Below are 57,671 nucleotides of genomic sequence, written 5' to 3'. Positions count from 1 at the left end.
TTCGGCCGCATTGCCTTGTGTGGCATGATCGCCGGCTACGACGGCCAGCCTACCGTGATCAACAACGCCAGGGTGTTCCTGACGATGCGCCTGACGATGCGCGGCTTTATCGTGTCCGAACATCCTGAACTGTGGCCGCAGGGCCTGGGTGAACTGGGCACACTGGTCGCTACCGGCAAACTGAAGTTCCGCGAGTCGGTTGCGCCCGGCATCGCCGCCGCGCCGGAAGCTTTCATCGGCCTGCTGAAGGGCAAAAACTTCGGCAAGCAGTTGGTCAAGCTGGCTTAGGACGGAGCCATGTCAGACATCATCTTTCACCATTATCCGATTTCACCGTTTTCTGAAAAAATACGGCTGATCTTCGGCTTCAAGCAGCTTAAATGGAAGTCGGTGATGATTCCATCCATCCTGCCCAAGCCGGATGTGACGGCGCTGACCGGTGGCTACCGCCGCACGCCGGTGATGCAGATTGGCGCCGACATTTATTGCGACACCGCGCTGATCGCCGACGTACTGGAAAAACTGGCGCCGACGCCATCGCTGTATCCGGCGCCTGTCGCCGGGCTCAGCCGCACGCTGGCGCAGTGGGCCGATACGACGCTGTTCTGGACCGCGATTGCCTATACCTTCCAGCCCAGCGCCATATCCGGCATCCTGGGCGACGTCACGCCGGAGCAGATGAAAGCCTTCAGCGCGGACAGGGCGGCAATGCGCGCCAATGCGCCGCGCATGAGCCTGCCGGAAGCGACAGGGCAACTGAAAGAGTATTTGCGCCGCCTGGAAGATATGCTGGTCGGCGGCAGCAGCTTCCTGCTGGGCGAACAGGCCAGCATTGCCGATTTTTCCGTCTACCATGCATTGTGGTTTGCGCGGCGGGTGCCTGCAGTTGCCGGCATACTGGATGCCTATCCCAACCTGCTGGCATGGATGGACGGCATTGCAGCGTTCGGCCATCACCAGTTTGACAAAATGGGCAGCGAACAGGCGCTGGAAATCGCGCGCAGCGCTACGCCGGCCAATGCCGCGGAATATGCGTTTGTCGATACGCACGGCATCGCGCTGGGCGAGCGCGTATCGGTTATGCCGACCGACTATGCGCTGGACCCGGTAGTGGGCGAACTGGCGATTTGCAGCGACAACCAGATTGCGGTGCAACGCAGCGATGAGCGCGCCGGCGTGGTGCTGGTGCATTTCCCTCGCGTGGGCTTTCAGATGAAGCGTGCGGACTAAGCTGGACTAATGCGCTGATATAGAACATTGATAGAACATTGACATACGATCGATAAAACAAGACCGGAGACAAGATGAAGAATTTCAAGGACAGGGTAGCGGTAATTACAGGCGGCGCCAGCGGTTTTGGCCGTGAATTCGCGAATATCGGCGCCAGGCTGGGCATGAAACTGGTGCTGGCCGATGTGCAGCAGGATGCGCTGGACAAAGCCAAGGCCGAACTTGAGGCGCAGGGTGCCCAGGTGCTGGCAATGCGTTGCGACGTGCGCCATGCCGCTGAAGTGCAGGCGCTGGCGGACGCCACGATGCAGCGCTTTGGCGCCGTACATCTGGTCTTCAATAATGCAGGCGTCGGTTCCGGCGGCCTGGTCTGGGAAAATACCCAGGCCGACTGGGAATGGGTGTTGGGCGTGAACCTGTGGGGTGTGATCCACGGCGTACGCATTTTTACCAACCTGATGCTGCAATGCGCGAAGAGCGACCCCGACTTCGAAGGCCATATTGTCAATACTGCATCGATGGCCGGGCTGCTGAATGCGCCCACAATGGGTGTGTACAACGTGTCCAAGCATGCAGTGGTATCGCTGTCCGAAACCTTGTACCAGGATCTGGATTTGGTGCAGGCGCCGATAGGCGCATCGGTGCTGTGCCCTTACTTCGTGCCTACCGGCATCAGCCAGTCGCAGCGTAACCGTCCGGATGACGTTGCAGCGACCGCGCCGACCGCCAGCCAGCGCGCCGCGCAGGCTATGTCGGACAAGGCAGTATCGTCAGGCAAGGTCACTGCCGTGGAAGTGGCGGAAATGACTTTTAACGCGATACGCGACAAGCAGTTCTACATCTACTCGCATCCCGGTGCGCTGGGCAATGTGCAGGAAAGAATGGAGGCCATCATCACGCAGGCCAATCCGGGCGATCCTTATAAGGCCGCACCACATATCCGCGACATCCTGCGCGAAAAATTGAAGGCGGTATAAGCTGCTTCATTGGCATTCTTCACGCCAATATGTATCGATGGGCATGCGCTTGAGGCGATGCCCGTTCTCTTTGATTTGCTGTAAGGCTGAAAGAGCGCATGAGTACATCTATCCAATCGAACCAGTTTGCCTCCCTGTCCAACGGCACGCGCCTGCACTATGCAAGCGCTGGCCAGCCGGGGCAGCCACTGATACTGTTTGTCCATGGCTTCCCCGAGTTCTGGTATGAATGGTCGGCGCAGCTGACCGAGTTCGGTAAGGACCATTTTGCCGTGGCCCCTGATCTGCGGGGTTTCAACCTGTCCGACATGCCGGCCGACTTGTCGGCGTACAAGGCCAGGCATATCGTTGAAGACCTGCGCCTGCTGGCAGCGCAACTGGGCTACGACAAATTTACGCTGGTCGCCCACGACTGGGGCGGTGCCATTGCATGGAATTTCGCGATTGCCTTGCCGCAGCTGCTGCATAAGCTGATCATCATCAATTCGCCGCATCCCTACCTGTTCATGCAGGCGGTGGCGAACGATCCCGCACAAAAAGCCGCCAGCGAATACATGAACTGGTTGCGTGCCGAAGGCTCGGAAGCTGCGCTGGCAAAAGATGGTTTTGCGCGCATGGACGGTTTCTTCAGAGGTATGGGGCAGCCAAATGCGGAATGGTATGACGAGGCCACACGAGCAAAATACCATGAGTGCTGGTCACGCGGCCTGACCGGCGGCGTCAACTATTACCGTGCGTCGCCACTGCATCCTCCTACTGGCACCAACCAGGGGCCGCTGAAGCTGCAGCTGAAGCCCGAAGATTTTCATGTCAAGGTGCCGACGCGCGTAATCTGGGGCGAGAAAGACATGGCGCTTCCAGCCACTTTGCTGGATGGGCTGGACAGTTTTATTCCCGATTACCAACTGGTGCGTATTCCTGAAGGTACGCACTGGATCATCCATGAGCAGCCTGACAGGATCAACCGGCTGATCCGCGGTTTCATAGAAAGTTGATGCATGGCGCGTTCCGATTTTTCTTTTTTCCATTCGCTACGGGTGCGCTGGGCCGAAGTGGACATGCAGGCGATCGTATTCAATGGCCACTACCTGACGTATTTCGACGTTGCCTTTACCGAGTACTGGCGCGCGACCGGCCTGCCGAATGCGGTGGAGCAGGCGGCTGACGGCAAGGAAATGTTCGCCCGCAAGGCGACCATCGAATATATGGCGCCGGCCCGGTTCGACGATGTCCTGGATATAGGCGTGCGCTGTTCAGGCATAGGCCGCTCCTCGATACGCTTTGCCGTGGAGATTTTCCTTGGCGAGCAGCACCTGATTTCTGGAGAGCTGTCCTACGTGTACGCCGATACATCGGTGCGCAAGGGGGTTGCCCTGCCTGAGCGTTGGCGTGAGATAATCAGTGGTTTAGAAATTACCCGGCCTGAAAGTTTGTCCTCTGCGGCAAGCCCGGCCGTAAATGGATGATGAACTCAGATCTACATGTCACGCTGGGCGACTGGGCCAGCCTGGAAAAAGACGCACACGCAATTCGCTACGAGGTGTTTGTTGTCGAGCAAAAAATCCCTGCCGAGCTGGAATGGGACATCAAGGACGCCGAGTGCCTGCACGCAGTGGCGTATGATGCCCAGCACCAGGCGCTGGGCACCGGCCGCCTGCTGCCGGATGGGCATATAGGCCGCATGGCTGTCAGGCAGTCTGCACGCGGGCAAGGCGTGGGCGCGGCGATTTTACAGGCGCTGATGGAGCAGGCGCGTGTACGCGGCTACACCGATGTCAAACTGAATGCGCAGACCTCGGCAGAAGCCTTTTATGAGCGCAACGGTTTCATCCGGGAAGGCGATGTGTTTGAAGAGGCTGGCATCCCGCATCTGCACATGCAGCATCAGTTTCCTTCCGAACCCTGATTATTGTGGCCGGCGAGCGCTGCTTGCCGGCTAGCCTTTCTTTACCTCTGCATTATCATCTCCCGCTAGGCGACTGCTTGCCTGTATGTGCGCCGTACTTCCTTTGCATTAATGTCAACTCAACGTTTGATGTTCTGTTTCATTTTCCTGCCGCGTTGATAATGGTGCTTTCAGACATTATTTTTTGTTTCTTTTTCGTAAAAATTATTAATTTAACATCGTAATCAAATTTTTATATTAATAAAATGAATATATATATTTGAAATACAATTGTTGAGCTACTATTAAAATCGTCCCAGAGCCCATCGTCATCAAACTTTCCTTGCTAGCCTGAATTCATTTTTAGCAACATTGTGATACATACTATTGTTGAAAAAGACTTGCATTTAAGAAATATTTTTCATATCTTATTTTGTAATAACAAATACTAAAATGGAGAAAAGCATGAATATAGGGAGCATGAAAGTTTCTACCAGACTGACCGCAGGTTTCGGCCTTGTCCTTGCCTTATTGCTCACCGTAGTGCTTCTTTCATTAACTCGCATGTCGCAGATGCAGGGCCGCATGGAAGAGATTGCCAACGTCAATAATGTGCAGGCCAGCCTGGCGTCCACGATGTACCTGACAATTACCGAGCGCGCGTTGGCGCTACGCAACCTGATCCTGCTCAGCGACGACGGTGAAATCCAGATCGAAATCAACCGTATCAAGGCCCAGGCAAAAAAATATGCGGAAGCGGAGGAGAAGCTGAGCAAGATGCTGAGCCGCGATGGCAATGCCGGCTCCGAAATCAGCTTGTTCAACAATATCAAGGAACAGGCCGCACTCGCCGAACCTTTCATCGCCAAGGCAGCTGGCCTTGGCTTGCAAAAGAAAGGCGACGAGGCCTACAAGGTCTTGCGTTTTGAATTTCGTCCGGTGCAAAAAAAGTGGTGGGACCAGTTGAATGAATTCCTGAGTTCAGAAGACAAACAAAACAGTGAAGCCATACTCGAAGCAGAACGTGCCTATGCCAGCGCCCGCATTTCCGTGATTATCTTCGGTGCGATCGCCTTGCTGACCGGCGTCATTGCATCCTGGCTGATCACGCGCAGCTTGCTCAAGCAACTCGGCGGCGAACCCCAGTATGCGGCTGAAATTGCGGGACAGATCGCCGCCGGCGACCTGTCCGTGGATGTGGTCGTCGCCGATAATGACAAAACCAGCCTGCTGCATGCAATGAAGGAAATGCGCGACAGCCTGGTGAACATCGTCGGGCAGGTACGCACCGGCACAGACACGATTGCCACCGCTTCGGAGCAGATCGCATCCGGCAACCTGGATCTTTCATCCCGCACCGAGCAGCAGGCCGGCTCGCTGGAAGAAACGGCTTCGTCGATGGAGGAACTGACGTCGACCGTGAAACAGAATGCCGACAATGCACGCCAGGCTAACCAGTTGGCCGTGTCGGCGTCAGAAGTTGCGGTCAAGGGCGGCACCGTCGTGGCGGAGGTGATAGGCACGATGGGTTCCATCAATGATTCTTCCAAAAAAATCGTGGACATCATCGGTGTGATAGACGGCATTGCCTTCCAGACCAATATCCTGGCGCTGAACGCCGCGGTGGAAGCGGCCCGCGCCGGCGAACAGGGCAGGGGGTTCGCCGTAGTGGCATCCGAGGTGAGGAATCTCGCCCAGCGCTCGGCCCAGGCGGCAAAGGAAATCAAGGTGCTGATCAACGATTCCGTGCAGCAGGTGGATGCCGGCGCCAAACTGGTGGACCAGGCCGGCGCAACGATGCAGGATATCGTCAGCAGCATCAAGCGGGTGACCGACATCATGAATGAGATCATGTCTGCAACCTCGGAACAGACATCGGGCATAGAACAGATCAATGCGGCCATCATGCAGATGGACGATGTGACCCAGCAAAATGCGGCGCTGGTGGAAGAGGCGGCAGCGGCGGCCGGATCGCTGCAAACCCAGGCAAACAATCTTGCCCAGGTGGTCAGTACGTTCCGGCTGAAGGGCATGCAATATGGCGGCAATACGGCTTCCGCGGGAAGGGAAAACATCATTTCCATTGCAAAGAAGGTCAAGGCAACGGCGAGACCTGAAGTGAAACAGATTCGTCGCGTTGCCAACGCAAAGCAAAGCGGCGAACAGGACTGGGAAGAATTTTGAGGGAGTGGACTTCGGCAGCTTGCTGGAATCTGCCGATACTCTTTGATGCAATTCGTAACACCTGTAGTCTATGTTGGGTACTACTGTTCTTGCCTGGACAAATCGGCACCCAGGCAGCTGATATGACAAACATCGGCATTTTGTGGAGTAAAACATGTTTATAGCAGAGCAGGCGGAAGGCCTGACCCCGGCTGGGGACGGCACGTATTCCGTCCCGTGCGGCGATGTACAAGAAGCAGGCACGCGACCCGCAAGGAAAACGGAGGCGCTGACGCCCAATATCAGCTGGCATCCGGGCCTGGTTTCTTCGCAAGCCCGCCAGGCGGTATTGAAGCAGCGGCCCGTCACGGTCTGGCTGACAGGGCTGAGCGGCGCCGGTAAATCGACAATCGCCGGGGAACTGGAAAAAGAACTGCTCAGCCGCGGCCACTGCTGCTATGTGCTGGACGGCGACAACCTGCGGCACCACCTGAACCGGGATCTGGGATTTACCGCGGCCGACCGCCGGGAAAACATACGCCGCGCTGCAGAAGTGGCATACCTGATGAACGAGGCCGGGCTGATCGTCATTACCGCGATGATTTCCCCTTTCAGCGCGGACCGTCAGATGGCGGCCGATATCATAGGCGATGAGCGTTTTATTGAAGTCTACGTCAGCACCTCGACCGCCGCATGCGAAGCACGCGATCCAAAAGGACTGTACAAGCGGGCAAGGACCGGCGAGATCACTGAATTTACCGGTATTTCCTCGCCTTATGAGGCGCCGCAGTCGCCGGCGATGGAATTGAACACCGAGTTCATGCAAGTGGCTGAAGCCAGCAGCAAGTTATGCCACTATTTATCGGAGCGCTGTTTTGTCAGGTGATACCGCATGAGCATCAATAGGGAACACCTTGCTGCTCCAGGCGGAGCCGGCGATTTTGACGTTTTCAACGGTGATGCCGACGGCATCTGTGCGTTGCATCAGTTGCGGCTGGCCGAACCGCGCGCTGCGCAGTTGATTACCGGCGTCAAGCGTGACATCCAGCTATTATCGCGCCTGCTGTCTCCATCCGCCGGCGGGCAATACACCACCGGACGCATCACCGTACTCGACGTTTCCTTTGATTCCAATGTGGACGCGCTGAAATGCCTGTTGGAGCAGGGTATGGATGTCCGTTATTTTGACCATCATGCCGCGCGTTTGCAGTTCCACCATCCGCGGCTCAGCCTGCATTGGGATGAATCGCCGGATGTCTGCACGAGCATCCTGGTGGACCGTTATCTGCAAGGGCGCTTTCGTCTGTGGGCGGTCACGGCCGCGTATGGCGACAACCTGGGTCACGTTGCCGATGCGATGGCAGTAGAGGCAGGATTGCCTCAGACTGCGCGTGGGCAGCTGTGCGAGCTGGGCACGCTGCTGAACTACAACGCCTACGGCGAAACCCTGGCGGATCTGCATGTGCCGCCCGCGGAGCTGTACCGCGACCTTCATCAGTACGCTGAGCCTTTCGATTTTATTGCCGGCTCTGCCAACTTTGCTTTGCTCAAGCATGCCTATCTGCAGGATATGGGGCTGCTGGGAGACCTGCGTCCACAATGGGAGCAAAAGAACGGCGCCATTTACGTGTTGCCCAACCAGCCGTGGGCACGCCGTATATCCGGCTTGCTGGCCAACAAATTGCAGGTGGAATGCTGCGATAAATCGATTGCAGTATTGACGGAAAAACCGGACGGCTGCTTTGTCGTCAGCGTGCGTTCGGCTGCGCCCGAGCAAAAGGCCGCGCATGGCTTCTGCTCCTCTTTTGCGACCGGCGGCGGCCGGCAGGCAGCGGGCGGCATCAACTCCTTGCAGACCTGCGATGTGGATGCGTTTGCCGAAAGGTTTTTTTCTTATTTCTGAGTTTTGATTTCTGATTGTCTTGTTCACCCGGGGTACAACCCGTTACGGAGAATGTAAGCATGGAAACGTCGAAAACGAAAGATGATACTGAAGATACGCAAGCCGGCTCTGCCAGGAAACGCCCGCGGCCGGTGCTGATGATCCCGCTGCGCAGGTGCGGCAGCCACGCACTGCGGCTGCGCCTGAACAACAGCAGCGAATTCTATTCCCCGTATCCACTGCACATCGTCGATTTCATGCCATTGGTAGAACGTTACGGCGATCTGGCGGATGACAAGGCTTACTTCAAGCTGGTTGTGGATGTTGTCGGCCTGCAGGCAGCCAGCATGGTGAAGTGGAAGGATATCGTCTTCGATCCTGTGGAAATTTTCGAATTTTTGCGCGAGCAGCCGCGTAGCGTGCACAGAATACTGTGGGAACTGCTGTTGCGCAGCGGCGAGCGGCACCAAGCCCGCGTTGTCATGGACAAATCCCTGGACAGCGTGTTCTACGCCGATGAACTGATGGATCTGTTCCCAGACATGCTGTTCCTGAACGTGGTGCGCGACCCGAGGGCGCAGGTAGCGTCGATGAATCGCGCGATCATCCATGACTATGATTCCGGCTTGAATGCGATGGCATGGCTGGAGGCCCACAAGGCTTCCCGGTCGCTGATAGAGCGTTTCCCGGAACGGGTGCTGACGATACGGTATGAGGATTTCCTGAGTAATCAGGAGGCTGTGCTGAAAAGCATTTGCCAGTTCTTCGGCATTGCCTTCCTGCCGGAAATGCTGGATGTCGGTTGTTCGCAGGAAGCGCAGCAGATCTCGCGCATGTCGGCGTTATGGGAGTCGAATGCCTTTCCGCCGGTTGCGGCCAACAAGGACAAATTCAAACAGCAATTGAGCGCGGATGAGATAGAAACGATAGAGACCATTACTCAGGATTACATGCGCCTGTACGGCTATGAAATGATGAGCAAGGCGCAGGCGGATATTTCAGTAGGCGGGCTGCAGCTCGCGCGTGAAGAGTCTGCACAGGCCCGGCAGCTGGCATGGCAAACGCTGGAGAAAAATAACTACAAAGACTATGTGCTGCGGCGAGTCCGCGCGGATTACCTGGCCAGCCTGAGCCGTAACTTGCCTGAACTGGCCAGGCCTGCGCAGTTCAGCCGCGACACGACCGTCAAGCTGACAGTTGCCTGAGAGGCGGCTGGATTACGCCGGCTGGAAAGAAATTTTCCCGGTCAGTAATTGCCAGTACATCACCCAGTCTCCCATGAAGGAAAACAGCGGCTGCTTGAAGGAAGCCGGCCTGTTTTTTTCAAACATGAAATGCCCTATCCAGGCAAAGCCGTAGCCGCACACCGGCGCGGCCAGTAGCCACATTGCATTGCCGGTGACGAGCGCCAGCACGATGGTGCTCAGCACCAGGCTGGAGCCGACGAAATGCAGCTGGCGGCACGTACGGTTGGAATGTTCACTGAGGTAGAAGGGATAAAACTCGGCAAAGCGGGTGTATTTCTTGGTCATGGCTGTCTCCTTCTTGTTATGCCTTCGTGCGGGGCCATCCGACTACACGGCTGCAACCAGTATCCCTGCAGCCAATACCAGTGTACCGACTATTCTTTCGGTAATCACGCTATATCTGGGTTGCGTTGCCCAATGGCTGGCTTTGCTGGCCAGCATGCCGTAGCCCAGCAGGATAAAAAATTCCGGAATCATCGAACATGCCGCGAGTATGCTCATCTGCAGGCCCACTGGCTGATGCGGGTCGATGAACTGCGGCAAGATCGCCACAAACATCAGCAGCGTCTTGGGATTGGTCAGTTGCAGCATCAGCGCGTTCAGGTAGATGCGCCTGCCGCTTTGCGGCTTGCCTTCCAGCCTGGAAATGGTGATCGGTGACGGCCTGCCGAAAATCGCCGACAGGCCAAGATAAACCAGGTAGGCCGCGCCCAGCCATTTGATTGCCAGGAACAACGTCGGCGAAGCCAGGATCAGCGAGCCTATGCCGGTTGCCGATACCGCAAAATAAATTGCATTACCACTCAAAATTCCCAGCGTCACAAACAGCGACATGCGCCAGCCGCGAGAAATGCCGTATGCCACCACCATCATGACTGCCGGCCCGGGCGATAGCGACAGGGCTGCCTCTGTCGCCGTAAACAGCAGCCAGCTTTGCATCGTCATTGCCAAATCTATGCCCTCATAAAACTATATAGTGCCGCCAGCACGGCGTCCGGCTGCTCGGCCATCAGCGAATGCCCGCAGTTTTCCACCAGGCTGACCGTGGCATGCGGCATGGCCTTGGTCAGGGTGGCCGTTGCCTTGGGCGGCGTCATCATGTCTTTCTTCCCTAGCAGGAACAGTACGGGGCAGGAAACGGTCTGCGCTGCCTGCTCGCCATTGGCATACGCATTGCAGGCGGAAAAATCGGTATAGAACACTTTGGCGGGATTGATGGCCGAGATACGCTGCATCAGCCGCCGGCTGCCGCCCATCACATAAAAACCGGGGCCGGGAGCGGACGGTTTGTGCGCGATGCTGGTGTGTGACCAGATATTGACCATGTCGATCGCTGTCTGTTCCTCATCCCTGGCGGCGTTCAGCAGCGTATCCGACACTTTCATCGGATAGGCGGTGCCCACCATTGCCAGCTTGAGGATACGCTCCTTTGCCGCGCCGCAGGTTTCCAGCGCAACGAGCGAGCCCATGCTATGGCCGATGAGGCTGGCCTGCTGCACACCGGCAGCGTCCAGCAGCGCAAGCAGCCACGCAGACATCTGTTCAACGCTGCCCAGCGCTTCCCCCTTGCTGCGGCCGTGGCCCGGCAGGTCCACCGCCAGCACGTTGAAGCCGTGGTGCGTAAAATAGCGGGTTTGCAGTATCCATACAGAATGGTCGTTTTGCGCACCGTGGATGAAGACGACGGTCGGCTGCTCCGGGTTAAAAACTTTGCCGCCGGTATAGCAATAGGCTTCATGCCCTTGTACATTCAATAGCATGTCAGGCCCCTTTCTGTGCGGCTTTGAGACCACGCGCCAGATCTTCCAGCAGATCGTCTATATCTTCGAGGCCGACCGAAAGCCGCATCGTGCCTTCGGTAATGCCGGATGCCGCCAGCTGTTCGGCAGGCACACGGAAGTGGGTGGTGGAAGCAGGGTGGATGACCAGTGACTTGGCATCGCCGACGTTGGCCAGGTGGGAAAAAATATTGAGTGATTCCACAAAGCGCTGGCCGGCCGCACGGTTGCCCTTGATGCTGAATGAAAATACTGCCCCGCAGCCCTTGGGCAGCAGGGTTTTGGCCAGTTCATAGTCGGGATGGGATTCCAGTTCCGGGTAGGATACCGATTCCACTGCCGGATGCGCGACCAGGAACTCCACCACCTTGCGGGTGTTCTGCACATGCCTGTCCATGCGCAGGCCCAGGGTTTCTATGCCTTGCAGCACGGCAAACGCATTGTATGGGCTCATTACCGCGCCGAAATCGCGCAAGCCTTCGCGGCGCGCGCGCAGCGAAAAGGGCGCCACCGTGGACTCTTCGGAAAACACCATGCCGTGGAAGCCTTCATAGGGCTCGCACAGTTCGGCGAAGCGGCCCGTCTTGTCGTAGGCTTCCTGCCAGTTGAATGTGCCGCCGTCTACCAGCAGCCCGCCGATGGCAGTGCCGTGCCCACACAGGAACTTCGTCGCGGAATGGAACACCAGGTCTGCGCCGTGTTCGAAGGGTCGTAACAGGTAAGGTGTGGTAAAAGTGGAATCCAGCATCAATGGCAGGTAGTGTTCATGTGCGATTGCAGCAACTTCAGGAATATTCATCACATCCAGCCCTGGATTACCCAGGGTTTCACCAAACAGGACCTTGGTCGTGGGACGTATTGCCTGGCGCCAGGCGTCCAGGTCGCGCGGATCGACAAAGGTAGTTTCTATTCCGAAACGTTTCATCGTGTAGGCCAGCAGGTTTTGCGAGCCGCCGTATAGCGCGCGCGATGCGACTATGTGGGAGCCTGCGCCGGCAATAGTCGCCAGGCCCAGGTGCATGGCAGCCTGGCCGCTGGCGACCGCGATCCCGGCGACGCCGCCTTCCAGCGCGGCGATGCGCTCTTCCAGCACCGCATTGGTGGGATTGGAGATGCGCGAATAGACGTGGCCGGAGCGCTCCATGTTGAACAGCGACGCCGCATGGTCGGAATCCTTGAAGACGAATGACGAGGTCAGGTAGATAGGCGTGGCGCGCGCGCCGGTTGCCGGATCGGGTGCTGCGCCGGCGTGCAGTGACAGGGTGTCGAAGCCTGGGTAATGTGGACCGCTCATGATGATGTTATTCTCCTAATTGCAGTGCGCCAATGCTACCATTTATCGGCGCCTGTTTGACGATACGGCGTACAGGGGCTGCCAGGAAAACTTTTCGAAACACGTGTAATATTGTTGCATTGCCTGCCACATAGGCATACGCTAGTACCATGTTCCGGATGCCGCGCTAGATTTTTTCAGGTGCCTGGGATACATTGCAATGAATACCTATACTTATAAATATAATGACGACGCGAGGAGGAAACATGAAAGTCTCTGAAATTCTCCAGGTTAAGGGCAACATCCTGTTCACTGTAACGCCGGACACCCCAATTGTGGATGCCGTCAACGCGATGGAAGAAAAGGATATTGGCTCACTGGTAGTGATGGAATACGGCGACCTGGTCGGCATGCTGACCTTCCGTGAAGTCATCAAGGCCATCCATCAGAATAAAGGCTCGCTGGGCAGCGGCTTGGTGCGCAAGCACATGGATGATGCCCCGCTGACGGTCACGCCCGACACCGAAGTCAATGAAGTACGCCGCATGATGCTGGAAAAACATTCCCGCTATCTGCCGGTCATGAATGCCCGTACGCTGCTTGGCGTGATCTCGTTCTATGACGTTGCCAGGGCAGTGCTCGAAGCGCAGAGCTTTGAAAACAAAATGCTGAAAGCCTATATCCGGGATTGGCCGGTGGAAGAGAATGAAGAATAACCTGGCCCGCTCAGCTACCTGATGCCAGACAGATTCCGACAAAACCGCTCGCGGCGCGCAAGTGCCCGAGCGGTTTTTTGTTTCAACCCCATCCAGGATAAATCATCATGCATATAGCCATTGTAGGGGCAGGTATCTCAGGCCTGACTTGTGCGCGCCAGTTGCAGGCGCAAGGCCATCACGTCACCGTGTATGAAAAAAGCCACGGTGTCAGCGGGCGCATGAGCACGCGCCAGACCGAGCTGGGCGGCTTCGACCATGGCGCGCAGTACTTTACCGCCACCAGCGAGCGCTTCAGGAAAGAGAGCGGCGACTGGCGCAAGGTCGGCTGGATAACACAGTGGGAGGGTAAGCTCGCCAGCCTGGACGGCGGCGTCAGCAAAGCGGCCGGTAACGGCACTAAACGCTTTGTTCCCGTGCCGGGTATGAGTTCGCTGGGCAAGCATCTGGCGCACGGGCTGGACGTACGGCTGGAACAGCAGGTGATAGGCATGGAGCAGGCGGGTAAGCAGTGGCTGCTGTCCGTCAAGGCGGAAACCGTTCCCGTCAGCGCCACCGCCGGACCTTTCGATGCCGTGGTGCTGGCGCTGCCCGCCGACCAGGCCATCCCTTTGCTGCAACTGGCGCCGGCATTTGCCAAACAGGCGCAGAAGGCCAGGCTGGCGCCATGCTGGACGCTGATGCTGGGTTTTCAGTCCACGCTGGAACTGGAATACGACGGCGCCTGGGTTAACCATTCACGCCTGGGCTGGATCGCGCGCGACACCGCCAAGCCCTCGCATCGGGCCGGCGAGCGCTGGGTCTGCCATGCAACTGCGGCATGGAGCCTGAAGCATCTGGAAGACGATCCTGAGCGGGTGAAAGAAAAACTCAGCAAGGCTTTCCATGAGGCGACCGGCTCACATATCCAGCCTATCCACGCGGTCGTGCACCGCTGGCGCTATTCGCAGGCGGTAGAGCCGTTGGCGGAAGACTGCATGTGGAATGCCAAGCAACGCCTGGGCGTATGCGGCGACTGGTTTGCGGTCGGCCTGGAAGGCAGCGGCAGGATAGAGAATGCCTTCTTGAGCGGATTGGCGCTGGCAAAGGCGATTGCTGCCTGAGTTCGGCCCCGGTGGAAAAAGCGCGGCCCAGAATGTGCCTGCGGCAAGGACTGCCAGCGGCAGTCCGAAATGCACCCGTAGCATCAGCATCAGCAACGTGACACAGACGCAGATGACGATCGTGGCGGCATTGTGTTTCATGGGCCGGAGCGGTAAGGCAGTCCGGCCTACAACACTGCCGGATGCAGTAGCTGTATGCTGCCGGCGTCTGCATCGATTTCCACTTCGCCGCCGACGGGCACGGTAAATTTGCGTTTGATATGGCCTATCATTGCACCGCTGAAAACAGGGATGTTCAGCGGCAGGAAATAGTCGTCGAACACCTCATCCAGCGTCAGCGTGCCGTAGCCTTCGCCCGGTGTGCATTTGGTGAATTTACCCAGCACCACGCCGCGCACCTGTTGCAGTGCTCCTGCGAGGCGCAGTTGCGACAGCATGCGGTCTACGCGGTAGATGTATTCGTTGACCTCTTCAATGAACAGGATGGCGCCGCGGAAGTCTGGCCAGTAGGCAGAGCCCGCCAGCGATGTCAGCACGGCCAGGTTGCCGCCGACGAGCGTGCCGCGCGCGCGGCCGCCGCGCAGCGTGCGTATCCTGTCCTGCGTCTGCACCAGGTTATCGCCGCGTTCCTTGACGCCATCCGGGTTGCGCAGCAGAGCAGCTTCCGCATCCATGACTACTGAGCGGAAATGCGCGGTACTGAACTCATTCCATTCCGACGCGCCCATCGGCGAATGGAAGGTCACCAGCCCGGTCTGTACCTGTATCGCGTTGACGAGAGAAGTCAGGTCGCTGTAGCCGCCAAAGAATTTCGGGTGTTTGCGTATCAGCGCGTAGTCCAGTTTATCGACGATGCGGTTACAGCCGGAGCCGCCTGTCATGGCCAGGATGCCGTCCACACTGTCGTCGGCAAACATGCTGTTGATCGCATCTGCCCTTTGCGCGTCGGTGCCGCCAAAATGGCCGTAGCGCGAGCGCAGATAGGGGCTTGGCTTTACTTTGAAACCCAGCGCCTGCAGGGTCTCGATGGCGATGTCCACCGGCTCCCTTTCATACGTCGCTGCCGCCGGGCTGACGAGGCCTATGGTGTCGCCGGCTTTCAGTCGCCTGGGGTAAACGGGAGCAATACGGGATGATGGTGATGAGGCAGCGTGTGCTTGCGCGGAAGCGCCGCCCAAGGCGAGCGCACCGGCGGCGGCCAGGGTCTGGGCAAACTGACGGCGGGAAGAGGTCATGTTTTCTCAATAATTAGAATGATGGAGCAAAGCCGATGCGAGCGGCGATGCTGGACGGTAATATTCTAATTTACCAGAGAAATGGTGGAGCGATATTTTGTGCTATTCGCGGAAGGCTGCCATGAATTTATCGTAGCGTGGCCGGTCTTCGCTCTTCAGTTTCAACAGGTCTGCTTTGATGGCATCCAGCCTCGACGCAGCGCTATCCACTTTGGTCTGTTCTATTTCCTTGCGCAGTGCCAGCAACGCGTCCAATTTATCGATGTCTGCTTGCCGCAGGGATTTTTTGGTCTTCTTTTCCTGCTCGATCAGGATAGCAACGGCATCCATCAGTTTGCCCAGCTGGCGCCCGTAGCTGTCCTTGGCCAGGATTTTTCGTTCCGTGTCCGGCGAGCTGGAGTTTTGATCGGTCACGTTATACACGGTGCTGATACTCAGCGGCAGGATGGGCTGGTTCAGGGCCGAGATCAGCGGCGCAAAAAAAGACATGGGGTAGAACGGATTAAACACGCTTGATGGTGCCGCGTCCGGCGGCGATTTTTGGGATACGGTTCCGGTAGTAGCCATACATCCTCCATGCCATGCGTGGTCAGTCGAACGAAAAGACGTAGTAATTTAGTAATAATGGCATAAATACGGCAGTGCAGCAAAATTAATTTTTTAATATTGCAGGATGATGCTGCAAGCAAACAAAAAGGGCTGCATCGCAGCCCCTTCGTATAACGAGTATTCTGCTACACGAAAGCGTTTATTCTTCGCGGCGCAGATGAGGGAACAGGATCACGTCGCGGATGTTGGGTGAATCGGTGATCAGCATCATCAGCCTGTCTATACCGATACCGCAACCGCCGGTCGGAGGCATGCCGTATTCCAGCGCACGGATGAAGTCGGCGTCGTAGTACATCGCTTCTTCGTCGCCGGCATCCTTCGCGGCTACCTGAGCCTGGAAGCGGGCTGCCTGGTCTTCCGCGTCGTTCAATTCCGAGAAGCCGTTGGCAATTTCGCGGCCTGTCATGAACAGTTCAAAACGCTCGGTAATACCAGCCACAGTATCAGACGCGCGCGCCAACGGGGATACTTCCACCGGGTAGTCGATGATGAAGGTCGGTTCCCACAATTGCGCTTCCGCGGTTTCTTCAAACAGTGCGAGTTGCAATGCACCCAGACCGGCTGTTGCAAACGGCTTCACGCCGAATTTTTTCAGTTCGGCCTTGATGAACTCTGCATCCTGCAATTGTTCATTGGAGTAATGCGGAGCGTACTGGTTGATGGCGCCGGTAATCGTCATACGGCGGAAAGGCTTGCTCAGATCCAGTTCCTTGCCCTGGTAGGTCAGCACCGCTGTGCCGTGCGCATCAACGGCTGCCTTGCGGATCACCTGTTCGGTGAAGTCCATGATCCACTTGTATTCAACATAGGCCGCATAGAATTCCATCATCGTGAATTCAGGATTGTGGCGCGGCGATACGCCTTCATTGCGGAAGTTGCGATTGACTTCAAACACGCGGTCAAAGCCGCCGACGACCAGGCGCTTCAGGTACAGTTCCGGCGCGATGCGCAGGTACATTTCCATGTCCAGCGCATTGTGGTGCGTGATGAACGGCTTGGCTGCCGCGCCGCCGGGAATCACGTGCAGCATCGGCGTCTCCACTTCCATGAAGTCGTTGCTGGCCATGAAATTGCGGATCGACGTCATTGCCGCGGTGCGCGCCTTGAAAGTGCGGCGCGTGTCTTCGCTCATGATCAGGTCAACATAACGCTGACGGTATTTGGTTTCCTGGTCGGACAGGCCGTGAAACTTGTCCGGCAGCGGGCGCAGCGATTTGGTCAGCAGGCGCAGACCGGTGACCTTGACGGTCAGTTCATCGGTCTTGGTCTTGAACAAGGTGCCTTCCAGGCCCAGGATATCGCCCAGGTCGTAACGGCGGAAGGCTTCCATTTCCGCTTCGCCGGTTTTGTCAGTGGTGACATAAAACTGGATGCGGCCGTCGGCCTTGCTGCCGGAGGCATCCTGCAATACGGCAAAAGCAGCCTTCTTGCCGGCTTCGCGCCTCAGCATCATGCGGCCTGCAACCACGACCTGCATATTCATCTCTTCCAGTTCTTCGCGGGTCTTTTCGCCGTATTGTTCCTTCAGGTCCGCTGCCTTGTGCTGCGGGCGGAAATCATTCGGGAAGGCGACGCCGCCTTGCGCGCGGATGGCGTCCAGCTTGATGCGGCGCTCGGCAATGATGGAATTTTCATCTTGCGGCACTTCTGCGGCATCGTTTTGCGGAATGTTTTGTTCTGACATGGAATTATCTTTTTCTGTAGTTTGCTTGCGGCGGGTGAACTGCGGCTATGCTCGCCCGCCGGCTATCTATACCGTATGTACGCTGTGTCCGATTAAACGCCTTGCTTCAGCGAGGCGCCAATGAACTCATCCAGGTCGCCATCCAGCACGGCCTTGGTATTGCCTGTTTCAAAGCCGGTACGCAAATCCTTGATGCGGGACTGGTCCAGCACATAGGAACGGATCTGGTGACCCCAGCCCACGTCGGTCTTGGTGTCTTCCAGAGACTGCTTTTCACTCATGCGCTTGCGCAGTTCCAGTTCAAACAGTTTTGCTTTCAGCATTTCCCAGGCTTCGGCACGGTTGCGGTGCTGGCTACGGTCGTTCTGGCACTGCACGACAATGCCGGAAGGGCCGTGCGTCAGGCGCACCGCCGAATCGGTTTTATTGATGTGCTGTCCACCAGCGCCGGAAGCGCGGTAGGTATCCACGCGCACGTCGGCGGGGTTGATGTCGATGTCGAAAGACTCATCCACTTCCGGATAGACGAACAGGCTGGAGAACGATGTATGGCGACCGTTGGCGGAATCGAACGGCGACTTGCGCACCAGGCGGTGTACGCCGGTTTCCGTGCGCAGGAAGCCATAGGCGTATTCGCCCTCGACCTTCAGCGTTGCTGTCTTGATGCCTGCCACCTCGCCGTCGGACTGTTCCAGGATTTCCACCTTGAAGCCCTTGCGCTCGCAATAGCGCAGATACTGGCGCAGCAGCATGGATGCCCAATCCTGCGCTTCGGTACCGCCGGCGCCGGCCTGGATATCGATGAAGCAGTTGTTCGGATCCATGGGGTTGTTGAACATGCGGCGGAATTCCATGCCTTCGACCAGGCCTTTCAGCCCGTCAGCATCCTGCTCTATGGCTTCCAGCGTATCTTCGTCATTCTCTTCGCGCGCCATCGCGAACAAGTCGCGTGCGTCGCCCAGATCGGTGTCGATCTTGGTCAGCGTAAAGACGATCGCTTCCAGCGATTTTTTTTCCTTGCCCAGATCCTGGGCACGTTTGGGATCGTTCCAGACCGTAGGGTCTTCCAACTCGGCGTTGACTTGTTCCAGTTTCTCTGACTTTACATCGAAGTCAAAGATACCTCCGAAGTTCGGCTTCACGACCAGTCAGGTCGGAGAGCAGGGCGGACAGGCTATTGAGGCGTTCGGCTTCCATAATTCTTTTCGGTTGCAATCAAACCTTAAATTATACCCTAGCGGACGGCTGGCAGCCGCAAACTTGACAGAAATGCACAGCCGAAAGAGAGCGATTTGTGCCCTGGAGGTCGTGTCGGCATCACATTACCAGACCGAACTGGTCACGGTAGGTTTGCTGTTACGATGGCTTTCAAACCACTTGCTGAGATGCTGCTTGAAGCAGCCCGGGCAAATATGGTACTGGGTTTGCAGCGACTGGCCGCCATCGGGAAAGGATTCTTCCTCTTCCAGTTGGACCGTTGTGATGATCTTTTCATGGGATTCGCTGCCCCAGTTTTCATCCCATTTGGATTCGGCGCCGCAAACGTCGCAGGTGAGCTTGTCGAAAACCTCTTCCGTATGTTCCAGGATCAATACCGTCTTCATGTGCTTCATGATGTCTCCGATCTGCGTGGGATGGCGATTCAAACGTCGTGCAAAGACTGGATAGCGAGGTAAGCGGTTTCAGCAAATTGTACATCGGCAAGCCCGCGTGGACTTGTGAGGGGTTAAAAAAGGCTGCTCAAGTTTCCTGTGAGCAGCCTTTCGTTGCAAATCAGCAAATTCTTATTTGCGGCCCGATTTAACGGGTGCAGGTTTCGGCTTTGCGGTGTTGTATGACAGCGATGTGATGCGCGGCGCGGCGGCGATAGCGCTTGCGCCTGTCCTTGGCGCCGGTTTTTTGCCGAAGGTATTCATCTTCGGCGCGGCGATACGCTTACCGTTGACGATGCCGGTTGCCGTGGAAGGCACGGGAATCGCAGGCTGGCGCGAAGGGATCAGGTGCCTTTCACTGCTGCCTATCAGATCGCGGCGGCCCATGCGGACCAGCGCATCGTGAATGATTTCCCAGTTTTCCGGTGCGTGGTAACGCAGGAAAGCCTTGTGCAGCTTGCGCACTTTGCCGGCGCGCACGGTTTCCACCACTTCGGAATCCGCCGAGATTTTTTTCAGTGGGTTCTTGCGGGTATGGTACATCGTCGTTGCCAGCGCCATCGGCGTCGGCATGAAGGTCTGCACCTGGTCCAGCTTGAAATCGTATTTCTTCAGCCACAGCGCCAGGTTCAGCATGTCTTCATCGGTCGTGCCGGGATGGGCGGCGATGAAGTAGGGGATCAGGTATTGTTCCTTGCCTGCTTCCTTTGAATATTTGTGGAACATCGCCTTGAACTCGTCGTAGGCGCCCATGCCCGGCTTCATCATTTTCGACAAAGGTCCGGTTTCGGTATGTTCCGGCGCGATCTTCAGCAAGCCGCCCACATGGTGGGTGACCAGTTCCTTCACGTATTCAGGCGAGCGCACGGCCAGGTCGTAGCGCAGGCCGGAGCTGACCAGTATCTTCTTCACACCGGGGATGGCCCTTGCCTTGCGGTACAGCGAGATCAGCTTGCTGTGGTCGGTACCCAGGTTGGAGCAGATGCTCGGGTAGACGCAGGACAGGCGGCGGCAGGATTCTTCTATCTTTTTGTCCTTGCAGGCCAGCCGGTACATATTCGCGGTCGGGCCGCCTAGGTCGGAAATGGTGCCGGTAAAGCCTTTGACCTTATCGCGGATTTCTTCGATTTCTTTCAGGATCGATGGTTCGGAACGGCTCTGGATGATGCGGCCTTCATGCTCGGTGATGGAGCAGAAAGTGCAGCCGCCGAAGCAGCCGCGCATGATGTTGACCGAGAAGCGGATCATTTCCCACGCCGGGATGCGAGCCTTGCCGTAGCTCGGGTGCGGCGCGCGCGCATAGGCGCGGTCGTACACGCCATCCATCTCGTCCATGGCGAGCGGCAGCGGCGGCGGGTTCAGCCACACGTCGCGTTCGCCATGCGCCTGCACCAAGGCCTTGGCATTACCCGGATTGGCTTCCAGGTGGAACACCCGCGATGCATGCGCATACATGATCGGATCGTCCTTGATTTCTTCATACGAAGGCAGGCGGATCACCGTCTTCAGGTGCTTGTCCTTCAGCATGGCCTGGCGTTCTTCGCGGCTCATGATGCGGATGGCCTGCTGTTTGACAACATTGGCAACCGTTGCGGCGGCATCCGGGTTGCTGGCGTCTATGGTGCCTGGAATGCCAGCGGTGCTTGCCGTGTCGGCTGCATCCGGTGCATCCGTAGAGCACTTGGCTTCTTTTTCCGGAATCATCGCGTAAGGATCGGTATGCGCTTCCACCTTGCCCGGCGTATCCAGCTTGACGGAATTGGTCACACTCCATTCTTCCGACGGCAGCCAGCCGGCAGGGGTCATGAAAGCGGTGCCGCGCAGGTCGCGGATATCCTTGATGGCTTCGCCCGCAGCCAGCCTGTGCGTCAGGTCCACCAGCGCGCGTTCTGCATTGCCGAACAGCAGGATGTCAGCCTTGGAGTCCGGCAGCACGGAGCGTCTTACCTTGTCCGACCAGTAGTCGTAATGCGCAATGCGGCGCAGGCTGGCTTCTATGCTGCCGATGACGACGTTGGCATCCGGATACGCTTCGCGTGCCCTTTGTGCATATACCACCAGCGCGCGGTCGGGGCGCTTGTTGGGGTCGCCATGCGGCGTGTACGCATCTTCGGAGCGTATCTTGCGGTCCGACGTATAGCGATTCACCATCGAATCCATATTGCCCGCTGTGACGCCGAAATACAGGTTCGGCCTGCCCAGTGCGCGGAACGCTTCTGCCGAGTGCCAGTCCGGCTGGCTGATGATGCCGACGCGGAAGCCTTGATGTTCCAGCAGACGGCCCACCAGCGCCATACCGAAACTGGGATGGTCGATATAAGCGTCCCCGGTGATCAGGATCACGTCACAGCTATCCCAACCCAGCACATCCATCTCGGCGCGGGACATGGGCAGGAAAGGGGCAGGCGATTTGCTCAATGCCCGATGGCGGGGGTAGGAAAAGATATTTTTTGGCGCGATATTCATGGCCCGCATTGTACCGGAAAACGCATCATCCCGCTGGCGAGCAGGGTTATTTTTCTTAGAATAATCATAGGGTTGCAGATATTTTTGTTATAAATGCACAGGATTCCGGAGGCCGTGCGACCTGGGTTCCCGGTGCCAGCTTACGGCGTTGCCGGGCGCTTCGACCAGTGCTGCGTGCAGGCGCACGGTTTTACTCCCGCAATACGATGCGCTAAGCTGGCGGTTCCCAGGCACTTGCTGGGCTTTTCCTTCGGCTTACTTCGGATTCAGCAAATAATGAAGATCACCCCCCAAATTCTGTTCCGCTTTGCTGCGCAATTCCTGCTGGCGGCTTTTCTGGCAGCAGTGGCGGGCGCACAAGCCCAGGCTCTGAAAACCGATGCCGGCGGCCTTGCCTCGGCCTCGCAGCCGCTGCTATGGGAAGTGAAGGGGGATAAGAATTCGGTGTTCTTGCTGGGCTCCATCCATGTCGCCAGGCCGGATTTCTACCCTTTGCCCGCCTATGTGGAGCGCGCCTACCTGCAGGCCGACACGCTGGCGGTGGAAGTGGACCCCAGTGCGAGCGATGTCGCCGCCAGGATGGTTCCCTATCTGACGTATAAAGCGGAAGACAGCCTGCAAAAGCACGTTGCCCCCGCGACCTGGCAAAAATTATCGGCCAGGCTGGGGCCTTCGCTGGAGCAAATGAAGTCGCTCAAGCCTGCAATGCTGTCGGTGGTGATGGCCGTAGGTTTGTATGCCGACCTGGGTTTCAATCCCGATGCGGGTATAGACCTGCATTTTTTGGCGCGCGCCAAGGCCGACAAGAAAAGCCTGGTGGAACTGGAGTCAATCGAATTTCAAGCGGCCGTACTGGGAGGTTTGAGCGACCAGGATGGAGAGGCCATGCTGGCCGATGTGCTGGACGGTTTTGACAATGGCGAGGCAGTCGCCTACGTCAGGGATCTTGCCAAGGCATGGAAAGCCGGCGATGAAAAAGGCCTGGCTGAGCAACTGTCCAAAGAGGCAGGCAAGGACCCAGGCTCCGCCAGGGTCATGAAACTGTTGATAGACGACCGCAACCCGGAGATGGCAAATAAAATCGGCAGGCTGTTCCGCGACGGCCGCAAAGTTTTTGTCGTTATCGGCGCAGGCCACCTCGTCGGCGACGGCAGCGTGGTGGACCTGCTGCGCAAACAGGGTCTGACGGTAACGCAAGTCAAATAATCCGGATTAGTACAACCTGCAAGACCGTAAAGACACGATCTTGCAGGTTCACATCATTGTCCGAGAACCGTTTTTGTGTAGACGCACCCTGGGGCATTGATAAAGCAGTGACTACGCAGAGGCAGCAATCTTATGTAGCGCTACGACCAGCTTATCCATGTCGCTTTCCGGCGTGAAAACCGATGGCGTCACGCGCACGCAGGATCCTGAAGCCAAACCGTCGCGGTATACGGTGAAAATGCCATGTTCTTCTAGCAGACGCTTCGATAGCGCGATATTTTCAGCCAGCGATGTACGCCCTTTCAGGCGGAACGACGCAATGGCGCTGGTGAGTTGCGGGTCTGAGGAAGCGAGTATCTCGATACCGGCGATCTTGCGCGCCGGCTCGACCCAGCGGTTACGCAGCAGCCGCAATCGGGCTTGCTTGTTGGCTACGCCAACCTGGCCATGCAGTTCCAGCGCCAGCGGCAGGGTCATGAAGGCGGCGAAGTTGGCCGTGCCTGTGTGCACGCGCGGGTAGATGCTGTTGCTTTCTGGCTGGCCCATGTAGGGATCGATATCCTGGACCCGGCCGCGCTTGATGTACACCGCACCTACGCCGACCGGCGCACCTATCCATTTGTGCAGGTTGATGCCAACAAAGTCGGCCTGCAGATCAGGGATGCGCATATCCAGCTGGCCAAAACCATGCGCGGTGTCGACGATGACGTCGACACCGCGTGCACGTGCCATGCTGGCGATCTGCGCTACTGGCAAGACCATGCCGTTGCGGTGGTTAACATGGGTCAGTAACAGTAATTTGAGGCGCGGGTGCTGGTCGAGCGCCTTAGCGTAGCAGGCAATCACCGATTCATGCGTAGCCGGCTCCGGCAGGTTGATGGTGGCCACGTCAACGCCGCGGCGCTGCTTCAACCAGCGCATGGCGTCTATCATGCTATCGTAGTCAACGTCAGCGTAAAGCACCGTATCGCCACTGCCCAGATGGCGGTAGCCACTGATCAGCGCCTGTAGTGCTTCGGTGGCGCCGCGTGTGAAAACGATTTCATCGGGTGACACCCCTAGCGCCGCAGCCGTGCGCTGAAGCGCCGCTTTGTAGTCGCCGGGAAAATCGGTGCGGGCATACCAGGAATTGCCGCGGTTGACCTTGGCGGTATGGTCCTGGTAAGCCTCCAGCACCGGGCGCGCCATCGAACCCCAAAAACCGTTGTCCAGCAACACCACCCGGTCGTCCATGTCGTACTGGGCTGCCACGCTGGCCCAATATTGCCGATTCTGCGCTAGCGCCTCGGGACTCACGCCGGCCGGCGGCGCCGGCATGGCCGCAGATACCGGCACGGGCGCGCTGGATAAGCCGGATGTTATGGCTGCTTCTGAAGGCGTTGCCGCCAGCGCGACCTGCGCCAGCGGCAGCAGTACACCGGCGCGCAACCACGCGCGCCGGGCCTTGCTCGTGTGATCATCCATTAAAATTTCATCCGATATTCGACATACAAGTTGCGTCCGTCGGTGTCGTAGGGTGCGTTGCGCGAGTAGATCAGGCCGCGGCTGGCCTGGAATGTGGCTTCGTCCGGATACTTGTTGAGCACATTGTCAACGCCCACTTTTAGCGATTGCGTTTTGCTGATCTTGTAGCTGGCGGCCAGATCAAGGAAGCGCATCGCGCCGAAACGCTGGAAGATGTCGCCGGTGGCGTTACCGCTACTGTCGGTCCATGCGCCGTAATAACGCACGCGCGCCAGAGCACTCCACTGAGCTATGTCATAAGTGCTGCTGAAGGTGGCCTTATTACGCGGCAGCATCTGCTCGAACACGATGCGCTGGGCCGAGTTGGTCACTACGCTGGAATTGCCATTGTCGACCCTGGTGATGTTGTAGTTGTATGCGGCTGTCAAATTGAGGCGGCCGCCACCAATGTTACGCAGATAGTTGCTGACGATGTCGACGCCCTTGGTGGTCGTGTCGAAATCATTGGTGAAATAGTTGATTGACGTGTAGTGCAGCGGATTGGGAACGCCAGCCGGTATGGCAAACGAAGCCGAGGTGCTGAAGCGGTCGCTTACCTTGATGTCATACACGTCTACCGAGCCGGAGAAGCCATCACTGCTTTTCCAGGTCAGACCCACGGACAGGTTTTTCGATTTTTCCGGTTTCAGTGCCTTGGCGCCGAGCTGGACCGCAAGCGGATCGTTGACGGAAAGGCGGCCACTGGTGAACAGTTGCAGCGTGGTGGTATCCAGGCCCTGGGTAGTGCTGCTTGTGTTGAGCTGGCCTGGTGTCGGTGCGCGGAAACCGGTAGAGTAGGAGCCGCGCAGCGCGAAGTCCGGCGTTATCGCGTAACGCGCAGACAGCTTGCCGTTGACAGTATCGCCGAACTCGGAAAAATGTTCGTAGCGGGCTGCACCGCCCACGCTGAAGCGTTCGGTAAATGGCACTTCAACGTCGAGGAAGGCGGCATAGCTGTTCTCGGACCAGTTGCCGGCCTGGCGATCGCTAAAGCCTGGCGACCCATTGGAATTGGCGTCGAGCCCCAGTGCTGCGCCCGGCCCCACTGCATAAGATGCAGGATCCCCGGCGTTGACCCCGTAGGTTTCCTTGCGAAGTTCTGTGCCGAAGGCCACGTTCACCGGCTGCGACAAGCCGGCCACGGGCATCTCATAGTTAAAACTTGCATTGAGAATTTTTTCTTCTTGCGACAGCTGGCCCAGGTAGAACGATGTCGGGCTGGTCGGTCCCAGCGAGGCATTGATCGAATTGCCCAGATGGTAGTCTATACGGTTACGGCCGAACGAACCGCTGACATCCCAAGCCAGGCTGTCGACGAAACGGCCGCGCAGGCCGGCTACCAGTTGCAGGTCGGTCTGTTTGTTCGAATATTGCGGGCTGTAGCCCGTTGGATAGAGCGAGCGCAGATTCCAGCCCGGGAATAGGGTGGTGACCTTGTAGGAGCCAGGAGTGGTGTCGGGATTGCGCCAGTTGAAATCGGAAGTGCCGTCACTGTCGCCATACATCAAGTAGCTGTATAGGGTGGTGGTGTCGGACAGATCGACGGTGGCGTTGTAGCCGATGCGTTTGTTTTCCAGATCAGGCTGGCCCCAGCGCTGCACCGGGTTCGGTACATTCAGGTCGGGGTGGGCGGCTTGGAAGGCGATGGCGTCGGGTCGTTGCCGCGTGCGTGAGGTCGGATCCGATTTGCTCAGTTCGGTGAAAAGCGTGACACGGCCGGTCTCGCCAAAGGTAAAGCCGGTCTTGCCGTTGAATTCTTTGGCTAAGCCGTCACCGGCGGTATAGCGCGACGCGTGCAGCGACACGTCGGTGTCGATGCTGTCGTCGAGGATGATGTTGATGACGCCTGCAATAGCATCCGAGCCGTACTGTGCGGACGCGCCGTCGCGCAGCACTTCGATGCGTTTAATTGCGCTGACCGGAATTTGCGCAAGATCGGCGGCCTGGGCGCCACGTGCGCCGAGCAGGGCGCTGCGGTGGAAGCGCTTGCCGTTCACGAGTACCAGAGTCTGGTCCGGCGACAGGCCACGCAGCGTGGCAGGGCGAACGAACACCTGGCCGTCCGCCAGCGGCAGGCGCTGCACGACGAAAGAGGGCACCAGCTGCGCCAACACGCTATTGAGATCGTTCGATTCAACCGAGGCAATGTCATCGCGGGTGAATACGTCGACCGGCGCCATGGTATCGAACTGCGTGCGGTTGGATCGGTGCGTGCCGGTGACGATCACGTTTTCGGTTGCGCTTTCCGGCGCTGCGGCTGCGGTCTGGGAAGCTGGGGCATTGGAGCCGGTGCTGGTTTGTGCATAAGCTGGCATGTAGGCGCTGGCTGATGCGGCGAGCAGCGCGACAGCGCTTGCAATGTGGGTACGTTGGAATGTCATGAGGCAGGTCTTTATAATGATAGTCAGTAATCTAGTGTTCTGCTAAAAAAACCGGGGATTCCCCGGACGCACGTGAGACATACGTAAGAATACGTAGAGAATACGCAAGAGGTGCCGCACGGCCTTGGGCTAATTGAAGTGGCTAGGGCAAGCGCATCTTATAGAGCACTTGTTACACGCTTATTACTTGCGTGCAAATGTTTAGCGATGCTCGCGAGGACCAATAGTTTTGATAGGGTTGCCGTCATGAATGCACCGTCTGAACAGAAGTGCAGGGCTAGCTCAAGGGGAAAACACAGCGCGACGCCGAAGGCTTGTGGCTAGCCCTGTAGAGGCTAAGACGTGTGCGCTAACAAGAAATTTCGGCGAGGCTTCGATAGCGCTCTGCCTAGGCACTAAAGGATTTGTCGCAAAGCCGGCTCAGACTGGCGAGCCGGCATGCAAGTAGCCGACGCCGATAGCGTCAGCCACTGAAAAAATATCTCGTCGTGATGATGACGCGGTGATGACCTTGTGATTGCGCTGTGGTAATCGCGATACGCTCACCGACGATGTGATTGTGTCTGTGAGCCAAAGCATCTGCATCCAGATGCGGGGTTTCAGCTGCGGCTTGCAAAGACGCTTTATTCCACGTGTTCCACCATCAATTGCACTCGCGTCACACCATTGTACTCATTCGCGTCCAGCCTGAACGCGACTTTGACCTTGTCGGCCAGGGTGTCGGTATGGCCGAACCAGATTGCGTCGTAGCGCTGGCCGTTCCTTTCCAGCAGCAGCTTCAGGTGGCGCTCTTTCAGGATACGCTGGGAAATCAGCCTGAATTCATCGCAGAAGACCGGTGGCGCAAATCCCTGGCCCCAGACCTGGCTGTCCAGCACACTGATGAAGTCGGTGGTGTAGTAGGCATCTTCCAGCGGGCCGTCGGTTTCTACCACTCTTTCCAGCTGGTGCTGCTGTAGCCAGCTTTGGCCGACCGCTTCAAACGCCGCCTGGAAGGCCGGCAGGTCGTCCGCGCGTATGGTCAGGCCGGCCGCCATTGCGTGGCCGCCGAATTTCTGGATCAGCGTGGGCGCATGTTTGGAAACCAGGTCCAGCGCGTCGCGCAGGTGGAAACCGGGAATGGAGCGGCCGGATCCCTTGATCAGCCCTTCGCCGCCGGGTGCAAAGGTGATGGTGGGCCGGTAGAACTTGTCTTTCAGGCGGGACGCGACAATGCCGATGACGCCCTGGTGCCAGCCTTCGTCGAACACGGTGATGGTGCAGCTGTCCTGGGGTTTGAAATTGTCCAGCAGCGCCAGCGCGGTATCCTGCATTTCGGCTTCTATCTCGCGCCGGTCTCGGTTGATGGCGTCCAGCTGTTGCGCGATATCCCAGGCGCGGCCCTCGTCGTCGGTGGTCAGGCATTCTATGCCCAGCGCCATGTCGGCCAGGCGGCCCGCTGCATTCAGCCGTGGGCCCAATGCAAATCCGAGGTCGAAGGGGCTGGCAGTGCGCGCCTCGCGGCCCGCTGCGCGGAACAATGCCGCGATGCCGGCATGCATGCGGCCCGCGCGCATGCGCTTGATGCCTTGCGCCACCAGGATGCGGTTATTCGCATCCAGCCTGACGACGTCAGCTACCGTGCCCAGCGCCACCAGGTCCAGCAGCGTATCCAGCTTGGGCTGGTTCTGCGTGTCGAAGATGCCGCGTTTGCGCATCTCCGCGCGCAGCGCCAGCAGCACGTAGAACATCACGCCGACACCGGCCAGGTTCTTGCTGGGGAAGCCGCAATCCGGCTGGTTGGGATTGACGATGACGCATGCGTCCGGCAGGGTGTCTGCCGGCAGGTGATGGTCGGTGACGACCACTTCTATGCCCAGCGCGTTGGCCGCGGCCACGCCATCTATGCTGGCAATGCCGTTATCGACGGTGACGATGATGTCGGGCGATTTTTCCCTGACGGTCAGTGCGACGATTTCCGGCGTCAGCCCGTAGCCGTATTCAAAACGGTTGGGCACGATGTAGTCAACCTGCGCGCCCAGCATGCGCAAGCCGCGCAGGCCCACTGCGCAGGCGGTCGCGCCATCGCAGTCATAATCGGCGACGATAACCATACGTTTGTTCTGTGCAATGGCGTCCGCCAGGAAGACGGCGGCCTTGTCGATATGCAGTAGGCTCGCCGGCGCGATCAGCGCATTCAGCTCGGTTAGCAGTTCTGCCGTTTCCCTGGTGCCGCGCGCCGCATACAGCCTGGCGAGCACAGGGTGTACGCCGCTTTGGCGCAGCATTTCGGAATCGCGCAGCGAATAGCTGCGGGTGGTGATGCGTGTCATGGTCGGGCCAGGGAAATAAGCGGTGTGAATGAAGGTTTGATCCAGAATTTGCGCAGTGACCAGGGCGTTGTGGTGAAGTCCGCCAGCGTTGCTGCATCGGTGGCGCTCAGCGTCAGCCGGTCCAGATTGCCATTTTGCAGGGCAGTTGCAACAGGTGCATACCAGGCCGCTTCCAATGCATGCATGGCGTCCAGCCACGCGCCCCAGTCTTCATTCAATGCAGGCTCCAGCAGCGCATCGAGCAAGATGCGGCCGCTGCCTGCCGCAATGGCCGCATCTGCCTGTGCGTTGGCGGCGTAAGGATTTTTTTGCTGCGACACCTGCGAACTGCCGCCCCATAGCCAGACCGAATTGACAGGTTTCAGGCCCTGCATCTCGCGTTCGTTGTTGACTTTGTCAGTGAACCACTGCATCTGGATTTCATTTTGCAGCTTGCGCCATTGCAGTTCATTGCCGCCTTTGGCCATCCAGATATCGATATTGTGGCCGCAGGCCGCGTCCGGGGTGGCGGTTTGCATGCCGGCCCAGTCATCGGCGCGCAGGAACCAGGTGTGGGCGTCGCCGTACAGCAGCGTCTTGCCGAGTTCTTCGCAGATGGTGTGGGCGGACGCAAACAGTGCGCGTGCCTCGGCTTCGCTGATGCCCAGCCGGCGCTGGTCTGTGAGCACCAGGTGGTCCCTGGCGATGTGGATATGCATGGGGCTGAGCGTAAACCAGTGGCCTTCAGCCGGTGTCAGGCCCAGCGCCTGCATCTTGTCGCGCGTGTCGGCGGGGCTGGAGGCAGAAAAGTCCTGTCTGGCAGCGGTGTCCGTGACGCCACCAGACAACAGGGCTTCGTGCGGCAAAAGCCGGGAAAATTCCTCGAACTGGCGGGTATGGAGCGTCTTGGCCCTCGATATCAGCAACGATAAGGCTGGAACTTTCAGTTCCCTGGCCAGATCCTGGGCCAAAGGGAGGGGCGGGATGGCAAACGGCAGCAATAGTTCTAGATGTTTCATGCCGCCATTTTAGGGCAAACACCGGGGCTAGTCTAAAAAATGGTTTCACCGCGGTGTTGAGGCTACGATTTCCTGAGCATATTATTCGCTCACGGCAAACCAGCCGAGGATCACGATCGGCAGCAGCAGTGCCCAGAATTGCAAATGCACATAGGCAAACGCGCCGCCGATGGCGCCCACGCCAAACGCCACAATGGGCCATAAAAACTTCGTGATCCTGCCGCGCACAGCGGTATCGGCGCTGCCGCGCAGGATATCGACGAGGTCGATCACCAGTTGCGTCACGTTGCCTGTCATGACCGTCGTGGGCGCGATATCGCTTAGCGCAAGCCGGCTGGCGGCATTCTGCACCCCCATTGCCGCCGCACCCGACATGCCTGCCAGAAGCACGATGAGGGCCTCCGTATCCTGGATGGGCAGCGCAAAATAGCCCAGCAACATGAAAGCCGTGAGGAAGCTGACCTGTACCGCAAACAAGGTGCGCAAAGGCGCTTTGCCGCTGCGTTCCAGCCAGATCACGATCATGCGTGTTAGCGCTACTGCGCCCACAAATGCAGGAAAAGCCAGGAATTTGATCAGCACGCCGTGGGACGGGCGTGCCAGCTCGCTACCGATCAGCACGAAGTTACCGGTTACATGAGCAGTAAACAAGCCAAACAGCGCAACAAAACCTACCGTATCGACATAGCCGGCAGTGAATCCCAGGCCTATGCCCAATGCCCTGTTCTGGCTCATGAAAGGCCTCGCTGGCCGCGTTTTGCATCCATTGAATAGCGGCCCGGTCCTGCAAGCGCAATTGCGCCGAACACGATCAGCAGCAGCCAGCCGAACTGGCCGTCGGCAATGCTCCAGTCCGGATGGACAAACAGCATGGCCACCAGCAGCAGCGCGATTACCGGCAATGCAGCCAGCCGGGTCAGCAGGCCGATGGCGATCAGCACTGGGCAAAGCACTTCGGCAAACAGCGCAAACCACAGGGAAAAGCTGGCGCCGAGATGGAACGGGTCTTCAATATGCTGCAGTTCGGTGCTGTAATGAAGCAGCTTGGGAATGCCGTGTACATACAGCAGCAGCGCGGCACCGGTCAGGCGCAGGTACAGCAGGCCCAGATCGGGCGAGGGCAGCGGAACGGAGTTCCGTGTCTTGATGGAAGTATGCATGATGCGAGTCCTTGTCTGTGTTATCTGTGCTATCTGTATTATCCGAGTTATGCGAATTTTCCGGCAATGACAAAACCGGCCGTCATTGCCACTACCAGCAACGCGCCTATCGGCGTAGGCGGGGCGGGCGAGGGGATGTCCAACCAGCGGCATACCGCGCCTATTGCCAGGCCAAGGCCGGCGCCTATCAGGATATCCATGTTTATTTCCTTTCTTTCTCTATCGCATGGCCGCCGCAAAATTGCTTGTTCTTGGCAGCGCGCGACACCAGGAAACGGTCTACCAGCCAGTAGCCGACGCTCATCATGAATACGAGGAAGGCGCCGGTCAGCACCGGCGGCGACGGCACAGGTATGTGCAGCAGCTGGCAGCCCACGCCGGTAACGAAGGACAGGACCAGGCCGAGCAGAATTTTTGAATACGACATGATGAATCTCCTTACTCGGAATGGTCAGAACGCGAAGCAGCTGCAGCCCAGCGTGCCCCAGAAGCCGGAGAAATCCGACACTGGCACTGACGACTTGCGTGCCCTGTCATGCGAGTGGCCATGCACGCCGCAAGAGCCTATGCACTGATGTGGCAGCAAGGCCTTCTGCTGTTGCTGGCCTTTGGCCGCTGCACGGTAGTGTCCCGGTACCTGGGTTACCGGTGACCAGTCCGGCAGCACTGGAATGGCAGGCGGCGACAGCGGCGTGAATTCTGCCGCGCCGTACACGATACGGCCATCCACCACGGTCAGGACCGATTCGATGGACTTGATGCTGTCCTCATCCACACTGAAAAAATCCGCCGACAGGACTGCCAGGTCGGCCAGCTGGCCGGTCTTGATCTGCCCCTTCTTGCCCTGCTCATTCGAAAACCAGCTGCTGCCTGTGGTCCACAAGGCCAAGGCGGTGTCGCGTGACAGCCGTGCCGGGTTGTCGTACAGGCGCATGCCGCCGACCGTGCGGCCGGACACCAGCCAGTACAGCGCCGTCCACGGGTTGTAGCTGGCGACGCGTGTTGCGTCGGTGCCGGCGCCGACAGGGATGCCCGCATCCAGCATGCGCGCGATCGGCGGCGTCAGCTTGGCGGCTTCCGTGCCATAGCGTTCGACAAAATATTCTCCCTGGAAGGCCATCCTGTGCTGGATCGCAATGCCTCCGCCCAGCTCGCGTACCCGTTCTATATTGCGCGGCGAGATGGTTTCCGCATGGTCGAACAGCCAATGCAGGCCGTCGAAAGGAATATCCCGGTTGACCTTTTCAAACACGTCCAGCATGCGGCTGATGGATTCGTCATAGGTCGCATGCAGGCGGAACGGCCAGCGCTGACTGACCAGATGCCGCACCACCTTCTCCAGTTCATCTTCCATGCCTGCCGCGAGGTCGGGGCGCGGTTCCAGGAAATCCTCAAAGTCCGCCGCTGAAAATACCAGCATTTCGCCGGCGCCGTTGTGCCGGTAAAAATCGCTGCCGTCGCCCGGTTTTACCATCTGTGTCCATTCCTGGAAATCTTCCAATTCCTGGCCTTTTCTTTGCGTGAACAGGTTGTAGGCTATCCGTACTGTCAACTGCTGTTCCTTGGCCAGCTGGTCAATGATTTCGTAGTCCTCCGGATAATTCTGAAAGCCACCGCCGGCATCGATCGCACTGGTCAGGCCCAACCGGTTCAGTTCTCGCATGAACTGGCGGGTGGAATTGACCTGCTGGTCCAGCGGCAGCTTCGGTCCCTTGGCCAGGGTCGCGTACAGGATCATTGCGTTCGGGCGCGCAATCAGCATGCCGGTAGGGTTGCCGGAGGCATCTCGCTGGATTTCGCCGCCGGGTGGATTCGGTGTATCTTTTCCATAGCCGACCGCCTTTAAGGCGGCGCGGTTCAGCAGCGCGCGGTCGTACAGGTGCAGGATGAATACCGGCGTATCAGGCGCCGCTGCATTGATTTCGTCCAGCGTAGGCATGCGCTTTTCGGCGAACTGGAATTCGGTCCAGCCGCCGACCACGCGCACCCATTGCGGATGCGGCGTGCGCAGCGCCTGTTCCTTGAGCATGCGCAGTGCGTCCGCCAGCGATGGAACTCCTTCCCAGCGCAATTCCAGGTTGTAGTTCAGGCCGCCTCGGATCAGGTGGATGTGGGAATCGTTCAGGCCGGGAATTGCGGTGCGGCCCTGCAGGTCTATCATTTTTGTGGACGAAGCCTGGTGCTGCTGCATTTCTTCCATGTCGCCAACCGCCAGGAACTTGCCGTCCTTGATGGCGACTGCGCCAGCCAGAGGCTGCTCGCGGTTGACGGTGTGAAATTTGCCGTTGAAAAGTATGGTGTCTGCTGACATGCCGGGCTCCCTGATTCTGATGTTATATAGTCGTTCCGGGATTCATTGATCAGCAATGCGGGTATGCTGGTCAATGAATATTGGACTGGGGTTTCACCCGCCGGCGAGGCGGCGGGTGTATTCGGTAAGGCTATTGGATGAGGCTGCTTGTGAGTCTGCTTATGAATCTATTGACGTACTGAAAAATCAGTGGCCTTCACTCGCGTTGAACATTGCTTTTGCATAGATCAGGCCCAGGCCGTATCCGCCGCCATTGGTGATGGCTGTTGCGACGGTTTCATTATAGGTTTCGCCGCGTGCCCAGTCGCGCTGAAGTTCCAGTAAATATTGTAACGAGGTCATCGGCCGGGCACCTGCCTGTATCATGCGCTCCATCGCGCGCTGATGGGCTTCATCCGATACGTCGCCGCTGGCGTCTGCAATGACATACACCTCGAAGCCCTGGTCCAGAGCAGACAATGCGGGGCCGACGATGCAGACCGAGGTCCACAATCCTGCGAGCACGATCTTGTCCTTGCCAATAGCGTTGACCCTGTCGGCAATGCGGCTGTCTTCCCAAGTGTTCATCGTAGTACGGTCGATTACTGTTTCGTTCGGGAACGTCGATTTGATTTCATCAAACATCGGTCCCGAGAAAGATTTTTCTGCCACGGTAGTCAGTATGGTGGAAACCTTGAACTCCTTCGCTGCCTTGGCAACCAGTGCCGCATTGTTGCGCAGCAAGACAGGATCTATCGATTTGGTGGCAAACGCCATTTGCGACTGGTGGTCGATCATGATCAGAGTGTGGTTGCTGCCGTTGAGCAAAGTTTTACCTGGTTGAGCTTTTGCGATTGCCATGCTGTTCTCCAATAATGAAAAGTTAAATTTAATTTAATGTTATAAAAGTAATTTTGGTGATATTCATCAGTTTATTTTCAGAATTTTCGATATTTAATCTGGTAAAGCTGGTTGCGGCTTCCCTTCTTGATACTGTCGCCCTGAGCTGATGAATCACAGTATGGACGTAATAATTAAGAAAGAAAAACGGAAAATTTGCGTTTCTATTATCGAAAATATCGAATATTAAAATTGAAAGAAAAATGAGATCAATTTGAAGGGCGCTTATTTAGCATCCGTTCAAGTGCTTCCTTGGCAGGCAGGTGGATACCTGTGCGCATTTCCACGTCCGATTGACAGACTTGGCATTAATTTTGTGGCAAGATAGTGCGGCTGTAGAGTGCATCTGCGGCAGCCTGTTCCTACATAAAAGGCAAAGGCTGATTGCCGAGGTAGGCGGGAAGAAGTCTTCCCTTATGCAACGAGAAACTGAGCCAATAAGAGAAATCACGATGAAGAGAGCCTTGGCCATCAATTGCGTGACATTGGGTGGAGTCATGCGATTACCGAAACATTCCCATGATCCCGACCATTACCGCATTTGAGCGTTCGCCTGATCGCGGGAGGGGACTGGCGCGTGACATGCGCGTTCGGTGGGCGCTTGAGGAAGTCAACCAGCCTTATCACGTTCGCCTCCTTTCGTTCAGTGAGATGAAGGAGCCCGCACATAGGGCGCTTCATCCTTTCGGGCAGATTCCGACTTATGAAGAAGGTGATCTTGTCCTGTTCGAATCCGGGGCGATTGTGTTCCACATCGCGCAGTGCCATGCAGGCCTCTTGCCAGACGATGCAGTTGCCAGGGCGCAGGCGATTTCATGGATGTATGCGGCGCTTGACACTGTGGAGCCGCCGATCTGGGATCTGTCCATGGCCATGATTCTGGAGGGCGACAAGAGCTGGTACGAAGAGCGTCTACCTATGCTGAAGGAGCGTGTCCGTGTTCGACTAGGCGAGCTTTCCCTTCGTCTCGGAGATGCCGACTGGCTCAACGGTGAGTTCAGCGCTGGCGATCTTCTGATGGTGACGGTGCTGCGCAGGTTGAATGGGGCTGATATTCTCAATGCATATCCAAGCCTTCTCGCTTACGTCGCCCGGGGTGAAGCGCGGCCCGCCTTCAGGCGCGCTTTCGACGCTCAATTGGCGGTTTTCCTCAGCGGGTCATCAGCACCATCAGCGCTATAAGCGGAGGTGGAAGCCCGGTATCAGAGGTGGCAATGCTGAGATAAGAAAAGCAGTTCTCTGGCCGGAAATTTATTAATGCAGAAAATATGGCCCCAGATCCTGGAGCTCCAGGTCTGGGAATTTGAAAAGGTCGGCACCAACGGCGTTACTGGGTTAGCCAAGGAGCATAGCGGTCGCAAGGCTAAGGTTGGCCGCGTTAGCGGAGGCTGATCACCTTGTTAGGCTTTCAGCTTTGCGCTTCCGATAATCTGAGCAACTTTAGCTTGATGGCGCGGGTAGAAAACCAGTTGCGGCGCCTGGTATACGATGGCAAATAATTCGCCTTTGCTGACCGCGCCACTGCCCATGCCTGATATTTCCACATTGTCAGACTTGCGGATTAGGCTGTATTCAAAATGAAAGCCTTTCACGCCACCGAACATTGCAGGCTCCAGTTTTTTTAATGTGAAGGTGGAGCCATCGCGCGTCATCATGCCTTCGTACAATGCGACTATCTGTTCCGGCTGCATATTGGAATTAAATTTAAACACCTTGCTGTTGGAGGAGTTGGCTGCTTGATAGTGGATGGGTTCATCATTTTTTAGGCCAGAATAGACCAGTATCCGATCCACTGTCAGGCCTTCCATAGTCCATGTCTGGCAATTAGGACCAACAGTGGCAGGCGCATTGATCTGGTTCCATGCGCCATCCAGATGCAGTTGCAGCCTGTCGCCGATTGCCCTGTCGCCAGAGTTTACCTTGGTGACGGAAACGCAACCAGTCGAGATGAGCAATAGTGCGATGACGGCGATTTGTTTTACATGTTTCATGTTCCCAATTCCTCCAGATAATTTTTAATCATTGCCGAATCTGGCGCTTGCGGCGCTAGTTCCAGATAGCGTGTAAAGCTTTTTCGGGTTTCTGCCAATTGCTCGCGCTGGCGATAGATCATCCCCATGCCACGATGTGTCTCTGGCGGCTCCTTGCCTAGCGCGACAGCTGCGTGATAATCTGCCAGCGCGGCATCCAGGTCGGCATTGGATGCTCGCATGCGATATACGTCTGCGCGCGCGCATACAAAGTCCGGCTGCATGGGGGAGCGCAGCATCAGGCGACTCAACAGCGCAATGCTTTCTTCAAACTGGCCCCGTTTGACTTCTTCATTAAGCCATTCATGCCGGTATGCTGACATTTTTTCCTGCCAGATTTTTTCATTCGTAACACCGCGCGGTAATGCAGCTGCCAGTTGTGCGAGGTTTGCCTTGCGGTCTTCCATCGGTGGATGGGTGGCAAACATGGGGCTGCTTTTGGTTGGATCGCCGGCGGGATTGGCCTTTGCCTCTAGCAGCAAGTTTTCCCATACTTTAGAGGCTTCCGCGGGATCGTAGCCTGCTTTGCTCATCAGGGTCAGGCCGATACGATCGGCCTGCTGCTCATTGGTGCGCGAATTGGCAAAACTTCCGGCGACATTGGCTAGCTGGCCGACCAGTCCTACCACACCGAACATGCCAAGGAAAACGCCGAAGGCGCTGCGTGATCTAGCATCACGAAATGAGTCTAACGTGTGCCGTTGCAGATAATGGCCGATCTCATGTCCCAGCACGGCAGCCAATTGAGCTTCGTTATCTACACGCAGCATCAGTCCGCTCCATACCTGCATCATGCCGTTGGGGGCCATGCTGGCGTTAAAATAGCGGTTGCGTACCAGATAAACGCGGATATCCGGACAATGATCTCCTGCCAGGCGGCAGATAATCTCCAGAATGTAATTGTGCAATTCCTGATCCCGAATGGAAAAGGGGCTGCGTCGCAGTTTCGCTTCTTCCCGGTCCATCAAAGCCCATAGACCGCCTTCATCGCTGGCAGCATCGGGACGGACCATGCGTTGTGGCATGAACCATGTTTCATTGGCGCGACCTACGCCAGGAAGCATGCCTGTGCCAGCAACGCAGCCTGCAGCCAAGAACTGGCGCCGCTTCATTTTGCGACCGGAAATTTTTCTAGCAGGGCGCCAACTGTTTCTTTGGCCTTCTCCGATTCGCGCAGATCGCCACTTTTTCTGGAGAGTTTATTGAACCAGAGTATGCGGCCTGTGTTGAGATCGACCAGCGATGCATAGCCCACCTGCGAGCCACCTTGTACGCCGACACCGACCAGCGCCAGCGCAAACATCGCCATTGCACGCTCACTGCTGGTGTAGCTGTCGCGTATCCAGCTGAACAGAGCGTAGTCGGCCCCGGTTTTTTTCTTGATTCCTTCGACAGCTTCTCCCAGGGACCAATCAAGCTTATCTTCCTTGGTAGGCAGGTGCAAATTGCTTGGACCGAAATGATGTAAGGCGATTGACTGCGCGACTGCTGCATGCAGGTAGTTCACATCACTCAGTTCATCGGCATCATCTTTGCCGAGTTCTGTGGTCAGCAGGCCCAACTGCTGTTTTTTATCGATCAACGCGGCCCTGAAATGGCGGGAAGCGGCTTCGGTCCAATCTGCTTTCGGTTCGGCAACTCCGCCGGCACTTAGTGAAAATAACTCAATATCCGTGGGCATGATGACAATTTTTGCCCCTTTGGGTAAGGTCTCGAAGCCTGGAGCAAGGTTGCGTGACTCTGCCATCGCGAAGCCGGAATAGAGCATCACTCCGATATAAAAGGCAAATACTGCTACTGCGTTAGAGCGGCGGGCACGGACCGCCATGGCTTTCCCCTGAAGCATATATTCCCCAATGTATTGTTGTATAAAAATCATTTTTCGTAGTCATCTTGAAAAGATTGTATCTTCCGCAATATTGCTTGTCACGTAATCTTTTATTATTTTTACAGCTATTTGCCAAAAGTACATATTGGTAAAAAGATTTTTTTCTGTTGTGAGCAGCTGACAGTAATTCTTATCGACAATTCTTTGACGTCAAGATTGACTCGATTGAAGACGGTAATGTTGCAAAAAAAAGGCGCAGTTGAGCGCGTGTTGCATTAAACAGGGAAGCCGTGAATATGGATTAATCAAGGCCTACTTGAGTCGTTATTTGATAAAGAAGAGGTGGCGCTGATGGGGTGTGGCACCGGACTAGAATCAATGATAAAACGTCTTCTTCTACGGCTTTACCTAGAATCGACGCGATAGCATATAAAAATGCGGAGTCTGTTGGTGGCCGCCTGCGTGAGATGCAGCGCATCATGTGTTGACTAAGAAGATGCGGCGGGAGTAATGCCGATGGCGATGCCAGTCATGCAAATTGGCGAACTCGTTGCAAGTCCTGCGTTCCGTCAGCATGCGGATGCAACCGCCATGTAAACTTCTTACCTGCGTAACACATGTCATCGCGCAGATCAAACTTAAGGGTAGGTATGCCGTGTCGCAGCCTACATCGACACCAGCATGACATCAGAATTATACGGTCCAAAAATGTGGGTGCCGGCAAACTCCTCTGTGCGATCTATCACTCGAACTTTTGAGTTTCCAAGGTGCCGATGAAGGGCCTGCAAGCAGATGGACACTCCCGGCGAGTATCACCCGATAGTCATGAGGGTATCCTACCAGGAGTGCGGGCTAAGATTTCTGGCCTTGCTATCAAGCTGCCAGCAAATCACTTATCGCAGTGCGCGATGCAAGCACCGCCTTGGCTACGACATCCTCGCCCATTGCGACCCCTTCAGTATGGATGAAGCTGATATCGGTGATGCCCAGGAAGCCGAATACGGCACGCAGGTAGGTTTCATGGAAATCCATTACCTTCGCCGGGCCTTCGCTGTAGACGCCGCCGCGTGATGTGAATACATAGACTTTTTTGCCGGTGACCAGTCCTGCAGGGCCGGTATCGGTATATTTAAAAGTCAGTCCCGCGCGGGCCACGTGGTCTATCCACGCTTTTAATGAAGAGCTGATGGAGAAGTTGTACATGGGCGCACCGATGACGATGACATCGGATTCCAGCAGTTGAGCCACGAGGCTGTCCGACAGTGCAACGGTGCTTGTCTGTTCCGGTGTACGTTTGTCGGCTGGAGTAAAAAAGGCGCCCATCATCTGTTCGGTCAGATGCGGCACGGGATTGGTGGCCAGATCCAGTTCGGTGACGGTGTCGGCGGGGTAGGTTGCTTGCCAGCGGTTCAGGAATTCGCCGGTCAGCTGGCGGGAAATGGAGCCTGTGCCGCGCACGCTGCTGTTGATGTGCAGGATTTTAGACATGATGAGGTCCTTGGTCTTTCGTTTTGATGAATGGCTGTAGGCCGCTTTGCGCATTGCTGCGCATAGCGGCCTGTGGCTTTTAGTAAGGCAAGTCAAACAGCAATATTTCTGCTGCTTCCGCCTGTTTCAGTGTGACCAGGCTTTCCTTGCTGATTTTCAGCGCATCGCCGCCATTGAGGCTGACGCCGTTGACAACGACCTTGCCGCGGATGACGTGCACATAAGCTGTGCGGCCTGCAGCCAGCTGATGTTCCAGCTGCGTTTCTGCGTTCAGTATCGATGCATAGATGCTGGCATCCTGGTGTATCAGCACCGATGCTTCGCGGCCATCTGAAGAGGCGATCAGACGCAGTTGGCCTTGCTTGGTTTCCGGCGCAAAGTGTTTCTCTTCGTAGCTGGGTGCAATCCCCGTGACGTTGGGCTGTATCCATATTTGCAGGAAATGCAGGCCTTCCGTTGTCGAGTGGTTGAACTCGCTGTGGCGCACGCCGGTGCCGGCGCTCATCCGCTGTACGTCGCCGTAGTGCAATACCGAGCCGGTGCCCATGCTGTCTTTATGTTCCAGGGCGCCTTCCAGTACATAGGAGATGATCTCCATGTCGCGGTGGCCGTGCGTGCCGAAGCCGCGGCTGGATTCCACACGGTCTTCATTGATGACCAGCAGCGGGCCAAAGCCTGTGTGCAGCGGGTCGTGGTAGTGGCCGAATGAAAAACTGTGGTTGGAGTTCAGCCATCCATGGTTGGCGACTCCGCGCTCTGTGCTTTTGCGAACTTCTAACATGATGTGCTCCATTCCTATGTTGGTTGCGGCGGCGCCGCAGTCCGGTTTAATTGCCAAATGATTACCTTAAGCAAGCTTGTAAGGAATAATGTGCGATAATTTCGATAGTGCTTGCGGTTGGGTGGCAGATCTTTACGGTAAATGCTCAATTTTGCGGTTTTCTCTGTGATCTGCATCAACGAAACGAAGTATGCGCGTATTTTATTGGCAAGAAAAACGGAAAATTTACCCCTTTACTATCGAAAAAATCGAATGCTAAGAATTAGCTTGGATGCACTGCAAATCCTGGATGCAATCGACCGGCGTGGCTCTTTTTCTGCTGCCGGTACTGAATTGCACCGGGTGCCATCGACGATTTCCTATACCGTCTCCAAGCTGGAGGACGATCTGGGGGTGCTAGTATTTGATCGTAACGGACCGAAAGTCAGCCTGACCAGGGCAGGCCAGGAGCTGCTGAAAGAGGGGCGCTACCTGCTGAAAGCCGCGGAAGACCTGGAGCACCGCGTGCGCAGGGTGGCTTCAGGCTGGGAGACAGAGCTGGGGCTGGGCATGGATTCGCTGTTCTCGCCGATTGCGCTGGCCGAGGATATCCGCGCGTTTTACGCGGTTGCCGACCGTACCCGCCTTAAAATCGGGCAGGATGCGTTGTCGGGAACCTGGGAAGCCCTGTCCGACAGGAGGGTAGATCTGTTGATAGGCGCGGTAGGCGAGGGGCCGTCCGGCGGAGGATACAATGCGGTGCCGCTGGGGACGATACCGTTCCTGTTTGCAGTAGCGCCGTCCCATCCGCTGGCAGCGGTGGACAGGCCGCTGACGAAGTCGGACCTGCATCCTTACCGCGCGGTTGCCGTGGCCGATTCTGCGCGTACCTTGCGCCCCCGCACCGTGGGCCTGCTGTTCGGCCAGGACGCGCTGACGGTTCCCGACATGCGCAGCAAGGTGTTATTCCAGCTGGCGGGGCTGGGCTTCGGCTTCTTGCCGGAACCCTGTGCGCGCAGCGCGCTGGCATCCGGCGCGTTAATACAAAAGCAGGTGGAAGAGCCGCGTACCGACGAACCGGTATTCCTGGCGTGGCGCACCGGCGAAAACGGCGCAGCGCTGAGTTGGTGGATCAAGCGCATGCGCCAGCCCGGCGTGCTGGAACAGCTGGCACAGTCGGTTCCCGGTGGAGGAATGTAAAAGCTTGCCTGTCTGGGTTAGCATCCGCACATTCATTTCTGCCGATATCTGTAAAATGCGGCTGCTATCCTGGTTAGCTCTGCTGACCCAAGGCGGGAAACCGCATGAAAGAAGGGCAAGCGCTGCGATTGGTGTGATAGGTGTCATCTTGAGAGAATGACCAGGCGCTTATCAGGTGCTTTTCCCGGATTATGTGCTTTTACAGGAAAAAGAAGGAACGAATCCACTGCTGGCGGTCTAACGTACGAGCCCAATTCGGCTTTGGATGTGACACTGTCTTTAGCAGCACGAGTATGGCAAACTGCGTGCTGCATTTACAATTGGATAAACTCAGGTAATGAAAAATCTGCCCTTTGAATGGCTGGTGGGCTTGCGGTATACGCGGGCGGGGCGACGTAGCCGTCGCAATAGTTTTATCTCTTTTATTTCACTGATTTCGATGGCCGGCATCTCGCTGGGCGTGGCGGCGCTGATCGTCGTTCTGTCGGTGATGAACGGCTTCCAGAAAGAAGTGCGCGATCGCATGCTATCCGTGCTGTCGCATATAGAAATTTCAGACGGCTCCGGCGCGATGCCGAATTGGGAAGAAGTGGCCCTGCAGGCGAAGAAACACCCTGAAGTCAGGGGCTCGGCGCCTTTTGTCGAGGCGCAGTCCATCATGCTGCATGACGAGGCCATGCGCGGCGTAGTGCTGCGCGGCGTGTTGCCGGAGCAGGAGCCTAATGTATCGGACGTTGCCAAGAAACTCATCGCCGGTAAATTTACCGATCTGAGGGCAGGGGAATTCAATATCGTCGTCGGCAAGGAGCTGGCCAGGCTGATGCATGTCAACGTCGGCAGCAAGGTCAACCTGCTGGTGCCGCAGGAGCAGACTACCCCCTTCGGATTTATTCCGCGTCCCAAGACCTTTACCGTCGTCGGCATCTTCGAGGCCGGCCACTATGAGTTCGACTCGGGGCTGGCTTTTATCCAGATCAATGATGCCGAAAAGCTGATGCGCCTGTCCGGCCCTTCCGGCCTGCGCTTACGTATCGACGACATGCTGCGCGCGCCGCAGGTGGCGCGCGAGTTGTCGCAAATGCTGCAGGGGAACCTGTATATCAGCAACTGGTCGGACACCAACCGCATTTACTTTGCTGCCGTGAAGTCTGAAAAGACCATGATGTTCATTATCCTGACGTTGATCATCGCGGTGGCGGCGTTCAACCTGGTATCGACACTGGTGATGACGGTAACCGACAAGCAGGCCGACATTGCCATCCTGCGTACGCTGGGTGCATCGCCGCGTTCGATCATGAAGATTTTCATGATACAGGGCGCGCTGGTGGGACTGCTTGGCACCGGGCTGGGCGTGGGGGGCGGCGTACTGATCGCGCTGAACATCGACGTGATCGTGCCGTTTATAGAAAGGCTGCTGGGCATCCATTTCCTGGCCAAGGAAATCTATGTCATCAGCTCGTTGCCTTCCGACCTGCACTGGTCCGACGTTGGCTTCATCGGCGGCGTCGCTGTTGTGCTGGCCTTCCTGGCGACGATTTACCCTAGCTGGCGCGCTGCCCGCGTAAAACCTGCGGAGGCGCTGCGCTATGAATGAGATATCAAGCGAGATGACAAGTACTATCAATCACAAAAGCGATGAGCTGGTTCTTTCCTGCAGCAACCTGGGCAAGACTTTTACGCAAGGCTCTTATTCCGTCAAGGTATTGAGCAGCATAGACCTGACGGTCAACAAGGGAGAGCGGCTGGCGATAGTCGGCGCTTCCGGCTCCGGCAAATCGACCTTGCTGCACCTGCTGGGCGGACTGGATACGCCAACGACAGGCAATGTTGTTTTGCAGGGCAAAGATTTTGCCAGCCTGGGCGAGGCGGCGCGCGGCAACCTGCGCAATACGTCGCTGGGTTTCGTGTATCAATTCCACCATCTGCTGCCAGAATTTTCCGCGCTGGACAACGTGGCGATGCCTTTGCTGATACGCCGCGTGCCACGCGACGATGCGCAGGAAACCGCTCGCGCGATCTTGAAAAGGGTAGGCCTGGACCACCGTGTGACGCATGTGCCGGGCGAGCTGTCCGGCGGCGAACGGCAGCGGGTGGCGCTGGCGCGCGCGCTGGTGACCCAGCCTGCCTGTGTGCTGGCCGATGAGCCCACCGGCAATCTGGACCGCGGCACTGCGCAGCAAATTTTTGACCTGATGCTGGAGTTGTCACGCACGCTGGGTACCGCGTTCGTCATCGTGACTCACGATGCGGAACTGGCCGGGCGTTGCGACCGTGTATTGCGCCTGACGGACAAAGGTTTGCAGGCGGCGGACTGAGTTACAGCTTGGCTGCACAATAAAAACCGCATTGCTCTTACACGGAGTAATGCGGTTTTACACTTTCAAGCTTGGCAAAAGTACAAAAATGTTGGATATTGTTTGCTGCGCCAATGTGCCGCAGCCGGCTCGCAGCAGAAGCCGGTAAGAAATAGTTTTAGAAATGACTCTTTAACCCCTTATCAGACCTTATGAGCCAACAAAGCCAGTTTAGCCTGCTTGCCCAACGCCGTTTTGCCCCTTTCTTCTGGACTCAGTTTCTTGGTGCGTTTAACGATAATGTTTTCAAGACGGCATTGCTGACCATACTGACTTTCGATGCGCTGCACTGGACCGAGGTTGATGCCGGTTTGTTGACAAACCTGATTCCCGGCCTGTTCATCCTGCCTTTCCTGCTGTTCTCTGCAACAGCCGGCCAATTGGCCGACAAACTTGAAAAAGGGCGGCTGGCGCGCATGGTGAAGGTGCTGGAGATCGTCATCATGCTGATCGCCGGCGCGGGCTGGATGACACATAATCTATGGCTGCTGATCGGCGCGGTGGTCGGCATGGGCATCCATTCCACTCTGTTTGGCCCGGTCAAGTACGCTTACCTGCCGCAGCATCTGAAAACCGACGAACTGACCGGCGGCAATGGCGTTATTGAAATGGGTACCTTTGTCGGCATCCTGCTTGGCGAAATCCTGGGCACCATGCTGGTAGTGCACAAGCCGTGGGGCATAGAGCTGGTTGCCGGCGGTACGTTCGTGATTGCCGTGCTGGGCTGGATGACCAGCCTGCGCATTCCGCTGTCGCCGGCCGCGGCGCCCGACCTCAAGATCAACTGGAACCCGGCAACGGAGACGATCAGGAATATCGGTTTCAGCAGCAAGAACCGGCCTGTGTTCCTCTCCATGCTGGGCAACTCCTGGTTCTGGTTCTATGGCGCCATCGTGCTGGCGCAGTTCCCTTTGTATGCCAAGGTTTACCTGCACGGCGACCATAGCGTCTTGCTGCTGCTGCTGGGCGTGTTTTCTTTCGGCATAGGCGCCGGCTCCCTGCTGTGCGAGCGCCTGTCGGGGCACAAGGTGGAAATCGGCCTGGTGCCCTTCGGCGCGATAGGCCTGTCGGTGTTTGGCCTGGAGCTGTACCTGGCCAGCGTCGCTTACACCAACACTACGGCGGTGGATATGCTGCAGTTCGTGCACCAGGCGGGCAGCCACAGGATCATGTTCGACATCATCATGATAGGCCTGTTCGGCGGCCTGTATGTGGTGCCGTTATTTGCCGTGATCCAGACCCGCTGCGACCCTCAGCATCTGTCACGTACCATCGCCGGCATGAATATCATGAATGCGCTGTTCATGGTAGTGGCCAGCGGCTTTGCGATCCTGATGCTGAAGCTGAACTTCACCATCCCTGAAATTTTCCTGGCAACCGCAGTGCTGAATGCGCTGGTGGCGGTGTATATCTTCAGCCTGGTGCCGGAGTTCCTGCTGCGCTTTATTGCATGGATGCTGATCCATACGATCTACCGCATCCGGGGTGTCAACACCGCTCGTATCCCGGACGAAGGCCCCGCAGTGCTGGTGTGCAATCACGTCAGCTACATGGATGCGATCGTTATCATGGGATGCAGCCCGCGGCCGATACGCTTCGTCATGGACCACCGTATTTTTAAAATTCCAGTGCTGTCCTGGATATTCCGGACGGCCAAGGCGATTCCCATTGCGCCGGCCAAGGAAGATCCATGGCTGATGGAAAAAGCTTATGTCGATATTGCACAAGCATTGCATGAAGGCGACCTGGTCTGCATTTTCCCTGAAGGCAAGCTGACAGCAACGGGCGAAATGAGTGAATTCAAGGGCGGCGTGATGAAGATCATCGAACGCTCGCCGGTGCCGGTCTTTCCGCTAGCGCTGCGTGGCCTGTGGGGCAGTTTTTTCAGCCGCGACAAAGGCAATATTTTCGAACGCTCATTTACTCACGGCCCTTTCTCCAAGCTGGAGCTGGTCGTCGGCGAAGCGCTGGAGCCGGCACAGGTGACGCCGGCCATCCTGCAGGAAAAAGTAATGGCCTTGCGCGGCGAGTGGAAGTAGGCGGCGCTGTAAATAAGGGCAAGGAGTCGAAGGATAGGCGGCAATGTAAATCCACATTACCAACTTAAAACGTGAACGGATGCCTGCAGACGCAGGCGGAGGAGAAGGTATGTCTGGATGGATCAAGGCGCTGGCCTGCGGAGTATTGTATATTGCGGCACAGGCGCAGGCCCATGCGGCGGCGATCAGCCGTTTTACTCCGCAGGGCGAGGTCGCGCAGGTCAGGCAGGTAAGGGTTACTTTTTCGGAACCTGCGATCCAGTTTGGCGATCCCAAGGCGCCTGCTCCGTTTGACGTCCGATGCGCAGAAGCAGGGACTGCGCGCTGGGCCGACGACAAGAACTGGATCTTCGACTTTGTGCGCGACCTGCCTCCCGGCACCGCATGCAGCTTCAGCCTGAAGTCCGGCTTTAAAACCCTTTCCGGCAATACCATCAGCGGGAAATCGGCTTTTCAATTCAATACTGGCGGCCCGGCCGTCGTCAATATCCAGCCTTACAATGATGCGACCGTAGACGAAGAGCAGGCGTTCATATTGACGCAGAACGGCGCTGCGACCGAGTCCAGCGTGCTGGCGCACTTGTACTGCGAAATAGAGGGCGTGCACGAGCGCGTGCCGGTCAAGTTTGTTGCCGCCGACTTGCGGGCCCAACTGTTAAAGCAGTTTGCATCCAAAAATGAGGCCGGTCGCGTCAGCATCGTGCAGTGCCAGCAGCGTTTTCCGAATGACGCGGCGGTCAAACTGGTGTGGGACAAAGGCATCAGCACTGCGTCCGGCATTGTCACGACGCAGGCGCAGAGCTTCAGTTTCAGGGTACGCAAGGCGTTTGTCGCCAGCTTCAGCTGCCAGCGTGAAAACGCCAACGCAGCGTGCACCCCTATCTTGCCTGTCACGCTGTCTTTCAGCACCCCTATCAGCCGCAAATTGGCGGATGACATTGTACTGAAGGGCGCAAGGGGAACGGCGAAACCCGATTTTGCCAAGGACAACAAAGAGGAAACGGTTTCCAGCATCAGTTTCAAGGCGCCGTTGGCGGAGAAGGCGGAGTACAGCATCACCTTGCCGGAGGGGCTGAAGGATGAAAACGGCAGGACGCTCAGCAACGCCACTCAGTTTCCGCTGAAATTTACAACTGCCGATTTCCCTCCGCTGGCAAAATTTCCATCTGCGCCGTTCGGCATCATTGAGTTGAACGCAGATGCGACGCTGCCTGTCACTTTGCGCAATGTAGAAAACAGCATGATGGTGCGCAGCACCAGCGGCAAGGCGTCGCCGGGCAAGGTGGCGGATGTGAAGGTGGATGGCGACGCAGGCATCATTGCCTGGCTGGGCAAGCTCAACCGCTATCACGAAAATACGATCACGATAAACAAGCAGGACGTGGAAACCCGCAGCATAGGCCTGCTTGAAAAAGAGCCGGGCGCGCGCAAGCTTGAGCTACCTGCGCCTACGGATAATCCGGGCGCTGCAACGCGGCCTTTTGAGGTAATAGGCATCCCCTTTAAAGAACCGGGTTTCCATGTGGTGGAGCTGGAGTCCAAACGGCTGGGTGCGGCGTTGCTGGACAAGCCTGTTCCTATGTATGTGCGCACCAGCGTGCTGGTGACCAATCTCGCCGTGCATGTCAAGCTGGGCAGGGAAAACGCCGGGGTATGGGTGACGACGCTGGACAATGCCAGGCCGGTTGCAGGCGCACAGGTTCGTATATCGGATTGCACAGGCAAGGAATTGTGGCGCGGCGCCACCGACAAGAACGGGATGGCGATAACGCCCAAATCCATAGAAGACCCGTGCCTGACCCAGAATACCGGTGAAGGCAGTATCAGCGGCCTGTTCGTCAGCGCGCGCAAGATCGATGAAAAAGGCCGGGCCGACATGGCTTTTGCACTCACTTCATGGAACAGCGGCATCGAATCATTCCGCTTTAATTTGCCGACCGACTTTAACAAGTCTTCCACCATCCGGGCACACACGATCATGGACCGTACCCTGCTGCGCGCGGGCGAAACGGTATCGATGAAGCATGTAATACGCATCGAGAACATGCATGGTTTTTCTCTGCAAAAGGCGGACCAGTTGCCGGACCGGGTGCGGATTATCCATCAGGGCAGCAATCAGGAATTCCAGTTCCCGCTGACGTGGCGCAACCGTAATACCGCCGAAACTGTTTTTGCAATACCGAAACAGGCAAAGCTGGGTAGCTATGACATCGTGCTGGACAAGGGCGCCGCCAAGGCAAGTTCCGCTTCAGAGGCAGGAAACGGCGATGCTGGACAAAACGACGATGAAGGCGATGGGGACGGAGATGGCGGGCGCTACGGCCAGAATACGCTGATGAGCGGCAGCTTCCGGGTAGAGGAATTCCGCCTGCCGCTGCTGCAAGGCCGCATTACGCCGCCCAAGGCAGCCCAGGTCAGCCCTAAAGAGGTGCCGCTCGATGTACAGCTCAATTATCTGAATGGCGGCGGAGCTTCTGGACTGTCGGTGGAAATTACCAGCCTGCTGCGCAGCAAATCCCTGTCTTATCCTGCGTATGAAGGGTTTTCCTTTATCGCATCGAGCGGGAGCGATGATGAACAGAAGATTGTTGCCAATAAGCTGCCGATCAGCCTGGACAAAAACGGCAGCGGAAAAACCGTCGTCAAGGACCTGCCTGCCATCGTCAAACCGCAGGAGTTGCTGTCGGAAATGACCTATGCCGACCCGAATGGCGAGGTACAGACTGTGTCCGCTGTCACGCCAGTATGGCCTTCCGCAGTAGTGATAGGCGTCAAGGCGAGCGAGTGGGTCTCGGTCAAAAAGAAAATGACGCTGACGGCGGTGACGCTGGACACCAGCGGCAAACCGCAGGCTGACGTGAAAGTGGAGTTCAGCGGCATCGCCAGGCAGACCAATTCACACCGCAAGCGCATGGTGGGCGGCTTTTACGCGTATGAAAATGCCGAAGAATCCAAGGATCTCGGTTCTCTGTGTTCAGGCAAGTCGGATGCGGGTGGCCTGGTGCTGTGCGACATCGAACTGGCAGAGGCCGGCAACGTGGAAATTTTTGCCAAGGCCAAGGACGGCAAGGGCAACCCGGCGCAGGCACGGACTTCGGTCTGGGTAACCCGCCAGGGTGAAATCTGGTTTGATGGCGAGAACCAGGACAGGATAGACATCCTGCCCGAGAAGAAGCGTTATCAGGCTGGCGAAACCGCGAAATTCCAGGTCAGGATGCCTTTCCGCTACGCGACTGCGCTGGTGGCGGTGGAACGCGAAGGCATCATTGATACGATGGTGGTGCAGTTGAACGGACAGGATCCGACGATCAGCCTGCCGATCAAGGCGAGCTATGGTCCGAATGTGTTCGTGTCGGTATTGGCGGTACGCGGCCGCATGCGCGAGGTGCCGTGGTATTCGTTCTTTACCTGGGGCTGGAAAGAGCCGCTGAACTGGTGGCATGAATTCAGAGAGTACCAGGAGCCGAGTGCCCTGGTCGATTTGTCCAAGCCCGCTTACAAATATGGTATCGCGGAGATTGCCGTCGGTATTGAAGGTAACCAGCTGGGCGTAACCGTGTCGAGCGACAAGGCCAGCTACCCTATACGTTCCACGGCCAAAGTCACCGTGCAGGTCATGCTGCCCGGCGGCAAGCCGGCTGCAGGTGCTGAAGTGGCGCTGGCGGCGGTGGACGAAGCCTTGCTCGAACTGCAGCCCAATAATAGCTGGGATCTGCTGGCGGCGATGCTGCAAAGGCGCAGCTATGGCATAGAGACGTCAACTGCGCAAATGCAGGTGATCGGCAAGCGTCACTACGGGCGCAAGGCAGTTGCTGCGGGCGGCGGCGGGGGCAAATCGCCAACGCGTGAGCTGTTCGATACCTTGCTGCTATGGAAGCCGAATGTGGTGCTGGACGCCAATGGCAGGGCGCAGCTGGATGTGCCGCTGAACGATGCGCTGACCAGCTTCAAGATTGTCGCCGTGGCGCAGAGCGGGGAGTCCCTGTTCGGCACGGGATCGGTCAGCATACGTTCGACGCAGGATTTGCAGCTGATATCGGGCCTGCCGCCGCTGGTGCGCGAGGGCGATAAGTTTACCGCAATGATGACGGTCCGCAATACGACGGCGCGTGCAATGCAAGTGAATATCGCAGCCAGCGTGGCGGGGCTGGGGTCTGAACTGCCGGGCCAGAACCTGAGCATTCCGGCCGGCGAGGCGCGCGAAGTGAACTGGAGCGTGGCGGCGCCGGTATCTGCCAACGGCGAGACGCAGCAGCTGGCCTGGGAAGTACGGGCACAAGAGCAGGGCGGGCAATCCGTCAAAGACAGCCTCAAGTTCAGCCAGCGTATTGTGCCTGCGGTGCCGGTGACGGTCCAGCAGGCCAGCCTGTTCCAGCTGGACAAAGCCGCTTCGATGGCTGTGGCGCAACCGGCAGACAGCTTGCCCGGTCGCGGCGGCCTGGCAATTTCCATGATGCCTAGCCTGGGCGGGCCCAGCGAAGGACTGAGAAGGTTCTTTGCCGAATATCCGTATTCCTGCCTGGAACAGAAGACCTCGAAGGCGATAGGCTTGCGCGATGCCTCTCTATGGGACAAAGTCACCAGCGAATTGCCTACTTATCTCGATAGCGACGGCCTGGCCTATTATTATCCGCCAAAAGACAGCAGCGACCGCCTCGGCAGCGATACGTTGACTGCCTATATCTTGGCTGCCAGCAACGAAGCCAGCTATGCGCTGCCTGAACAAAGCCGCGACAAGATGCTGCGCGGGCTGGCCGCATTTGTGGAAGGCAAGATCACGCGCGACTTCTGGTCGCCGAAAAAAGACCTCGATGTGCGGAAAATCGCCGCGCTGGAAGCCTTATCGCGCTACGGTCAGATGGATCCGCGCATGCTGGGTTCAATACAGATAGCGCCCAATCTTTGGCCAACCTCCACGTTACTGGACTGGATGGCGATACTGCAGCGTGTGGCGAGCATACCGCAGCATGACAAATATCAGAAAGAAGTCGATCAGGTCCTGCGCTCGCGTCTGAACTACCAGGGCACGCGGATGGGCTTCTCGACCGAAAACGACGACTACTGGTGGTGGCTGATGTGGAATGGGGATGCCAACGCCAACCGCCTGATCCTGGTGGCTCTGAATGACCCGGCATGGCGCGATGACATGCCCAAGCTGATCAACGGCGCCATCCAGCGCCAGCAGCGCGGCCGCTGGGCCAGCACTACCGCCAATGTATGGGGAACGCTGGCGCTGGAAAAATTCTCACAGAAATTTGAGACAGAAAAAGTAACCGGAACCACGAAGGCAGCACTTGCCAGCGCCAGCCAGTCTTTTGCGTGGCCGGCAACCGGTGGCGGCAAGATCAGCTTGCCTTGGGCGCCGAAGCCTGCCGGTTCAGCTCCGGCACCGCAAGATGCGTTGAAGCTGACGCACGATGGCCGCGGCAAGCCCTGGGTCACGCTGCAAAGCCTGGCAGCAGTGCCGCTGAAAGCGCCGTTCTCCAGCGGCTACCGGATTACCAAGACCCTGGTGCCGGTGGAACAGAAAGAGAAAGGCCGTTACAGCCGGGGCGACGTCGTGCGAGTGGACCTGGAAGTGGATGCGCAGACCGACATGACATGGGTTGTCGTGTCCGATCCGGTACCCGCCGGCGCCAGTTTGCTGGGCTCAGGGCTGGGCCGCGACTCGGCCATCGCCACTGCGGGCGAGCGTCCTGCCGGCAGCGCGTGGGTGGCCTATGAAGAAAGAAGTTTCGAGGCTTTCCGCAGCTATTATGCATTTGTGCCGAAAGGGAAATTCAAGTTGTCGTACACGATGCGGCTGAATAATGCGGGGGAATTCAACCTGCCGCAAACGCGGGTGGAGGCGATGTATGCGGCGGAAATGTTTGGCGAAATCCCGAACCCCATATTAAGCGTGAAATGACGTAATGCGAGTGCAGTGGCGCAGGCTGAAGAGCCTGCTTTTCGATGATGGCAGGCCAGGCAAGCCAGTCAAGGCAGGCAGATGCGCTAGATATCTGCTGGCGGCTGTATGCCTGTGCCTGCATTTTACGGCTGCTTTCGCCGTCCCCACGTTTGCCGAGGTGCAGCGGGATTTTCGTTCTTCCGATGCATTGCTGTATGACAGGAACGGGGTCGTCATCCACCAACTGCGGCTCAATCCGAAAGAGCGCAAGCTGTCGTGGGTGCGGCTGGAAGATGTGTCTCCTGCGTTCAGGAATGCACTGATCGCGTCTGAAGACAAGCGCTTTTACCAGCATGGCGGCGTGGACTGGAATGCGGTTGCCGCTGCAGCTTGGGGTAATCTGTGGAATACCCGCACCCGGGGCGCATCCACCATCACGATGCAACTGGCAGGCCTGCTGCAAGAAGATCTGCGCCGCCGAGCCGCGCCGCGCAGCGCCACGCAAAAAATCAGCCAGGTCTTTGTGGCACAGGTGCTGGAGCAGCGCTGGCGCAAAGACCAGATACTGGAAGCCTATCTGAACCTTGTCGCTTTTCGCGGCGAACTGGTGGGCGTACATGCCTTGTCGCGTGTTTTGTTCGACAAGCATCCCAGCGGCCTGGACCAGGTGGAGGCCGCCATTGCCGTCGCGCTGATCCGCGCGCCCAATGCCAAGCCGGCCAAGGTGGCGGAACGGGCTTGCGCCATGCTGAAGGAACAGAACCTTGCCGCCTATTGCCAGAACCTGCAGGGTATCGCGGAGCTACGCTTCGCCCGCCTGACAGCCCGGTCGGACCAATTGAGCGTGGCCACGGGGCCGCAACTGGCGCCGCATCTGGCGCGCCGCCTGCTAAAGCTGGCTCCACAGGCGGCCGGCAAGGCGGCAGCAACAGTGCAGAATGTGCGCTCGACGCTGGACGCCGGCGTGCAGAGTTTTGCGAGGGACGCGCTGGTGCGCCAGCTATCAGCGCTGGTAGACCGAAATATCGAGGATGGCGCCGTTGTCGTGCTGGACAATGCCAGCGGCGACGTGCTGGCCTGGGTGGGCTCCAGCGGCAGCTTGTCCGATGCGTCGCAGGTGGATGGCGTAGTGGCCTTGCGTCAGGCGGGTTCCACGTTGAAGCCGTTTTTATATGAGCTCGCGATTGAAAAAAAATGGTTGACGGCTGCATCCATACTGGATGACTCAGCGGTCAACCTGCCGACCACATCCGGCCTGTATATACCGCAAAACTATGACAAACATTTTAAGGGGCTGGTCAGTGTTCGTACAGCGCTGGGCTCGTCACTGAATATTCCTGCAGTCCGTACGCTGGTCACCGTGACGCCGGAAACTTTCTTCCAGCGCCTGCAAAAACTGGGTTTCCAGCTGAGGGAATCGGGGGACTACTACGGTTACAGCCTGGCGCTGGGTAGTGCCGACGTCAGCCTGCTGGCGCTGACCAATGCCTACCGCAGCCTGGCCAATAACGGCAGCTACGGTAGCGTGCGCGTATCGGCTGCCGATGCGCCGGCGCGGCAGGTTGCCGTCATGGATGCGGCGTCCTCCTTCATCGTCAGCGATATCCTGGCCGACCGCGCGGCGCGCGCCGTGACCTTCGGCCTGGAAAATGCGCTGGCCACGCGCTTCTGGGCCGCGGTAAAAACCGGCACTTCCAAGGACATGCGGGATAATTGGTGCGTGGGATATTCAGAGCGCTACACCGTTGGCGTCTGGGTCGGCAATGCGTCAGGCTCGCCTATGTGGGACGTATCGGGGGTAACCGGCGCGGCGCCGGTGTGGCAAGAAGTCATGGCTTACCTGAACGGCCGCGCCGATATTCCGGGGAAAGTAAAGTCGGCGCCGCGTGTGCCGATCGCCGGCGTTGTCGCAATGCCGGTGCAATATGAATCCAGCCTGGAGGCGCCGCGCAAGGAATTGTTCCTGGCAGGTACCGGCCAAAGGCTGATCCGGCTTTCGCGATCCAATGAAATTTACCCGTCGATACGCTATCCCACAGCTGGCATGCTGGTGGCGCTTGATCCGGATATTCCGCCCCAGCGCCAGCGCATACGTTTTGCTGCGCAAGGTACAGGCAACGGGCACTGGCGGCTGGATGGCAAGCCTATACCGGTTGCTGCCAGGCCGGGAAAAGAAAGCGCGTATGACTGGATGCCCTGGCCGGGCAAACACCAGTTGGTCCTGCTGGATGCCAAAGGAACCGTACTGGACCAGGTGCATTTTGAAGTACGCGGTGCACTGGAAAAACCGCAGGTCGCTCGCAACCGCCCGCGCAAAAAAGCGGCAGACCCTAAGGGATGAATTCAGGCTGCATCTGACAGTCTGAAGCTTACGCTTGCGGAATTTCTGCCTTGACAGGCGCCTTGCGCGGCAGCATCAGTGCGAAAGTCGTGCCTGTGCCTATCGTACTTTCCACCTGCACTTTGCCGCCAAGCAGGTCGGTGACGATATTGTGCGTGATATTCAACCCCAGGCCGGAACCGCCGGCGCCAAGCTTGGTAGTGAAGAAGGGATCGAAGATGCGCTTGATGTTTTCCGGCGGAATCCCGACGCCATTGTCCTGTACGCTGAGCATCACGGACTGGTCGGAAATAACCTTAGCCGAAATACTGATCTGCCCGGCAAGCCTGCCGTCAAAGGCGTGGATGATCGCATTGTTGATCAGATTGGTCAGTACCTGCCCCAATGGGCCTGGGTAGCTGTCCAGCTCTATGTCTTCGGCGACATCGGTATGGATGCTGTAGTTGGTCTTTCTGATTGTCGGAGACAATGTCAGCACGATTTCCGCGACGAGTTCCGCCAGGTCGAAGTGCCTGCGCTGCGAGCTGGTCTGGTCTACTGCCACCTGCTTGAAGCTGGAGATGAGCCCTGCGGCTTTTTCCAGGTTGCGCACCAGAATGTCGTTCGCGCCGCCGGTGTTTTCTATATAGCTCGCCAGGCCGGAGCGCGTCAGCCCCTTGGTGAATTCCTGGCTCAGTTGCCGCGTGTGGTCGAGCAGGGTGCTGGCGATCATCAGGCTATTGCCTATCGGCGTGTTCAGCTCGTGCGCGATGCCGGCCACCAGCGCCCCCAGCGCCGCCAGTTTCTCGCTCCTGACCAGTTCATCGCGCGCCATGTTCAGCGTGGTCAGCGTCGTCGCCAGCGCCTGGTTGGCCTGCTGCAGAGAGGTCGTGCGTTCATTGACGCGATCTTCCAGGTTGATATTGAGCGCCTTGATTTCGGCTTCGATCGCGCGCCGTTCAGTCACATCTTCGAAGGCGACGATCATGAATTTTTCCCCGGCGGGATCGGTAAAGACGTTTCCGTACAGTTGCATCAGCGCCTTGCTGCCATCGCCGCGGCGCATCCATGCTTCAAAATTGGAAATCATGCCCTTGGCGCGCAATATTTTAAGCATCTGGCTCCTGTCGCCGACATCGCAATACATGCCGACGTCCAGGGCCGTTTTTGTCAACAGGGCCACGCGCGGCCGCAGGAACAGGGTTTCGAACGCTTTGTTGACGTCGACCACGCGATAGTCCGCCAGCCGCGACACCGTCATTGCAGTAGGCGAGTTATTGAAAATATTGGAAAATCTTTTTTCGCTGATTTTCAGCGCTTCTTCCGAACGCTTCCGTTCCAGTTCGGTGGAGGCGCGCTCGCTGAATACCTCCAGCAGCGACTTGGCCAATTCGGGATTTTCCAGCGGCTGCTTATTCATGATGTTCAGCACGCCGATGATATTGCCCATCGTGTCATGGATGGGGGCGCCTGCGTAGGATTCCCAGCCTTGTTCCAGCAGCGCATGGTCTTTGGGGAATAGTGCGGCGACCGAGTGGGCGAAAATGGTAATGGCGCCACCCATGATGCTTTCGCAAGGTGTGCCCAAATACGAATATTCCTGATTGCCGGCCGGTTTTCCATTCTGGTAGTTGGCGATGGAGCGCAGCTTGTCCGGCGTATGCGGTACTCGCAAGCCGAGGAATGCGCGGTCCACACCCAGCGCGGATGCGAGGTCGGCGACCAGGATTTCAAAATAGCTTTCCCTGTCCTTGGCCTGCGCTCCTTGCGCCAGTTTCAGCAGCGCGCGGTCCAGTTCGCCTTTTTGTTTTTCTATTTTCTTTTGTTCGGTGACGTCGCGCACGCTGGTCAGGAAATATTCCTCGCCATCCACGGTGAAGGATGTGGAGCTGTACAGGAAATCGCGGATCTGGCCTGACTTGATTCTGAGCCGCGCTGGGAAGTCGGTGACGATGCCTTGCCGGCGCACCTGCTCGCCCAATTTTTCCCGTTCGCTGCGGCTAGGCCAGAAATCGAGTTCCAGCGAAGTTTTTCCTATCGTTTCTTCGCGGCTGTAGCCTATGACGCGCTCATAGGTGTCGTTGATTTCCATGATCCTGGAGTCATGGACACGGGTGATCGAAATTGCATCGGGCACGCAGCGGAAAGCGCTGGAAAATTTCGACTCCGATATGCGCAGATCGATTTCGTATTGCTTGGGCTTCGTCACGTCGGTGCCTACCGCGATGAAGTGGAGCAGTTGCCCGTTCTCGTCCTGTACCGGCTGGATTTCCAGCATCAGCCAGAAAGGGTCTCCGTCCCGCGTGTAATTCAATATCTCCACGTCACGAAATCCCAGGCCCTGGCTGATCTTGTCGGCCATGAAACGGACCGTCTCCGGATCGGTGTCCGGGCCTTGCAGGAATTCGCTGGGCTTGCGGCCCAGAACTTCATCCTGGCTGTAGAGAGTGATGGCAGTGAAGGCCGGATTTACCCATTCCACTTCGGCACGCGGATTGGTGATCATGACCAGGTTATTGGTCAGGTTGACGACCAGCGCCAGTTTGCGGTTTTCTTCCGCATACTGCTGTTGCGTGGCGACTGCATCTTCTGCAGGCACTTGTCCCAGCATGGCTGGAGGCGTCTCGGTAACGTGCGTTGCCCGTTCCGATAGCGTCGGCTGACGGGGAGATATTTCCTTCGCCAGCGTCTTCCAGAAGACGCGCATACAAAGGAACAGCGCCGCTGCGAGCAGCAGCAAGGCGGGATAAAACAGGTGGGTCGTCCCAGGCATCAAGCTACCGCCGGCTGTGCAGGCGGCAGCAAGCATGCCGGTCAAGAACAGGCTGGCTGTTGCGGAATAAACGAGTTTTTTAGGTACAGACTTGAGTCTGGCCGGTGTTCCGGCAGTCTTCTCGTCATCTGTCATAGGAAAGGCCTTGCATGCGATGGCTGGTGGAGTAGGTGGGGATTCAAAGCGCCTGTTTCCCGAGCCAGGCATGCAAGTCTTCCCTGGTCATGGGTTTGGCAAACAGATAACCCTGAGCGAGATGGCAACCGAAAGAGCGCAAGGTCTGCGCCTGCATTTCACTCTCCACCCCCTCCGCAATCACCGACAAGCCCAGGTTCTGGC

At 57.4% G+C, this 57,671-nt stretch carries 47 protein-coding genes (1 of these 47 running past the window's edge); 20 read left to right on the top strand and 27 right to left on the bottom strand.

Features of this window, described 5'->3' with window-relative positions; all coding sequences use genetic code 11:
• The 10 genes from ACO0LO_RS00235 to ACO0LO_RS00190 form a co-directional block, all read left to right on the top strand.
• A protein-coding gene (locus ACO0LO_RS00235; RefSeq protein WP_422962187.1) for an NADP-dependent oxidoreductase crosses the window boundary here: on the top strand, positions 1-288 show its end. 711 nt of this gene lie to the left of the window's left edge; 288 of the gene's 999 nt are visible here — the last part of the coding sequence; the start codon falls outside the window, past its left edge; its stop codon occupies positions 286-288.
• Positions 289-297: 9 nt separating this feature from the next.
• The gene (locus tag ACO0LO_RS00230) at positions 298-1,230 is read left to right on the top strand and encodes a glutathione S-transferase family protein (RefSeq protein WP_422962186.1); all 933 of its coding nucleotides are present in this window, start codon (positions 298-300) and stop codon (positions 1,228-1,230) included.
• A gap of 74 nt (positions 1,231-1,304) precedes the next feature.
• Positions 1,305-2,207 carry an SDR family oxidoreductase gene (locus ACO0LO_RS00225; protein ID WP_422962185.1) on the top strand — a complete coding sequence of 301 codons (903 nt, stop codon included), beginning with the start codon at positions 1,305-1,307 and terminating at the stop codon, positions 2,205-2,207.
• Between the two features lie 98 nt (positions 2,208-2,305).
• A complete protein-coding gene (locus ACO0LO_RS00220) occupies positions 2,306-3,202 on the top strand; it encodes an alpha/beta fold hydrolase (protein ID WP_422962184.1) in 897 nt (298 codons plus the stop codon).
• Positions 3,203-3,205: 3 nt separating this feature from the next.
• The gene (locus ACO0LO_RS00215; protein ID WP_422962183.1) at positions 3,206-3,673 is read left to right on the top strand and encodes an acyl-CoA thioesterase; all 468 of its coding nucleotides are present in this window, start codon (positions 3,206-3,208) and stop codon (positions 3,671-3,673) included.
• Positions 3,670-4,113, top strand: coding sequence for a GNAT family N-acetyltransferase (locus ACO0LO_RS00210; protein WP_422962182.1), 444 nt, complete (start codon positions 3,670-3,672; stop codon positions 4,111-4,113). Before ACO0LO_RS00215 ends, ACO0LO_RS00210 begins: the two co-directional genes overlap by 4 nt.
• A 444-nt stretch (positions 4,114-4,557) precedes the next feature.
• Positions 4,558-6,276, top strand: coding sequence for a methyl-accepting chemotaxis protein (locus ACO0LO_RS00205; protein WP_422962181.1), 1,719 nt, complete (start codon positions 4,558-4,560; stop codon positions 6,274-6,276).
• A gap of 154 nt (positions 6,277-6,430) precedes the next feature.
• Positions 6,431-7,141: an adenylyl-sulfate kinase gene (cysC, locus tag ACO0LO_RS00200; RefSeq protein ID WP_422962180.1), complete on the top strand. Its 711-nt coding sequence runs from the start codon at positions 6,431-6,433 to the stop codon at positions 7,139-7,141.
• 6 nt (positions 7,142-7,147) lie between these two features.
• Entirely contained in the window at positions 7,148-8,158 is a 1,011-nt protein-coding gene (locus tag ACO0LO_RS00195) for a hypothetical protein (protein WP_422962179.1), read from the top strand.
• A gap of 59 nt (positions 8,159-8,217) precedes the next feature.
• The gene (locus tag ACO0LO_RS00190) at positions 8,218-9,342 is read left to right on the top strand and encodes a sulfotransferase family protein (protein WP_422962178.1); all 1,125 of its coding nucleotides are present in this window, start codon (positions 8,218-8,220) and stop codon (positions 9,340-9,342) included.
• Positions 9,343-9,354: 12 nt separating this feature from the next.
• Here ACO0LO_RS00190 and ACO0LO_RS00185 read toward each other — a convergent pair whose 3' ends face one another.
• Genes ACO0LO_RS00185 through ACO0LO_RS00170 form a run of 4 tightly spaced genes read right to left on the bottom strand, consistent with a single transcriptional unit; the run spans position 9,355 to position 12,456 of the window.
• On the bottom strand, positions 9,355-9,669 hold the full coding sequence (locus tag ACO0LO_RS00185) for an Mpo1-like protein (protein WP_422962177.1): 315 nt from the start codon (positions 9,667-9,669) through the stop codon (positions 9,355-9,357).
• Between the two features lie 42 nt (positions 9,670-9,711).
• Positions 9,712-10,329, bottom strand: a complete 618-nt coding sequence (locus ACO0LO_RS00180) for a LysE family translocator (RefSeq protein ID WP_422962176.1) — start codon at positions 10,327-10,329, stop codon at positions 9,712-9,714.
• Positions 10,330-10,337: 8 nt separating this feature from the next.
• Entirely contained in the window at positions 10,338-11,144 is an 807-nt protein-coding gene (locus ACO0LO_RS00175) for an alpha/beta fold hydrolase (RefSeq protein ID WP_422962175.1), read from the bottom strand.
• Between the two features lies 1 nt (position 11,145).
• Complete coding sequence (locus ACO0LO_RS00170; protein WP_422962174.1) at positions 11,146-12,456, bottom strand: O-acetylhomoserine aminocarboxypropyltransferase; 1,311 nt, start codon at positions 12,454-12,456, stop codon at positions 11,146-11,148.
• Positions 12,457-12,701: 245 nt separating this feature from the next.
• Here ACO0LO_RS00170 and ACO0LO_RS00165 point away from each other — a divergent pair, with 245 nt between their 5' ends.
• Together ACO0LO_RS00165 and ACO0LO_RS00160 are read left to right on the top strand one after the other, a co-directional pair.
• Positions 12,702-13,151 carry a CBS domain-containing protein gene (locus ACO0LO_RS00165; protein ID WP_422962173.1) on the top strand — a complete coding sequence of 150 codons (450 nt, stop codon included), beginning with the start codon at positions 12,702-12,704 and terminating at the stop codon, positions 13,149-13,151.
• A 107-nt stretch (positions 13,152-13,258) separates the two neighbouring features.
• Positions 13,259-14,254 (top strand): NAD(P)/FAD-dependent oxidoreductase, encoded by a 996-nt coding sequence (locus tag ACO0LO_RS00160; protein ID WP_422962172.1) that lies wholly within the window; start codon positions 13,259-13,261, stop codon positions 14,252-14,254.
• Positions 14,255-14,421: 167 nt separating this feature from the next.
• On the opposite strand, the gene ACO0LO_RS00155 is transcribed toward ACO0LO_RS00160, so the two are convergent.
• From ACO0LO_RS00155 to ACO0LO_RS00130, 6 genes are all read right to left on the bottom strand, one after another.
• The gene (locus ACO0LO_RS00155) at positions 14,422-15,489 is read right to left on the bottom strand and encodes a S66 peptidase family protein (protein WP_422962171.1); all 1,068 of its coding nucleotides are present in this window, start codon (positions 15,487-15,489) and stop codon (positions 14,422-14,424) included.
• Between the two features lie 102 nt (positions 15,490-15,591).
• Positions 15,592-16,056 (bottom strand): hypothetical protein, encoded by a 465-nt coding sequence (locus ACO0LO_RS00150; protein ID WP_422962170.1) that lies wholly within the window; start codon positions 16,054-16,056, stop codon positions 15,592-15,594.
• A 181-nt stretch (positions 16,057-16,237) separates the two neighbouring features.
• On the bottom strand, positions 16,238-17,782 hold the full coding sequence (gene lysS, locus ACO0LO_RS00145) for a lysine--tRNA ligase (protein WP_422962169.1): 1,545 nt from the start codon (positions 17,780-17,782) through the stop codon (positions 16,238-16,240).
• A 92-nt stretch (positions 17,783-17,874) separates the two neighbouring features.
• Positions 17,875-18,979, bottom strand: a protein-coding gene (gene prfB, locus ACO0LO_RS00140) for a peptide chain release factor 2 (protein WP_422962168.1) whose coding sequence is annotated in 2 segments (ribosomal slippage) — positions 17,875-18,897 and positions 18,899-18,979 — 1,104 coding nt in all. Because the reading frame shifts where the segments join, the coding sequence is not laid out codon by codon here.
• Positions 18,980-19,104: 125 nt separating this feature from the next.
• Complete coding sequence (locus ACO0LO_RS00135; protein WP_422962167.1) at positions 19,105-19,395, bottom strand: hypothetical protein; 291 nt, start codon at positions 19,393-19,395, stop codon at positions 19,105-19,107.
• Positions 19,396-19,566: 171 nt separating this feature from the next.
• A complete protein-coding gene (locus ACO0LO_RS00130) occupies positions 19,567-21,822 on the bottom strand; it encodes a YgiQ family radical SAM protein (protein WP_422962801.1) in 2,256 nt (751 codons plus the stop codon).
• Between the two features lie 354 nt (positions 21,823-22,176).
• On the opposite strand from ACO0LO_RS00130, the gene ACO0LO_RS00125 reads away from it, so the two are divergent.
• Complete coding sequence (locus tag ACO0LO_RS00125) at positions 22,177-23,106, top strand: TraB/GumN family protein (protein ID WP_422962166.1); 930 nt, start codon at positions 22,177-22,179, stop codon at positions 23,104-23,106.
• 111 nt (positions 23,107-23,217) lie between these two features.
• On the opposite strand, the gene ACO0LO_RS00120 is transcribed toward ACO0LO_RS00125, so the two are convergent.
• The 10 genes from ACO0LO_RS00120 to ACO0LO_RS00075 form a co-directional block, all read right to left on the bottom strand.
• Positions 23,218-24,570, bottom strand: coding sequence for an aminotransferase class V-fold PLP-dependent enzyme (locus tag ACO0LO_RS00120; protein ID WP_422962165.1), 1,353 nt, complete (start codon positions 24,568-24,570; stop codon positions 23,218-23,220).
• A complete protein-coding gene (locus ACO0LO_RS00115) occupies positions 24,570-26,990 on the bottom strand; it encodes a TonB-dependent receptor plug domain-containing protein (RefSeq protein ID WP_422962164.1) in 2,421 nt (806 codons plus the stop codon). The genes ACO0LO_RS00120 and ACO0LO_RS00115 overlap by 1 nt, the downstream gene beginning before the upstream one ends.
• Before the next feature lie 623 nt (positions 26,991-27,613).
• Positions 27,614-29,302 carry a single-stranded-DNA-specific exonuclease RecJ gene (recJ, locus tag ACO0LO_RS00110; RefSeq protein WP_422962163.1) on the bottom strand — a complete coding sequence of 563 codons (1,689 nt, stop codon included), beginning with the start codon at positions 29,300-29,302 and terminating at the stop codon, positions 27,614-27,616.
• Entirely contained in the window at positions 29,299-30,300 is a 1,002-nt protein-coding gene (locus ACO0LO_RS00105; protein ID WP_422962162.1) for a hypothetical protein, read from the bottom strand. The genes recJ and ACO0LO_RS00105 overlap by 4 nt, the downstream gene beginning before the upstream one ends.
• Positions 30,301-30,381: 81 nt before the next feature.
• Positions 30,382-31,035, bottom strand: coding sequence for a YoaK family protein (locus ACO0LO_RS00100; protein WP_422962161.1), 654 nt, complete (start codon positions 31,033-31,035; stop codon positions 30,382-30,384).
• Entirely contained in the window at positions 31,032-31,460 is a 429-nt protein-coding gene (locus ACO0LO_RS00095) for a DoxX family protein (protein ID WP_422962160.1), read from the bottom strand. Before ACO0LO_RS00095 ends, ACO0LO_RS00100 begins: the two co-directional genes overlap by 4 nt.
• A gap of 47 nt (positions 31,461-31,507) precedes the next feature.
• The gene (locus tag ACO0LO_RS00090) at positions 31,508-31,660 is read right to left on the bottom strand and encodes a DUF1427 family protein (RefSeq protein ID WP_422962159.1); all 153 of its coding nucleotides are present in this window, start codon (positions 31,658-31,660) and stop codon (positions 31,508-31,510) included.
• A 2-nt stretch (positions 31,661-31,662) separates the two neighbouring features.
• Positions 31,663-31,887, bottom strand: coding sequence for a DUF1427 family protein (locus ACO0LO_RS00085; protein WP_422962158.1), 225 nt, complete (start codon positions 31,885-31,887; stop codon positions 31,663-31,665).
• A gap of 24 nt (positions 31,888-31,911) precedes the next feature.
• Positions 31,912-33,771, bottom strand: a complete 1,860-nt coding sequence (locus tag ACO0LO_RS00080; protein WP_422962157.1) for an amidohydrolase — start codon at positions 33,769-33,771, stop codon at positions 31,912-31,914.
• A gap of 186 nt (positions 33,772-33,957) precedes the next feature.
• Positions 33,958-34,611, bottom strand: a complete 654-nt coding sequence (locus tag ACO0LO_RS00075) for a hydrolase (RefSeq protein WP_422962156.1) — start codon at positions 34,609-34,611, stop codon at positions 33,958-33,960.
• Positions 34,612-35,169: 558 nt separating this feature from the next.
• On the opposite strand from ACO0LO_RS00075, the gene ACO0LO_RS00070 reads away from it, so the two are divergent.
• A complete protein-coding gene (locus ACO0LO_RS00070; RefSeq protein WP_422962155.1) occupies positions 35,170-35,832 on the top strand; it encodes a glutathione S-transferase family protein in 663 nt (220 codons plus the stop codon).
• A 218-nt stretch (positions 35,833-36,050) separates the two neighbouring features.
• Here the strand turns inward: ACO0LO_RS00070 and ACO0LO_RS00065 are convergent, their stop codons facing one another.
• From ACO0LO_RS00065 to ACO0LO_RS00045, 5 genes are all read right to left on the bottom strand, one after another.
• The gene (locus tag ACO0LO_RS00065) at positions 36,051-36,641 is read right to left on the bottom strand and encodes a hypothetical protein (protein ID WP_422962154.1); all 591 of its coding nucleotides are present in this window, start codon (positions 36,639-36,641) and stop codon (positions 36,051-36,053) included.
• Complete coding sequence (locus ACO0LO_RS00060; protein WP_422962153.1) at positions 36,638-37,705, bottom strand: M48 family metalloprotease; 1,068 nt, start codon at positions 37,703-37,705, stop codon at positions 36,638-36,640. Before ACO0LO_RS00060 ends, ACO0LO_RS00065 begins: the two co-directional genes overlap by 4 nt.
• Positions 37,706-37,788: 83 nt before the next feature.
• A complete protein-coding gene (locus ACO0LO_RS00055; RefSeq protein ID WP_422962152.1) occupies positions 37,789-38,508 on the bottom strand; it encodes a hypothetical protein in 720 nt (239 codons plus the stop codon).
• A gap of 873 nt (positions 38,509-39,381) precedes the next feature.
• Positions 39,382-39,996 carry an FMN-dependent NADH-azoreductase gene (locus ACO0LO_RS00050; protein WP_422962151.1) on the bottom strand — a complete coding sequence of 205 codons (615 nt, stop codon included), beginning with the start codon at positions 39,994-39,996 and terminating at the stop codon, positions 39,382-39,384.
• 79 nt (positions 39,997-40,075) lie between these two features.
• Positions 40,076-40,777, bottom strand: coding sequence for a pirin family protein (locus ACO0LO_RS00045; protein ID WP_422962150.1), 702 nt, complete (start codon positions 40,775-40,777; stop codon positions 40,076-40,078).
• Between the two features lie 252 nt (positions 40,778-41,029).
• Here ACO0LO_RS00045 and ACO0LO_RS00040 point away from each other — a divergent pair, with 252 nt between their 5' ends.
• The 6 genes from ACO0LO_RS00040 (at position 41,030) to pbpC (ending at position 54,580) form a co-directional block, all read left to right on the top strand.
• On the top strand, positions 41,030-41,956 hold the full coding sequence (locus tag ACO0LO_RS00040) for a LysR substrate-binding domain-containing protein (RefSeq protein ID WP_422962149.1): 927 nt from the start codon (positions 41,030-41,032) through the stop codon (positions 41,954-41,956).
• Between the two features lie 337 nt (positions 41,957-42,293).
• On the top strand, positions 42,294-43,550 hold the full coding sequence (locus ACO0LO_RS00035) for a lipoprotein-releasing ABC transporter permease subunit (protein ID WP_422962148.1): 1,257 nt from the start codon (positions 42,294-42,296) through the stop codon (positions 43,548-43,550).
• The gene (gene lolD / locus ACO0LO_RS00030; protein ID WP_422962147.1) at positions 43,543-44,271 is read left to right on the top strand and encodes a lipoprotein-releasing ABC transporter ATP-binding protein LolD; all 729 of its coding nucleotides are present in this window, start codon (positions 43,543-43,545) and stop codon (positions 44,269-44,271) included. Before ACO0LO_RS00035 ends, lolD begins: the two co-directional genes overlap by 8 nt.
• Positions 44,272-44,462: 191 nt before the next feature.
• On the top strand, positions 44,463-46,349 hold the full coding sequence (locus ACO0LO_RS00025) for an MFS transporter (protein ID WP_422962146.1): 1,887 nt from the start codon (positions 44,463-44,465) through the stop codon (positions 46,347-46,349).
• Positions 46,350-46,458: 109 nt separating this feature from the next.
• A complete protein-coding gene (locus ACO0LO_RS00020) occupies positions 46,459-52,257 on the top strand; it encodes an MG2 domain-containing protein (protein ID WP_422962145.1) in 5,799 nt (1,932 codons plus the stop codon).
• A 4-nt stretch (positions 52,258-52,261) separates the two neighbouring features.
• Entirely contained in the window at positions 52,262-54,580 is a 2,319-nt protein-coding gene (pbpC, locus tag ACO0LO_RS00015; protein WP_422962144.1) for a penicillin-binding protein 1C, read from the top strand.
• Positions 54,581-54,608: 28 nt separating this feature from the next.
• On the opposite strand, the gene ACO0LO_RS00010 is transcribed toward pbpC, so the two are convergent.
• On the bottom strand, positions 54,609-57,467 hold the full coding sequence (locus ACO0LO_RS00010) for a PAS domain S-box protein (RefSeq protein ID WP_422962143.1): 2,859 nt from the start codon (positions 57,465-57,467) through the stop codon (positions 54,609-54,611).
• Positions 57,468-57,510: 43 nt separating this feature from the next.
• Positions 57,511-57,657 (bottom strand): EAL domain-containing protein, encoded by a 147-nt coding sequence (locus ACO0LO_RS00005; RefSeq protein WP_422962800.1) that lies wholly within the window; start codon positions 57,655-57,657, stop codon positions 57,511-57,513.
• Positions 57,658-57,671: the final 14 nt, after the last annotated feature.

Source organism: Undibacterium sp. TJN25 (assembly GCF_049339885.1).
Classification (GTDB): Bacteria; Pseudomonadota; Gammaproteobacteria; order Burkholderiales; family Burkholderiaceae_D; genus Undibacterium.
This window is presented reverse-complemented; position numbering and strand designations above follow the sequence as displayed.

Coding starts and splice junctions, on each gene's coding strand:
- ACO0LO_RS00230 (WP_422962186.1), top strand. CDS start 298: ATGTCAGACATCATCTTTCACCATTATCCGATTTCACCGTTTTCTGAA.
- ACO0LO_RS00225 (WP_422962185.1), top strand. CDS start 1,305: ATGAAGAATTTCAAGGACAGGGTAGCGGTAATTACAGGCGGCGCCAGC.
- ACO0LO_RS00220 (WP_422962184.1), top strand. CDS start 2,306: ATGAGTACATCTATCCAATCGAACCAGTTTGCCTCCCTGTCCAACGGC.
- ACO0LO_RS00215 (WP_422962183.1), top strand. CDS start 3,206: ATGGCGCGTTCCGATTTTTCTTTTTTCCATTCGCTACGGGTGCGCTGG.
- ACO0LO_RS00210 (WP_422962182.1), top strand. CDS start 3,670: ATGATGAACTCAGATCTACATGTCACGCTGGGCGACTGGGCCAGCCTG.
- ACO0LO_RS00205 (WP_422962181.1), top strand. CDS start 4,558: ATGAATATAGGGAGCATGAAAGTTTCTACCAGACTGACCGCAGGTTTC.
- cysC (WP_422962180.1), top strand. CDS start 6,431: ATGTTTATAGCAGAGCAGGCGGAAGGCCTGACCCCGGCTGGGGACGGC.
- ACO0LO_RS00195 (WP_422962179.1), top strand. CDS start 7,148: ATGAGCATCAATAGGGAACACCTTGCTGCTCCAGGCGGAGCCGGCGAT.
- ACO0LO_RS00190 (WP_422962178.1), top strand. CDS start 8,218: ATGGAAACGTCGAAAACGAAAGATGATACTGAAGATACGCAAGCCGGC.
- ACO0LO_RS00185 (WP_422962177.1), bottom strand. CDS start 9,669: ATGACCAAGAAATACACCCGCTTTGCCGAGTTTTATCCCTTCTACCTC.
- ACO0LO_RS00180 (WP_422962176.1), bottom strand. CDS start 10,329: ATGACGATGCAAAGCTGGCTGCTGTTTACGGCGACAGAGGCAGCCCTG.
- ACO0LO_RS00175 (WP_422962175.1), bottom strand. CDS start 11,144: ATGCTATTGAATGTACAAGGGCATGAAGCCTATTGCTATACCGGCGGC.
- ACO0LO_RS00170 (WP_422962174.1), bottom strand. CDS start 12,456: ATGAGCGGTCCACATTACCCAGGCTTCGACACCCTGTCACTGCACGCC.
- ACO0LO_RS00165 (WP_422962173.1), top strand. CDS start 12,702: ATGAAAGTCTCTGAAATTCTCCAGGTTAAGGGCAACATCCTGTTCACT.
- ACO0LO_RS00160 (WP_422962172.1), top strand. CDS start 13,259: ATGCATATAGCCATTGTAGGGGCAGGTATCTCAGGCCTGACTTGTGCG.
- ACO0LO_RS00155 (WP_422962171.1), bottom strand. CDS start 15,489: ATGACCTCTTCCCGCCGTCAGTTTGCCCAGACCCTGGCCGCCGCCGGT.
- ACO0LO_RS00150 (WP_422962170.1), bottom strand. CDS start 16,056: ATGGCTACTACCGGAACCGTATCCCAAAAATCGCCGCCGGACGCGGCA.
- lysS (WP_422962169.1), bottom strand. CDS start 17,782: ATGTCAGAACAAAACATTCCGCAAAACGATGCCGCAGAAGTGCCGCAA.
- ACO0LO_RS00135 (WP_422962167.1), bottom strand. CDS start 19,395: ATGAAGCACATGAAGACGGTATTGATCCTGGAACATACGGAAGAGGTT.
- ACO0LO_RS00130 (WP_422962801.1), bottom strand. CDS start 21,822: ATGTCCCGCGCCGAGATGGATGTGCTGGGTTGGGATAGCTGTGACGTG.
- ACO0LO_RS00125 (WP_422962166.1), top strand. CDS start 22,177: ATGAAGATCACCCCCCAAATTCTGTTCCGCTTTGCTGCGCAATTCCTG.
- ACO0LO_RS00120 (WP_422962165.1), bottom strand. CDS start 24,570: ATGGATGATCACACGAGCAAGGCCCGGCGCGCGTGGTTGCGCGCCGGT.
- ACO0LO_RS00115 (WP_422962164.1), bottom strand. CDS start 26,990: ATGACATTCCAACGTACCCACATTGCAAGCGCTGTCGCGCTGCTCGCC.
- recJ (WP_422962163.1), bottom strand. CDS start 29,302: ATGACACGCATCACCACCCGCAGCTATTCGCTGCGCGATTCCGAAATG.
- ACO0LO_RS00105 (WP_422962162.1), bottom strand. CDS start 30,300: ATGAAACATCTAGAACTATTGCTGCCGTTTGCCATCCCGCCCCTCCCT.
- ACO0LO_RS00100 (WP_422962161.1), bottom strand. CDS start 31,035: ATGAGCCAGAACAGGGCATTGGGCATAGGCCTGGGATTCACTGCCGGC.
- ACO0LO_RS00095 (WP_422962160.1), bottom strand. CDS start 31,460: ATGCATACTTCCATCAAGACACGGAACTCCGTTCCGCTGCCCTCGCCC.
- ACO0LO_RS00090 (WP_422962159.1), bottom strand. CDS start 31,660: ATGGATATCCTGATAGGCGCCGGCCTTGGCCTGGCAATAGGCGCGGTA.
- ACO0LO_RS00085 (WP_422962158.1), bottom strand. CDS start 31,887: ATGTCGTATTCAAAAATTCTGCTCGGCCTGGTCCTGTCCTTCGTTACC.
- ACO0LO_RS00080 (WP_422962157.1), bottom strand. CDS start 33,771: ATGTCAGCAGACACCATACTTTTCAACGGCAAATTTCACACCGTCAAC.
- ACO0LO_RS00075 (WP_422962156.1), bottom strand. CDS start 34,611: ATGGCAATCGCAAAAGCTCAACCAGGTAAAACTTTGCTCAACGGCAGC.
- ACO0LO_RS00070 (WP_422962155.1), top strand. CDS start 35,170: ATGATCCCGACCATTACCGCATTTGAGCGTTCGCCTGATCGCGGGAGG.
- ACO0LO_RS00065 (WP_422962154.1), bottom strand. CDS start 36,641: ATGAAACATGTAAAACAAATCGCCGTCATCGCACTATTGCTCATCTCG.
- ACO0LO_RS00060 (WP_422962153.1), bottom strand. CDS start 37,705: ATGCCACAACGCATGGTCCGTCCCGATGCTGCCAGCGATGAAGGCGGT.
- ACO0LO_RS00055 (WP_422962152.1), bottom strand. CDS start 38,508: ATGGCGGTCCGTGCCCGCCGCTCTAACGCAGTAGCAGTATTTGCCTTT.
- ACO0LO_RS00050 (WP_422962151.1), bottom strand. CDS start 39,996: ATGTCTAAAATCCTGCACATCAACAGCAGCGTGCGCGGCACAGGCTCC.
- ACO0LO_RS00045 (WP_422962150.1), bottom strand. CDS start 40,777: ATGTTAGAAGTTCGCAAAAGCACAGAGCGCGGAGTCGCCAACCATGGA.
- ACO0LO_RS00040 (WP_422962149.1), top strand. CDS start 41,030: ATGCTAAGAATTAGCTTGGATGCACTGCAAATCCTGGATGCAATCGAC.
- ACO0LO_RS00035 (WP_422962148.1), top strand. CDS start 42,294: ATGAAAAATCTGCCCTTTGAATGGCTGGTGGGCTTGCGGTATACGCGG.
- lolD (WP_422962147.1), top strand. CDS start 43,543: ATGAATGAGATATCAAGCGAGATGACAAGTACTATCAATCACAAAAGC.
- ACO0LO_RS00025 (WP_422962146.1), top strand. CDS start 44,463: ATGAGCCAACAAAGCCAGTTTAGCCTGCTTGCCCAACGCCGTTTTGCC.
- ACO0LO_RS00020 (WP_422962145.1), top strand. CDS start 46,459: ATGTCTGGATGGATCAAGGCGCTGGCCTGCGGAGTATTGTATATTGCG.
- pbpC (WP_422962144.1), top strand. CDS start 52,262: ATGCGAGTGCAGTGGCGCAGGCTGAAGAGCCTGCTTTTCGATGATGGC.
- ACO0LO_RS00010 (WP_422962143.1), bottom strand. CDS start 57,467: ATGACAGATGACGAGAAGACTGCCGGAACACCGGCCAGACTCAAGTCT.